Source organism: Phytohabitans rumicis (genome assembly GCF_011764445.1).
GTDB classification, from domain to species: domain Bacteria; phylum Actinomycetota; class Actinomycetes; order Mycobacteriales; family Micromonosporaceae; genus Phytohabitans; species Phytohabitans rumicis.
In genome coordinates this window covers 7,453,471-7,509,597 of record NZ_BLPG01000001.1, presented here as the reverse complement: position 1 = coordinate 7,509,597, position 56,127 = coordinate 7,453,471, and the positions used below count along the sequence as shown (strand labels likewise).

The 56,127-nt window shown below is 68.9% G+C and carries 57 protein-coding genes and 2 pseudogenes (2 of these 59 cut by a window edge); 25 read left to right on the top strand and 34 right to left on the bottom strand.

What is annotated here, in order from left to right; translation table 11 throughout:
• Positions 1–121: the 3' portion of a hypothetical protein gene (locus tag Prum_RS49905; protein WP_218577466.1), read on the top strand. 83 nt of this gene lie to the left of the window's left edge; the window shows 121 of its 204 coding nt (coding positions 84–204); its start codon lies off the left edge, out of view; its stop codon occupies positions 119–121.
• 164 nt (positions 122–285) lie between these two features.
• On the opposite strand, the gene Prum_RS34285 is transcribed toward Prum_RS49905, so the two are convergent.
• Positions 286–978 carry a hypothetical protein gene (locus tag Prum_RS34285; protein ID WP_173080334.1) on the bottom strand — a complete coding sequence of 231 codons (693 nt, stop codon included), beginning with the start codon at positions 976–978 and terminating at the stop codon, positions 286–288.
• A gap of 249 nt (positions 979–1,227) precedes the next feature.
• Here Prum_RS34285 and Prum_RS34280 point away from each other — a divergent pair, with 249 nt between their 5' ends.
• The 3 genes from Prum_RS34280 to Prum_RS34270 all read left to right on the top strand — a co-directional run bounded on the left by Prum_RS34280 (position 1,228) and on the right by Prum_RS34270 (position 3,326).
• Positions 1,228–1,608: a YciI family protein gene (locus Prum_RS34280; protein ID WP_173080332.1), complete on the top strand. Its 381-nt coding sequence runs from the start codon at positions 1,228–1,230 to the stop codon at positions 1,606–1,608.
• Positions 1,608–2,822 (top strand): RNA polymerase sigma factor, encoded by a 1,215-nt coding sequence (locus tag Prum_RS34275; protein WP_173080330.1) that lies wholly within the window; start codon positions 1,608–1,610, stop codon positions 2,820–2,822. The genes Prum_RS34280 and Prum_RS34275 overlap by 1 nt, the downstream gene beginning before the upstream one ends.
• Positions 2,823–2,888: 66 nt before the next feature.
• A complete protein-coding gene (locus Prum_RS34270; protein ID WP_173080328.1) occupies positions 2,889–3,326 on the top strand; it encodes an SUKH-4 family immunity protein in 438 nt (145 codons plus the stop codon).
• 18 nt (positions 3,327–3,344) lie between these two features.
• On the opposite strand, the gene Prum_RS34265 is transcribed toward Prum_RS34270, so the two are convergent.
• The 8 genes from Prum_RS34265 to Prum_RS34230 all read right to left on the bottom strand — a co-directional run bounded on the left by Prum_RS34265 (position 3,345) and on the right by Prum_RS34230 (position 12,957).
• Positions 3,345–3,842 (bottom strand): SRPBCC family protein, encoded by a 498-nt coding sequence (locus Prum_RS34265; RefSeq protein ID WP_173080326.1) that lies wholly within the window; start codon positions 3,840–3,842, stop codon positions 3,345–3,347.
• Between the two features lie 42 nt (positions 3,843–3,884).
• Complete coding sequence (locus Prum_RS34260) at positions 3,885–4,169, bottom strand: hypothetical protein (RefSeq protein WP_173080324.1); 285 nt, start codon at positions 4,167–4,169, stop codon at positions 3,885–3,887.
• Between the two features lie 200 nt (positions 4,170–4,369).
• A complete protein-coding gene (locus tag Prum_RS34255; protein WP_173080322.1) occupies positions 4,370–5,359 on the bottom strand; it encodes a CU044_5270 family protein in 990 nt (329 codons plus the stop codon).
• Positions 5,356–5,931, bottom strand: coding sequence for an RNA polymerase sigma factor (locus Prum_RS34250; protein ID WP_173080320.1), 576 nt, complete (start codon positions 5,929–5,931; stop codon positions 5,356–5,358). The genes Prum_RS34255 and Prum_RS34250 overlap by 4 nt, the downstream gene beginning before the upstream one ends.
• A gap of 89 nt (positions 5,932–6,020) precedes the next feature.
• A complete protein-coding gene (locus tag Prum_RS34245) occupies positions 6,021–9,305 on the bottom strand; it encodes a S8 family serine peptidase (protein WP_173080318.1) in 3,285 nt (1,094 codons plus the stop codon).
• A 103-nt stretch (positions 9,306–9,408) separates the two neighbouring features.
• Positions 9,409–9,906 (bottom strand): hypothetical protein, encoded by a 498-nt coding sequence (locus Prum_RS34240; protein ID WP_173080316.1) that lies wholly within the window; start codon positions 9,904–9,906, stop codon positions 9,409–9,411.
• Positions 9,907–9,944: 38 nt separating this feature from the next.
• Entirely contained in the window at positions 9,945–10,559 is a 615-nt protein-coding gene (locus Prum_RS34235) for a DUF2238 domain-containing protein (RefSeq protein ID WP_218577465.1), read from the bottom strand.
• 1,042 nt (positions 10,560–11,601) lie between these two features.
• A complete protein-coding gene (locus tag Prum_RS34230; RefSeq protein ID WP_173080314.1) occupies positions 11,602–12,957 on the bottom strand; it encodes an FAD-binding oxidoreductase in 1,356 nt (451 codons plus the stop codon).
• A gap of 47 nt (positions 12,958–13,004) precedes the next feature.
• On the opposite strand from Prum_RS34230, the gene pdxR reads away from it, so the two are divergent.
• From pdxR to Prum_RS34215, 3 genes are read left to right on the top strand one after another with little or no spacing between them, the layout of a single operon-like run.
• Positions 13,005–14,429, top strand: a complete 1,425-nt coding sequence (pdxR, locus tag Prum_RS34225; protein ID WP_173080312.1) for a MocR-like pyridoxine biosynthesis transcription factor PdxR — start codon at positions 13,005–13,007, stop codon at positions 14,427–14,429.
• Positions 14,430–14,439: 10 nt separating this feature from the next.
• Positions 14,440–15,324: a S66 peptidase family protein gene (locus Prum_RS34220; RefSeq protein ID WP_246278269.1), complete on the top strand. Its 885-nt coding sequence runs from the start codon at positions 14,440–14,442 to the stop codon at positions 15,322–15,324.
• Positions 15,324–15,959 carry an LD-carboxypeptidase gene (locus Prum_RS34215; protein WP_173080310.1) on the top strand — a complete coding sequence of 212 codons (636 nt, stop codon included), beginning with the start codon at positions 15,324–15,326 and terminating at the stop codon, positions 15,957–15,959. Before Prum_RS34220 ends, Prum_RS34215 begins: the two co-directional genes overlap by 1 nt.
• Before the next feature lie 62 nt (positions 15,960–16,021).
• Here Prum_RS34215 and Prum_RS34210 read toward each other — a convergent pair whose 3' ends face one another.
• From Prum_RS34210 to Prum_RS34175, 9 genes are all read right to left on the bottom strand, one after another.
• The gene (locus Prum_RS34210; RefSeq protein WP_173080302.1) at positions 16,022–16,366 is read right to left on the bottom strand and encodes a type II toxin-antitoxin system HicB family antitoxin; all 345 of its coding nucleotides are present in this window, start codon (positions 16,364–16,366) and stop codon (positions 16,022–16,024) included.
• Positions 16,366–16,611 (bottom strand): toxin HicA, encoded by a 246-nt coding sequence (locus Prum_RS34205; protein WP_246278268.1) that lies wholly within the window; start codon positions 16,609–16,611, stop codon positions 16,366–16,368. The genes Prum_RS34210 and Prum_RS34205 overlap by 1 nt, the downstream gene beginning before the upstream one ends.
• Before the next feature lie 134 nt (positions 16,612–16,745).
• Positions 16,746–17,336 (bottom strand): hypothetical protein, encoded by a 591-nt coding sequence (locus Prum_RS52310; protein WP_246278267.1) that lies wholly within the window; start codon positions 17,334–17,336, stop codon positions 16,746–16,748.
• Between the two features lie 8 nt (positions 17,337–17,344).
• Positions 17,345–17,803 (bottom strand): Gfo/Idh/MocA family oxidoreductase, encoded by a 459-nt coding sequence (locus Prum_RS52305; protein WP_246278266.1) that lies wholly within the window; start codon positions 17,801–17,803, stop codon positions 17,345–17,347.
• 17 nt (positions 17,804–17,820) lie between these two features.
• Positions 17,821–18,534, bottom strand: coding sequence for a DUF899 domain-containing protein (locus tag Prum_RS34195; RefSeq protein ID WP_173080300.1), 714 nt, complete (start codon positions 18,532–18,534; stop codon positions 17,821–17,823).
• A gap of 139 nt (positions 18,535–18,673) precedes the next feature.
• Positions 18,674–19,381: a DUF4386 domain-containing protein gene (locus Prum_RS34190; RefSeq protein ID WP_173080298.1), complete on the bottom strand. Its 708-nt coding sequence runs from the start codon at positions 19,379–19,381 to the stop codon at positions 18,674–18,676.
• A gap of 83 nt (positions 19,382–19,464) precedes the next feature.
• Positions 19,465–19,689 carry a helix-turn-helix transcriptional regulator gene (locus Prum_RS34185; RefSeq protein ID WP_173080296.1) on the bottom strand — a complete coding sequence of 75 codons (225 nt, stop codon included), beginning with the start codon at positions 19,687–19,689 and terminating at the stop codon, positions 19,465–19,467.
• Between the two features lie 2 nt (positions 19,690–19,691).
• A complete protein-coding gene (locus Prum_RS34180) occupies positions 19,692–20,111 on the bottom strand; it encodes a hypothetical protein (RefSeq protein ID WP_173080294.1) in 420 nt (139 codons plus the stop codon).
• 99 nt (positions 20,112–20,210) lie between these two features.
• Positions 20,211–20,588 (bottom strand): winged helix-turn-helix transcriptional regulator, encoded by a 378-nt coding sequence (locus Prum_RS34175; protein WP_173080292.1) that lies wholly within the window; start codon positions 20,586–20,588, stop codon positions 20,211–20,213.
• Positions 20,589–20,700: 112 nt separating this feature from the next.
• Here Prum_RS34175 and Prum_RS34170 point away from each other — a divergent pair, with 112 nt between their 5' ends.
• Both Prum_RS34170 and Prum_RS34165 read left to right on the top strand, forming a co-directional pair.
• The gene (locus Prum_RS34170) at positions 20,701–21,351 is read left to right on the top strand and encodes an isochorismatase family protein (RefSeq protein ID WP_173080290.1); all 651 of its coding nucleotides are present in this window, start codon (positions 20,701–20,703) and stop codon (positions 21,349–21,351) included.
• Between the two features lie 11 nt (positions 21,352–21,362).
• Positions 21,363–22,103: an SDR family NAD(P)-dependent oxidoreductase gene (locus tag Prum_RS34165; protein WP_173080288.1), complete on the top strand. Its 741-nt coding sequence runs from the start codon at positions 21,363–21,365 to the stop codon at positions 22,101–22,103.
• 4 nt (positions 22,104–22,107) lie between these two features.
• Here the strand turns inward: Prum_RS34165 and Prum_RS34160 are convergent, their stop codons facing one another.
• Positions 22,108–22,494, bottom strand: coding sequence for a MarR family winged helix-turn-helix transcriptional regulator (locus Prum_RS34160; RefSeq protein WP_246278658.1), 387 nt, complete (start codon positions 22,492–22,494; stop codon positions 22,108–22,110).
• Between the two features lie 180 nt (positions 22,495–22,674).
• Between Prum_RS34160 and Prum_RS34155 the strand changes: the two genes are divergently transcribed.
• Positions 22,675–23,130, top strand: a complete 456-nt coding sequence (locus tag Prum_RS34155) for a nitroreductase/quinone reductase family protein (RefSeq protein WP_173080284.1) — start codon at positions 22,675–22,677, stop codon at positions 23,128–23,130.
• 66 nt (positions 23,131–23,196) lie between these two features.
• On the opposite strand, the gene Prum_RS34150 is transcribed toward Prum_RS34155, so the two are convergent.
• The 5 genes from Prum_RS34150 to Prum_RS34130 all read right to left on the bottom strand — a co-directional run bounded on the left by Prum_RS34150 (position 23,197) and on the right by Prum_RS34130 (position 29,835).
• Positions 23,197–24,603, bottom strand: a complete 1,407-nt coding sequence (locus Prum_RS34150) for a cellulose binding domain-containing protein (protein ID WP_173080277.1) — start codon at positions 24,601–24,603, stop codon at positions 23,197–23,199.
• A 318-nt stretch (positions 24,604–24,921) separates the two neighbouring features.
• Entirely contained in the window at positions 24,922–25,995 is a 1,074-nt protein-coding gene (locus tag Prum_RS34145; RefSeq protein ID WP_173080275.1) for a LacI family DNA-binding transcriptional regulator, read from the bottom strand.
• A 79-nt stretch (positions 25,996–26,074) separates the two neighbouring features.
• Positions 26,075–27,859, bottom strand: coding sequence for a glycoside hydrolase family 6 protein (locus Prum_RS34140; RefSeq protein ID WP_173080273.1), 1,785 nt, complete (start codon positions 27,857–27,859; stop codon positions 26,075–26,077).
• Positions 27,860–28,255: 396 nt separating this feature from the next.
• The gene (locus tag Prum_RS34135; RefSeq protein ID WP_173080271.1) at positions 28,256–29,092 is read right to left on the bottom strand and encodes an SAM-dependent methyltransferase; all 837 of its coding nucleotides are present in this window, start codon (positions 29,090–29,092) and stop codon (positions 28,256–28,258) included.
• Complete coding sequence (locus Prum_RS34130) at positions 29,089–29,835, bottom strand: phytanoyl-CoA dioxygenase family protein (RefSeq protein WP_173080269.1); 747 nt, start codon at positions 29,833–29,835, stop codon at positions 29,089–29,091. Before Prum_RS34130 ends, Prum_RS34135 begins: the two co-directional genes overlap by 4 nt.
• 73 nt (positions 29,836–29,908) lie before the next feature.
• Between Prum_RS34130 and Prum_RS34125 the strand changes: the two genes are divergently transcribed.
• Both Prum_RS34125 and Prum_RS34120 read left to right on the top strand, forming a co-directional pair.
• Entirely contained in the window at positions 29,909–30,727 is an 819-nt protein-coding gene (locus tag Prum_RS34125) for a helix-turn-helix transcriptional regulator (protein WP_173080267.1), read from the top strand.
• Entirely contained in the window at positions 30,717–31,097 is a 381-nt protein-coding gene (locus Prum_RS34120) for a hypothetical protein (protein WP_173080265.1), read from the top strand. Before Prum_RS34125 ends, Prum_RS34120 begins: the two co-directional genes overlap by 11 nt.
• Before the next feature lie 300 nt (positions 31,098–31,397).
• Here the strand turns inward: Prum_RS34120 and infA are convergent, their stop codons facing one another.
• On the bottom strand, positions 31,398–31,622 hold the full coding sequence (gene infA / locus Prum_RS34115; RefSeq protein ID WP_173080263.1) for a translation initiation factor IF-1: 225 nt from the start codon (positions 31,620–31,622) through the stop codon (positions 31,398–31,400).
• Positions 31,622–32,356 carry a GNAT family N-acetyltransferase gene (locus Prum_RS34110; protein WP_173080261.1) on the bottom strand — a complete coding sequence of 245 codons (735 nt, stop codon included), beginning with the start codon at positions 32,354–32,356 and terminating at the stop codon, positions 31,622–31,624. The genes infA and Prum_RS34110 overlap by 1 nt, the downstream gene beginning before the upstream one ends.
• Before the next feature lie 297 nt (positions 32,357–32,653).
• On the opposite strand from Prum_RS34110, the gene Prum_RS34105 reads away from it, so the two are divergent.
• Both Prum_RS34105 and Prum_RS34100 read left to right on the top strand, forming a co-directional pair.
• Entirely contained in the window at positions 32,654–33,778 is a 1,125-nt protein-coding gene (locus Prum_RS34105) for a flavin-containing monooxygenase (protein ID WP_173080259.1), read from the top strand.
• 15 nt (positions 33,779–33,793) lie between these two features.
• On the top strand, positions 33,794–35,419 hold the full coding sequence (locus tag Prum_RS34100) for a LuxR family transcriptional regulator (protein WP_173080257.1): 1,626 nt from the start codon (positions 33,794–33,796) through the stop codon (positions 35,417–35,419).
• 45 nt (positions 35,420–35,464) lie between these two features.
• Here Prum_RS34100 and Prum_RS34095 read toward each other — a convergent pair whose 3' ends face one another.
• Positions 35,465–36,190, bottom strand: coding sequence for a hypothetical protein (locus Prum_RS34095; protein WP_173080255.1), 726 nt, complete (start codon positions 36,188–36,190; stop codon positions 35,465–35,467).
• 101 nt (positions 36,191–36,291) lie between these two features.
• On the opposite strand from Prum_RS34095, the pseudogene Prum_RS34090 reads away from it, so the two are divergent.
• From Prum_RS34090 to Prum_RS34075, 4 genes and pseudogenes are all read left to right on the top strand, one after another.
• A pseudogene (locus Prum_RS34090) lies at positions 36,292–38,678 on the top strand (arylsulfatase).
• Between the two features lie 12 nt (positions 38,679–38,690).
• Positions 38,691–39,617, top strand: coding sequence for a formylglycine-generating enzyme family protein (locus tag Prum_RS34085; protein WP_281369070.1), 927 nt, complete (start codon positions 38,691–38,693; stop codon positions 39,615–39,617).
• Between the two features lie 712 nt (positions 39,618–40,329).
• Positions 40,330–40,848 carry a SigE family RNA polymerase sigma factor gene (locus Prum_RS34080; RefSeq protein ID WP_173080253.1) on the top strand — a complete coding sequence of 173 codons (519 nt, stop codon included), beginning with the start codon at positions 40,330–40,332 and terminating at the stop codon, positions 40,846–40,848.
• Entirely contained in the window at positions 40,845–42,032 is a 1,188-nt protein-coding gene (locus Prum_RS34075; RefSeq protein ID WP_173080252.1) for a hypothetical protein, read from the top strand. The genes Prum_RS34080 and Prum_RS34075 overlap by 4 nt, the downstream gene beginning before the upstream one ends.
• Here Prum_RS34075 and Prum_RS34070 read toward each other — a convergent pair.
• Positions 42,027–42,731 (bottom strand): HAD family hydrolase, encoded by a 705-nt coding sequence (locus Prum_RS34070; protein WP_173080250.1) that lies wholly within the window; start codon positions 42,729–42,731, stop codon positions 42,027–42,029. The two genes, Prum_RS34075 and Prum_RS34070, sit on opposite strands and share 6 nt — an antisense overlap.
• A gap of 45 nt (positions 42,732–42,776) precedes the next feature.
• Positions 42,777–43,409 (bottom strand): TetR/AcrR family transcriptional regulator, encoded by a 633-nt coding sequence (locus tag Prum_RS34065; RefSeq protein ID WP_173080248.1) that lies wholly within the window; start codon positions 43,407–43,409, stop codon positions 42,777–42,779.
• A gap of 92 nt (positions 43,410–43,501) precedes the next feature.
• Between Prum_RS34065 and Prum_RS34060 the strand changes: the two genes are divergently transcribed.
• Positions 43,502–44,059 (top strand): NADPH-dependent FMN reductase, encoded by a 558-nt coding sequence (locus Prum_RS34060; RefSeq protein WP_173084454.1) that lies wholly within the window; start codon positions 43,502–43,504, stop codon positions 44,057–44,059.
• Positions 44,026–45,510 carry a DHA2 family efflux MFS transporter permease subunit gene (locus tag Prum_RS34055; RefSeq protein ID WP_218577464.1) on the top strand — a complete coding sequence of 495 codons (1,485 nt, stop codon included), beginning with the start codon at positions 44,026–44,028 and terminating at the stop codon, positions 45,508–45,510. The genes Prum_RS34060 and Prum_RS34055 overlap by 34 nt, the downstream gene beginning before the upstream one ends.
• Before the next feature lie 243 nt (positions 45,511–45,753).
• Here the strand turns inward: Prum_RS34055 and Prum_RS34050 are convergent, their stop codons facing one another.
• Complete coding sequence (locus Prum_RS34050) at positions 45,754–46,722, bottom strand: aldo/keto reductase (protein WP_173080246.1); 969 nt, start codon at positions 46,720–46,722, stop codon at positions 45,754–45,756.
• Positions 46,689–47,366: pseudogene (locus tag Prum_RS34045) on the bottom strand (EamA family transporter). Before Prum_RS34045 ends, Prum_RS34050 begins: the two are co-directional and overlap by 34 nt.
• Positions 47,367–47,486: 120 nt before the next feature.
• Between Prum_RS34045 and Prum_RS34040 the strand changes: the two are divergent.
• From Prum_RS34040 to Prum_RS34030, 3 genes are all read left to right on the top strand, one after another.
• On the top strand, positions 47,487–47,936 hold the full coding sequence (locus Prum_RS34040) for an Lrp/AsnC family transcriptional regulator (RefSeq protein ID WP_173084450.1): 450 nt from the start codon (positions 47,487–47,489) through the stop codon (positions 47,934–47,936).
• 663 nt (positions 47,937–48,599) lie between these two features.
• Positions 48,600–49,493: a choice-of-anchor Q domain-containing protein gene (locus Prum_RS34035; protein WP_173080244.1), complete on the top strand. Its 894-nt coding sequence runs from the start codon at positions 48,600–48,602 to the stop codon at positions 49,491–49,493.
• A gap of 52 nt (positions 49,494–49,545) precedes the next feature.
• On the top strand, positions 49,546–51,051 hold the full coding sequence (locus Prum_RS34030) for a hypothetical protein (RefSeq protein WP_173080242.1): 1,506 nt from the start codon (positions 49,546–49,548) through the stop codon (positions 51,049–51,051).
• 368 nt (positions 51,052–51,419) lie between these two features.
• Here the strand turns inward: Prum_RS34030 and Prum_RS34025 are convergent, their stop codons facing one another.
• The gene (locus tag Prum_RS34025; RefSeq protein ID WP_173080240.1) at positions 51,420–52,208 is read right to left on the bottom strand and encodes an SDR family NAD(P)-dependent oxidoreductase; all 789 of its coding nucleotides are present in this window, start codon (positions 52,206–52,208) and stop codon (positions 51,420–51,422) included.
• Between the two features lie 73 nt (positions 52,209–52,281).
• On the opposite strand from Prum_RS34025, the gene Prum_RS34020 reads away from it, so the two are divergent.
• Positions 52,282–52,872, top strand: a complete 591-nt coding sequence (locus tag Prum_RS34020) for a TetR/AcrR family transcriptional regulator (RefSeq protein ID WP_173080238.1) — start codon at positions 52,282–52,284, stop codon at positions 52,870–52,872.
• A 22-nt stretch (positions 52,873–52,894) separates the two neighbouring features.
• On the opposite strand, the gene Prum_RS34015 is transcribed toward Prum_RS34020, so the two are convergent.
• The gene (locus tag Prum_RS34015; RefSeq protein ID WP_173080230.1) at positions 52,895–54,784 is read right to left on the bottom strand and encodes a propionyl-CoA synthetase; all 1,890 of its coding nucleotides are present in this window, start codon (positions 54,782–54,784) and stop codon (positions 52,895–52,897) included.
• Positions 54,785–54,989: 205 nt separating this feature from the next.
• On the opposite strand from Prum_RS34015, the gene Prum_RS34010 reads away from it, so the two are divergent.
• Positions 54,990–55,562, top strand: coding sequence for a TetR/AcrR family transcriptional regulator (locus Prum_RS34010; protein ID WP_173080228.1), 573 nt, complete (start codon positions 54,990–54,992; stop codon positions 55,560–55,562).
• Positions 55,563–55,624: 62 nt separating this feature from the next.
• Here Prum_RS34010 and Prum_RS34005 read toward each other — a convergent pair whose 3' ends face one another.
• Positions 55,625–56,127, bottom strand: the 3' portion of a protein-coding gene (locus tag Prum_RS34005; protein WP_173080226.1) for an MDR family NADP-dependent oxidoreductase. Its footprint extends 73 nt past the window's final position; 503 of the gene's 576 nt are visible here — the last part of the coding sequence; the start codon falls outside the window, past its right edge; its stop codon occupies positions 55,625–55,627.

Sequence of the window (56,127 nt, the reverse complement as noted above, 5' to 3'; positions counted from 1 at the left end):
GCCGAACAAAACGAACCTGGCAAAGGAACCGAATGCGCTGCGGCCCACCGGTCGAGCCTCGCCGCAGACCGGGGCGGCGGTGTCGAACCTCTGCATCATGCTCTCCATCGGGCGGTCGTGATCCAGCGCTCAGCGGCTCGAATGTCCGCCGAACACACCGACCATGGCCGCCGCCGCTGACACCGCCCCAACAGCGCGCTGACACGCACACTCAACCCGTATCAACGCGATGACAGCAGCATGCAGCGGCTTGACGCCGGCCTGTCCGGCACCGCCGGAGCCCGATCAGCGCGCGGTGTCGGGCGAGGAAATGTTCTGAACGGGTATCGTGTGCTTGCGCTCGAACATCGCCGCGGCCCGATCGACCCTGGATTGCCAGGCGGCGACGCCAAAGACCCGTTTGCCCTCCGCATCGAGCCAGCCACTCATCAAGTCGAAGGTAACGATCACCTTGTCCATCCGTATCCTGCCGTAGCGTTGCTGGTCGCGACCGTCGACCTTGTCCGTCGGAATCTCGCGACTGTAGACCAGGACAGTTTGGAGGATGGTCAATAGCTGTTGCGAGGAAAACTCGTCCGAGGTAAAGCGGTATGTCAGAGGGCTTGCGACCAACGTTTCAACTGCACGCACGCTGAAATGGTCCAGCCCCGAGAACCCGAGCCCGTGAACGTCCTCTTCCGCCAACTTCTGCTCTAGCAGATGGACAATCCAGATGACGATGCCCTTGTTCATCTGGAGCTCATTCCTGGCGCTTACGAACATCGACGCCAACTCGTCACGTTGTCGAGCCCGTTCGTAAGCGATCGCACCGCCTTGCGCCAACCCAAATCCCCAAAACGAGCCGATGAGGGACACCCAGATAGCGCTACGCTGATCGCGAAGCACGACCAGACTCACCAGCGTCAGCACCACGAGCGCCACGAGAACGGTCAAGGCCGCCGGCAACAGCGTGTACTGCCGGCTCAGGCGCCTCCACATCGCGGAACTCCTTCTCGCTGCCGGGCGGCCCGGTTCAACACCAGGCTATGGCCTAAACATCGTCACGGAATGAGTCACCCGCCAGCCGTCCCGCTGAGCCAGCAGGTGCGACGCGGAGCCGCTATCGTGCGCCTCGGCTGGCTGCGTCGCGGCGAGAGATTTCTCCGGGGCCGTGTCGATCCGCGGGCCGCTCGTTCGACGTGTGGGTGCGAGGGCCGAGAGTCGGCTCCGCCGGATGAGGAGAACGCGATGCCGAAGTACATGCTGATCATGCGGGGCACCGATGAGTCGAACGCCGCCATGATGGCCTCGATCGAGGAGGGGATTGCCAGGACCCGCCTGTTCATCGAGGAGATGATGAAGGCCGGCGTACTCCTCGGGGCCGAAGGGCTGGACGATCCGGGACAGGGCGTCGTGGTCGACTTCAGCGGCGAGACCCCGGTGGTCACGGACGGGCCGTACGGCGAGACCAAGGAACTGTTCGGGGGCTTCTTCCTGCTCGAGGTCGCCTCGAAACAGGAGGCGGTCGAGTGGGCCAAGCGGGTCCCGGCGGCCCCCGGGTCCAAGATCGAGGTCCGGCGGGTGCCCGAGGAGGACGAGGTCCCGCAGGACAGCACCGTCCAGCGCTGATGGGTACGGCCGACGTCGAGGCCGTCTGGCGGATCGAGTCGGCGCGGATCGTCGCCGCGCTGACCCGGTTCACCGGCGATTTCGGGCTGGCCGAGGACGCCGCCCAGGAGGCGGTGGCCGAGGCGCTGGTGTCGTGGCCGCTCGCCGCTCCGGCCAATCCGGCCGGCTGGCTGATGGCCACGGCCCGGCGGCGGGCGATCGACGCGATCCGCCGCCGGACCGCCCTGCAGGACCGATACGCCCTGCTGGCGGCCGACCCGGCGGTCGACGAAGAAATCGACCCCGACAAGATCGACGACGACGTCCTGGCGCTGATGTTCATCAGCTGCCACCCGGTGCTCTCCCCCGAGGCCCGGGTGGCGCTGACCCTGCGCGTGGTCGGCGGCCTGTCCAGCGAACAGATCGCCCGCGCGTTCCTCGTACCCGTGCCGACCGTGCAGGCCCGCATCACCCGGGCCAAGAAGACCATCGCGGCGGCCGGGGTGCCGTTCGAGCTGCCGCCGGCCGGCGAGCGCCGGGAACGGCTTGGCGGCGTGCTCAGCGTCCTCTACGTGATCTTCACCGAGGGGTCGACGGCCACGTCGGGTGACCGGCTGCTGCGCCCAGACGTCGCGTACGAGGCGATCCGGCTGGCCCGCACGCTGGCCGCGCTGCAGCCGGCCGAGCCGGAGGTGCACGGCCTGCTCGCGTTGTGCGAGCTGACGGCCGCGCGCTTCCCGGCCCGGACCGGCCCGGACGGTTCGCCGATCCTGCTGGCGGACCAGGACCGGCGGCGGTGGGACTTCTCGGCGATCCGCCGTGGGCTGGCCGCGCTGACCAAGGCATCGACTCGCGGCCTCGGCCCCTACGGCCTGCAGGCCGCGATCGCCGCCACCCACGCGTCGGCGCCCTCCGTCGAGGCGACCGACTGGGACCGGATCGTGGTGCTCTACGAGGCGCTCGGCCGGGTCGCGCCCTCGCCGGTGGTCGAGCTCAACCGGGCCGTCGCCGTGGCCATGGCCTCGGGTCCGGCGCAAGCCCTGGCCATCGTGGACGAGCTGGTCGCCTCGGACCAACTCCCCGGTTCGCATCTGCTTCCGACCGTACGCGGCGAGCTGCTGGCCCGGCTCGGACGGCGACCGGAAGCGCGCGCCGAACTGGAGCTGGCGGCCCGGCTGTGCGCCAACCAGCGCGAACGCTCAGTGCTGCTGCGTAAGGCGGCCGCGCTGGGCTGACTTATCTGGCGCGGTGACCGTAGCCTCGGCGGAATGAACCCGTCGAAAGAGGCAACCCTCGGTGTTGTGCTAGACACCACGGGGCTAGCGGCTGAGGTTGCCGTCCAGGGCGCCCGGCTTTCGGTCATCGGCTACGTATGGGAGCCCACCACCGAACTGGTCGCAGTGGACAGTGACGGCGCGGTGTGGTCGTGCTCGCCCAGCCGCGGCACCCGGATGCTGCTGAACTCGTCCGTCGACGCACTACGCCGTTTCCTCGACCTGTTCGAACAGTTCTTCACCGTCACCGATGCACCGCCGCCGGCAACGTACACAGCCGCGCACATGGCCGAGAAGCTGGCCGCGTTCCGGCGTGGCGAGATCAAGCCGGCGGCCGGCGGGCCGGACAACCGCAAGGCGCGCATCAAGCAGCTCAAGAAGACTTTGCACGAAACCGACAGACCCGCGGTCACGGCCACGTGGTGGTCAACCATCCTGGAGCAGGTCGACGACGGGATACTGTGACCAACCTGAGGGCGCCGCTCAGCCCTCCGGTGTGGTCAGTGCCTGCCGCGCCGCGGCAACCACGACCGGGTCAACACACCCGGCGGCGTAGCCGGCGATCCGCCGGCGGATGTCACGGTGCAGGATCCACACGCCCAGCCGTTCGAGTACGGGACGCAGAACGGCCGGGCGGCAGCGGAAGCTGTACCGCCAGGTGGCTACGGTGTGGCCGGGTTCCTCGGCCGGGCCGAAGCGCCAGCCGCCGGCGAACATCTCAAAAAACCACGGGCCGCGCACCATCTTCATACCGACGTTCGTGGGCGGGGCGAACGAGACATACTCGCTGACCATCGTGAGGCCGTGCTTCGAGCGGGTGTAGGTGCGCACGCCTTTGCCCGGCCGCGTGGCGCCGTCGACGAAGTGCTGCCTACGCACGAACGGGTCCCACCGATAGCGGACCGGCGCCGTGGTCTGGGAGACAGCGAAGGCCAGATCCGGCGGTACGGGGACGACGGTCACCGCCTCGACGACAGGCACCCCGCCATTGTCACCCACGACCAGAGCTCGGCGCGCACAAGGTCAGTCCGGGTACGTCAACCACCGCTTGGCAGACGTGTCGTACCAGGCAAGTGTCTCGGCTCGGATCGCGCTGAACGGTATCCACTCGTCGTCCGGACTCCACGTCTCGCCGCCCGTTGCCTGCATGTAGATCGGGTTGGGCGCCCACGCGACGAATACCCGGTCGTCCGCGACCTCATCGACCCAGCCGAGAAACTCGCGGCCGTCCACAAGGCTGAAACCGACCTTGGCCGCACTGTCCATACAGCCGACCAGGAACGTCCTCATCGCGGGCGCATCGGCCATCGCCCCAGCATAGAGCGGAGGCTCTATGGAGATTTTGAGGTTAGGTTCAGGATCAAATTCTGAGCTACCGCGACGGGCGTCGCGGCAGCTCAACATCTTTCGATTTTCCTCACCCTCATTAGCACGCCTCAGGACAGCGCGGCCCCTCTCCTTACCGCACAGCAGTTAGGGGAAGGGCCTCAGCCGTATACCGTCTTCTTCTAGGACGGCAGTTGGCCGGCGTTGTCCACGATGGTTCGGCGGAGAATCGCGGTGCTGTCGGTGCCCAGGAACGCGTACGTGGTCGGGTCGAAGATGAGTTCACTCTCCTTCGGCTGACCGGACGATGACGGGGTGGCACGGATGGCCACGCCGCGCCGCCCGGCGAAGTCCGCCACGTCGGCCTGGACCGTGATACCCGGCAGTTGGGACAGCGACTCGAACAGGGCCGCTTCCATGGCCGGCAGCAGGTAGTAGCCCTCTATCAGGTCGCACGCCGCGTTGAACGCCGCCACCGTCCGATCCTTCCCGGTGGCCTTGGCCGAGTCGTACAGCCAGGCCAGCATGGCGTCGGCCTCGGTGGGCAGATCCGGCTGGTACGCGGGGATCGTCCGGCACCGCATCGACTCGAACTTGCCCGGGACGACCCTTCCGTCGGCGCCGACCAGCGGCTTCTTGCCGTCGCGGCAGGCGGGTGCGGCCAGCGTCTGCCAGTTCGGGTCGGTCTCCGGGCGCGTCCGCACGAGCCCGTCGCGGGTGCCGCTCACCGAGTTCCATGCCTGGCCCAGCCGCGGCGCGCCGGGAGTGGTCACCGCCGGTTTGCCCACCTCGGTCGGCGGGGAGTTGGACCAGGCGGGGCCCCTCGCCTCGGTGAACACGAACTGGTCCGCGCGCGGCGTCGTGCCCTGCTGCCGCGCGGCGACGAGAGCGGCGTTGCGCAGCACCTGCGCACCGCTCAGCGCGGCCGGGTCGGCGCCGCGGTCCGGGCCGCCGCCGGGCGAGGTCTGTCCCCAGTAGACACCGCCGCTGATGGCCACCGCCAGCCCGGCGGACAGCGCCAGGCGCCAGGCGCCGGTACGGGTCAGGGCCAGCGGCCGCCGGGTCCGTGCCGGCCGGTTGGTGAGGACCCGCGTGCGCATCGCCGGCGGCGGCGCGGTGGCGGGCTCATCCAGCTGCGCACCCCAGCGCCGCAGCAGGTCCAGGTCGTTCACAGTGCTACCTCCATATCAATGTCCTTCAACATGCCGCGCATCTTGCGGCGCGCCCGGTTCAACCTCGACCGCACCGTCCCGACGGGGACGGACAGCACCCGTGCGACGTCCTCGTAGCTCAACTCACCCCACGCCACCAGCAGCAGCGTGTCCCGGTCCCGCGCCGCCAACCGGGCCATGGCCGCGGCTAGCTGCCGGCCGGCCGCGGCCGCGCTGACGTAGCCGTCGACCCGCTCGTCGAACCCGGCGTCGGTCGGCTCCGCCGGGGCCTTGGCCAGTGCCCGGTACCGGGCCCGCTCCGTGCGGTGGTGCTTGGCCAGTTCCTTGGTCACGATGGCGAACAGCCACGCGCCCGCGTCCGGACGGTCGGTGTCATACCGCTCCAGCGCGCGAAACGCCGCCAGGAACGTCTCCGCGACCACGTCCTCGGCGGTCTCTTTGCCCACTCGCCGGCAGGCGTACCGGTACAGCCGCCCGACGTGCCGGTCGTAGAGCTCGGCGAACGCCGTCCCATCGTGCTGGGCCGCGGCGATCAGTTGCGCGTCGGTGACCTCCCGCGTCACGCTCACCACGTGACACTCCGCTGTGTCTGCACCGCGATCTCCTTCCGCTGCCCACCGAAACCTGTCACCTGTACCTCTCCACTGGAGGTCCACCGGGTTCACGCTCCGGCGGGGCGGACGGCAATCCGGTACGCGCGGATGATGGTCTGCTCGACCTTGGTGCCGTTGGCGTCGGTCGCGGTGGCCCGCAGGGAGACGAATCCGTCCCGGTCGGGATGCCGCACCGTCGCGATCGGCCGGCCGCCGGCCCGGTCCACGGCGGCCGGTTCCCAGGTGACGCCGTCGTCGTGGGAGACCTCGACGGTGAGCGTGCTGGGTGCCGCGGCCGTCGACCCCGGCTGTGGCGTCACGGTGACGGGGACCGCATACGAACCGCCCGCTGGAGCGGTGTTGAGCGGGTCGAGTCGCGGGCTGAACCGGATCGCCGACAGGGGCAGGGCCGTCCTCGTGGCGGTGTGCGCCGAGCGGAAGGTCCACGCGGCGGTGATGTGCGTGGACAGGGTCGCGGGCGCATCGCGGTCGGACTCGATCTGGAGTCGATAGGTGCCCTCCTGCGGCGGGACGGCGAACCGCATCCCCAGGCCCTCCTCGGTACCGGGGAGGTCGGCACCGTCACGGGTCAGGGTGACCCGCTCCCGCGCCGTCAGGGAGTCGCCGGGGCGTCCGGCGCCGTCACTGTGCAGACGCATGTCCACCCGGACCGAGTCCGCCTCGCGTGACGCCTGTCCGAAGGCCGGGCCGAACACGCCCCGGTTCCATCGCTGGGTGTACTCACGGCCGGGCCGGTAGACGGTGGGTGCGGTGACGGTGACGGTGAGGCCGGCGCCTTCCATGAATGTTTCACGCCATCCCAGGCCGTCCTCGGTCGTGTAGTGCAGGGTGCGGGTGAACGGCGCGTGGAACGGAATGCCGTACCCCCAGATGGGGCCGTGCCCGTTGGGTGTAGCGGCTCTCGCCTCGTTCGAACTGGTCACGCCGGGGGCTTGGCTGGCGTAGTCGGCGTGCACGGTGGCGAGGTCGCCGCCGGTGACCCGGCGCTCGAAACCGGTGACCATCCGGCCTTTGACCCAGGTCAACAGATACGTCTCGGGGCTGTCGGTGAGCGTGCCGTCGGGGCCCGGGAGCGCCCATCTGCCGTTCACGGCGGTGGATACGGTGCGGGTGTCCGGGCCGATCCGCGCGGTGTACATGCCGGCGAAGGATGAGGAGAGGAGCGAGTTCGCACGGGTGAGACCGTCGGCGATCGGCTCGATCACCGTGACCTCGGCCAACACCGAGATCGCCGATCGGTCCGGGACGGTGACCGAGATCGGCCTGCCGAGCCGGGCATCCAATGTCACCCGCCGCGGTGCGTTGAGTTCGAGCCTCGGCTGTACCAGCAGGGTGGCGCTGTCGGGGTCGGCAACCACGCTGTCGACCACGTAACTGCCCTTGGGCAGGCGCACGGTGACGGTGCTGTCCGGGCCGTAGGTAGAGCGGAAGTCCTCGAAGCGGATCTCCGGGCTCACCCGCATCACCTCGGTGAAATGAGTGGTGCTGGGCGCGCCGTCGCGTCCGGTGTGGGTGAGGGTGAGGTCGTAGCTTTCCACCTCCCGGTGCACGGCGAGCGGGGACCGCACCGCGACGCCGTCACCGGTGGCCACCAGATATCCGGTGAACGCACCGTCCGCGGTACCCACCCGGGTGTCCGCGGTGACGGTGACCGCGGCCTGGCCGCCGGCCGGCACGGTGAGCGAGTCCTCGGAGAGGGTGAACATCCCAGCCGGGGCGGCCGTGGTGACGGCCAAACTCAACGTGACGTCGTGTGCGCCGTGGTTGGCGTAGCCGACCGTGCTGGTAATGGGCTGGTCGTCGCCGTGCGGCCAGCGCTGCTCGCCGAAGCTGAGGCTGGCGGGCGTCGCGAACACCGATTGGGTGATGGCACGGGCCAGGTCCAGCCGCCCGGCGCCCTGGGCGAACACGCCCAGCGACGGGTTCGCCGAAGTCGAGCCCATCAACGCCGCCTTGAGCTGCTCCGGCGACCACTTCGGGTGTTGTTGTTTCAGTGCCGCGGCGGCCCCCGACACGTGCGGGGTGGCCATCGAGGTCCCCGACAGTGTCACGTAGGACTGCCCGGCCTCACCGAACTCGGCGTCCTTGCCGCGTGCGGCGGTGATGTCGGCGCCGGGTGCGGTCAGGTCGGGTTTGATCGCCCGGTCACCGATCCGCGGACCCCGGCTGGAAAAGTCGGCCAACTGGTCGCTCTTGGTCACCGCGCCGACCGCCAGGGCGGCATCGGCGCTGGCCGGCGAGTCGACCGAGCCGTCGCGGCCGCGGTTGCCCGCGGCGATCACGAACAGCATGCCGTGCTGGGCGGTCAGGGTCTGCACCGCCTGCTCAAGCGGATCGACCTCGGGGGTGTCGTCCCCGCCCAGGCTCATGTTGACCACCTCGGCGCCCTGGTCCGCCGCCCACTGCATCCCAGCCAGGATCCAGGACTCCGCACAGCCATCGACCACACAGACCTTGCCGTCGAGCAGTTCGGCCCCCGGCGCGACCCCGGTGTACCGACCATCCGACGCGGCGCCGTCGCCGGCGATGGTGGACGCCACGTGGGTACCGTGCCCGACCAGATCGCGGTCGTCCTCCACCCCGTCGGTGAAGTTCTGCGCGGCTGCCACCCGGCCCGCGAGGTCGGGATGGGTGGCGTCGATGCCGGTGTCCAGCACGGCCACCTGGACACCCCTGCCGTCAAGGCCGGCACGCCGGGCCTCGGGACCCCCGATCATCGGCACGCTGACGTCCAGGGTGGGTTGGCGCATCCCGTCCAACCAGACCTTCGGACCTCCGGCCGCGAGGCTACGGGACGTCCCGACGCCTTTGAGGCCGCTCCAGAAGGCACCGAGATCACCTTTGGCCACCTTCACCGCGAACCCGCCCAGCGCCGGGAGGTCCTGGCCGGGCGTCGCCCCCGTCGCGGCGACGGCGCTCCGCCCGACGATCCGTCCGCCCGTATCCGGATACGTCATGATCAGTGGCAGTGGCGCCGCCGGACCGGCATGGCCGGATCGCAGTAGTTGGGCCACATCGAACAGACGGGCGTCCAATCGCCCGTCGCGCAGCAGTGCCACCGCGTCGCTCGGGATGACCCGCAGGTGCCCGGCTGTCCGGCGGGTCAGGAACGTGACGCCGGCACGGCCGGCGCCCGGCTCCACGCTGACGTTCTCGAATGACGAATCGAGCAATGTCACCCGGTCGCCGGTCAGCAACGTCACCACCGTCAGCGCGCGGTCAGCCCCGGCGAGGCGCGGGAGCGCCGACTGGGGCGTGGTGGTCGCCCAGGCCACCCCCACGAAAAGCAGCACCGGCACGATCAGCAGGGTGAGCAACGGTTTCCATCGCATCAATGGTTTTCCATCCTCGGCTCGGCGGAATGCCACACATTCCTCTGCCCGTGTCTCTCCACCCGAGACCCACCGAGTTCACACCCACATGATCAAGGCAGCGTCAGTAGAGGACGGGCGAGCCCGTCAACCCCCACGCGTACCCGTCCTTGCCGTCGTTGTCGATGTCGTACGAGACGGTGCTGTCCCCGGTCCAGCCACCGTCCAGTGTGGAGTGGACCCATGCCGTGTAGCACGTCCCGGTGCCGTAGAACCAGTCGTTCATGTCGCCCACGATGTCGCAGTTCTTCCAGGCGATGTCGGCGTCGTACCGCTCCAGCCGGGTGCCGACGATGAACATGTCGAACCGCTTCTGGCCGAGCGAGTGGTCGGTGACGTCAGTCTCTTCCCACTTGACGTAGGCCCGGAGGTAGTTGCCGTCCCGCTGGACGCACGTCTTCATCCGCACCTCGTGGTCGGGCTTCTGCGGCAGGGCGAATCTCTTGCTCTGCCAGCTGGAGCAGTTGGTCACCGCGTACGCCGGTGCGGCGCCAGCCACCGCGGCCACCAGCCCGCCCAGCACCACGGCCGCGGCGATTCTTATCGAGGATGGTCGTCGCATGATGTCTCCGTTCAAGGGGTTCAATATGGACTCCACACTCACTGGGCCTGGCGGGGCCTGCGCACGGCGCCCCGGGCCACGACCGCTCCGGCCGCCACGGCGCCCAGCGTGCCCAGGGTCAGGTCGCCGAGGGTGTCCTGGTAGGCGGTGTCCAGCTCGGTGCCGCCGCGGATGAAGGCGAAGTATTCGCCGATCTCCCAGCCGATCGCCATGACCGCCCCCAGCCCGCCGATCATGACGAGCAGCTCCCAGGGACGCCCAGACGCCCCGCCGCGCAGCAGCAAACCCGCGCCGAGGCTGAGGAAGAACCAGTTCACGAGGTGGTTGGCGTCGTCCCACCACCCGATCGAGTCGTACAGGTCCAGCGTGTTGCCGGTGACGTCGACCAGGAACGGCAGCATGATCCAGGCGAACGCGATCCACGGCGCCCGACGCAGCCGCTCCCCCACCCGGCCCGCCCCGCGCCGCCCGGCCAGCAGCCACCACAGACCGGGCACCACCAACATCATCACCGGATACGCGAACAGCCGCGCCGCGAAGCCCTTGCCCGCGAACTGCGGCAGGTCCGGCACGGCCGTCGCGACCGCCAACTGCAACATGGTCAGAGCGAACACCGCGCCAGCGAGCCAGATACCGTGCCGTCGAACATCCACCGGGCGAGTATGGACGGCGCGGGCCCGATGCCACCTATTGGGTGGCTTTGGCTTGGCGTTGCGCCGGCGATTGCCTTGTTGGTGGCACTACGCCCCAAGAGGGGCGCCCTCAAGGCCGGGTAGTGAACTTGGTGGGGCAGGGCGGGATCTTGCGTCCGGACGTGTCCGACATAACCGGACCCAAGATCCCGGTACGCCCCACCAAGTCGAGCGACCGACGCCAGGCTGCGGTGATCATGAGGTTAGCGTCAGGGAGAGCGCTCTCCCTGACGCTAACCTCATGATCACCGCGACAATCGGGCTACCGCCCGAGTGGTCAGGGAACGGCGCGGCCATCGGCGACGCACCTTGCGCTGTACCGGGTTCCCCTCACTACCCGGCCTGGGGGCGCCCTACTCACGTCGCTCGCACCAGGAGGGGTCCCCTACTGGGGCGTTGGAGAGGCGGTCTCTAGCCTGCAGACAAGGCCCGACGACCCCAACTCCGGAAGGTCTCTAGACCCCCGGCGGGCTTGTCTCGCGGACCTGGCAGCGGAGGTCGGGGATTTCGGCTCGCTCTGCGAGCCGCCGACCTGCGCGGTGCCCGCGGGAGCGTGCGGTCCGCAGGTGAAGCGGACCGGGGTAAATCTGAAAGCTCTAGCTGCAGGTAGGGCCGGCCGGGCTGGCGCCAACGTACCGTCGCCATTCCTCATCGGTGAGCTCGGCGGTGGCCCGGGCGCAGATGGCGACGTGTACCGCTTCGGGTCCAGTCTCCACCGGATGGGGTTCGGGGCGGCGGTGACGACGCCCACGTCACCGTTGGCGACCCGCTGACCGGCGCGTCGATCTCGGTGCTGCACGGCGAGGCGCACTTCCTGATCAGCGGCGGCCTCAAGCCCGTACCGTACAAGGACTGGAAAGCCGCCCGGGCGAGGATGGCGGACCTGGCCGTACGCGCCGTCGGTCACCTGCCGGCGTCGTCCCGGACGCCCGCCCCGACACGCACTTACGAGGCCGCATTGCGAACGTTCGACCCGAACCCACCGGAATAGGCGATCGAGCGGTCAGTGTGCCGGGCGGATGTTCTGGTTCAGGTGGAACACGTTGGCCGGGTCGTACGCGGTCTTCAGCGCGGTCAGCCGGGCCAGCTTCGCGGCCGGGTACGCCCGGCGCACGCCGCGTTGCCCTTCGGCTAGTTCGTCGGCGGTCAACGAGTTGACGTACACCCCGGTCGCGTAGGGCTCGAGTGCCGCACCGGCGGCGCGGGCGGCAGCCATCCGGGCGTCGTCCTCCGCCGGGTCGGTCCAGCGGGAGCCGGCACCGTACTCGAAGATCGTGCCGCGGTGGCTGAACGCGGCGTCGGCTTCCGGCACATCGGCGATCGCGCCGCCGTACGCCTGCAGGCCGACGGCCGGCAGGTGCCGGCTCGCACTCAGGTCGGTGCCGCCGCGCAGCAGGAACGCCTCGATCGCCGCGGCGGGAAACCGCCGCAGGTAGTGGCCCTTGGAGTAGCGGCGGTAGGCGTGGCCGCCGGTGGAGTCGTTGCGTTGCTGAAGTTCGAGGTACGACGGCGTGGTGACCCGCGACGCGACCGGACGCCCGAGCCCCCGCATCGCGGGGAGCAGCCGGCGGCCCTCGGCGGTGTCGCCGACCCACACGAACCCCACCGTGGCGATCGGGCCGGCGGGCCCGCTGGCGACGTCGGCGGTGAACGTCGCCCGCCGGGGCGCGACGGCGTTCAGGTCGCGCCAGCCCTCGATGACCGGCACGGCGTCCTCGGCGCGGAAGTCGAACTCGGCGACCAGCGTCCGCGTGCCGGTGTGATGCAGCTGGAACTCGAACTCGGTGACGATGCCGAAGTTGCCACCACCGCCACGCAGGCCCCAGAACAGGTCGGGGTTCTCGGTGCGGCTCGCGGTCACCACGTCCCCCTCGGCGGTGACCATCGTGTAGGAGACGACGTTGTCGCAGGCCAGGCCGTGCTGGCGGGCCAGCCAGCCCATGCCGCCACCGAGCGTGAGCCCGCCGACTCCGGTGTGCGAGACGTTGCCGGCGGTGGTGGCCAGGCCGTACACCTGGGACGCCTGGTCCAGCGCGCCGAGCAGCGCGCCGCCCTGCACCCGGGCCCGGCGGCGGGCCGGGTCGATCCGCACGCCGCCCATAGGCGTCAGGTCGATCATGAGACCACCGTCCGGCACGGCGAAGCCGGCGACGTTGTGGCCGCCGCAGCGCACGCCGATCTCGAGGTCCAGTTCGCGGGCCATCCGCACGGCGGCGACCACGTCGGCGACGCCCGCCGCGCGGACGATCATGCGTGGACGCCGGTCGACCATGGCGTTCCAGACCGTACGGGCGGTGTCATAGCCGGCGTCGCCGGGCGTGAGGACCTGGCCGTCGAAGCGGGTCGCTGTCGTTGTCATGCCACTCAGCCTGGCAGGAATCGGTACATGCGATAAGGTCCGATTCTGTGGGCCAAATAAGGACCAATTCGGGGCCGGCCGAGGACCTGCTCATCGCGCTGGACCGCGACGCCGGGGTGCCGCTGCACCGGCAGATCGAAGCGTCCATCCGCGGCAGCATCCAGGCCGGCCGGCTGCGCGCGGGCATGTCGCTGCCACCCACCCGCACCCTCGCGGCCGGCCTCGGGGTTTCCCGCGGGGTGGTCGTGGATGCCTACCAGCAGCTCGTGGCCGAGGGCTACCTGGCCAGCCGATCCGGCGGTTACACCCAGGTCGCTGCCTCGATGGCGCCGGCCTCCGCCGGCCCCACGACGTCGCGGCAGCCGGCCGCGCGCAGAGTCGATTTCGGGTACGGGCGTACCGACGTGTCGCAGTTCCCACGGTCCGCCTGGCTCCGCTCGGTCCGTACCGTGCTCACCACCACGCCCAACGACCGGTTCGCCTACCTCGACGGGCGCGGCGTGCCGGAACTGCACCGGGCTCTGTGCGACTACCTCAACCGGGTGCGTGGCACCTCCTCCGTCCCCGACAACATGGTGATCTGCAACGGCTACGGACAGGGCATCTCGCTGCTGATCCAGGTGCTCGTCCGGCACGGCGCCAAGCGGATCGCCCTGGAAGACCCGTCGTCCAACGACGACGCCCGGGTGCTGGCCGCCGCCGCCGGCCTGGAGGTGGTCGGCATCCCGGTGGGTCCGGACGGCGTCCAGGTCGACGCCCTCGACCGGGCCGGCGCCGACGCGGTCGTGCTCACGCCGTCGCACCAGTGGCCCACCGGCGCAGTGCTATCGGCCGCTGCGAGGGCCGAGGTGATCCGCTGGGCCAAACGCCGCGGCGCGATCGTGATCGAGGACGACTACGACGCCGAGTACCGGTACGACCGCTCGCCGGTGGGCGCCATGCAGGGCCTGGCGCCCGATCACGTCGTCTACTGCGGCACGGCCAGCAAGACGCTCGCGCCGGGGTTGCGGCTCGGCTGGCTGATAGTGCCTCCCCATCTGGTCGCCGACGTCGCCGCCGCGAAGCTGCTCGCCGACCGCGGCTCGCCGGTCATCGACCAGTTGACGTTCGCCGACTTCCTCGCCCGCGGCGAGTTCGACCGCCACCTGCGCCGGATGCGTCCGGTCTACCGCCGCCGCCGCGACGCGCTGCTGGACGCCCTGCGCACACACCTGCCCGACCTGGAACCGGCCGGGATCGCCGCCGGGCAACACGTGGTCGCCTGGCTCCCGCCCCACCTCGACGAGGCGGCGGTGGTGGCGGCCGCCGCCCAGCACGGGCTCGGCATTCACGGCGTCGCCCCCTACCGAATCGCCGGCACCGGGCCAGGTGGCCTGATCTTCGGCTACGCCATCCTCAGCGAAACCACCATCACCGAGGGAGTCACGCTGCTGGCGGCGGCGATCCGGGAGGTACAGGGACCGCCACGATAGAGTCCGGCGGGTGCGAGGCCCGAGACTACGACCCCGCGACCGCGTCCGCGTCGTGTCGCCGGCCAGTTTCCCCAGCGCGGAGTGGGCCGAGCAGGTCATGGAAACGCTCGCCGGCTGGGGGCTGCGGCCCGAGCTCGGCAAGCACGCCCTCGACCGGCGCGGCTTCATGGCCGGCTCCGACGAGGACCGGCTCGCCGACCTCAACGACGCCCTCCGTGATCCAGGAGTGCGGGCGATTGTCGCGGCCACGGGCGGCGCGGGTGCGTACCGGATCGTGGACGGCCTGGATCTGGCCGCTGTGCGCGCCGACCCGAAGCCCATCGTGGGGTTCAGCGACATCACAAACCTGCACATCGCCCTCTGGGCGGCGACCGGCCTGGCCGGCGTGCACGGCTGCGTGGGTACTGGCGGCCGCACCGACGAGTCGTGCCGGCGGCTGCTGTTCGAGACTGAGCCGATCACCCTGCATGCCGAGCCCTCCTCGGTGACCGTCCCGGGCCGGGCAACCGGGGTACTCGTGGGTGGATGCGCCGGCGCGGTGAACAACTTCCTCGGCGCCGGCCTACCCCATCTCGATGGCGCGATCCTCTGCCTCGAAGGTCCGCAGAACCCGCACTTCGACCGCATGCTCTGGGGCATGCTCCGGGCCGGCCTGCTCGACGGGGTCCGCGGCTTCGCGATCGGCGATCTCACCGGGCTTGATCCGAGCGTCGCCGAACCAGGCCCCGACGAGGCGATGACCGTCATCCGCGAGAGGCTGGGCGGCCTGGGCGTGCCGATTCTCGGCGGGCTGCCCTTCGGGCATCGCGAGGACCAGCTTTGCCTTCCGCTGGGCGTTGAGGCGAACCTTGACGCGCTCGCGGGCTCGCTGACCGCCGATTCGGCGGTGTGCTGATGAACGCCGCGCAACTCAACGAGGCCCTGCGCGACCCGACGGTCCGAGCGATCGCGCTCGACGGCGATCACCGCATGCTCGACGGCCTCGACCTCGATGCCGTGCGAGCCGACCCCAAGCCGATCGTCGGCACCGGCGGCACCACTTTCGTCCACATGGAACTGTGGCGCGTGTGCGGCCTGGTCGGCTACCACGGTGACGGAGCGATCCGGCCCGGCCGGCTACGGCTCACCGGCGAGACCCGGGTGCCCGGCCGGGTCGAAGGCGTCCTACTCGGTGGCAGCCTCGGCCCGCTGCGTGCGATGGTCGGCGCGGGCCTGCCCTCCCTCGACGGCGCGATCCTGCTGCTCACCGGCGAACGCACCCAAGGTCTAGGCCAAGTCGACCGGCAACTCACCCACCTGATCCGCGCGGGCGCGCTCAAGGGCGTCCGCGGCGTAGCGGTGGGCCACTTCGCGGGCTTCGACGGCCTCGTCGACCGCGAATGGCGCCTGGACGACGTACTCACCGACCACCTGAACACCCTCGACGTGCCGGTACTGGGCAACCTGCCGATCGGCCCCGGAAGACCGCCGGTCCCCATCGGTGTCCCAGCCGTCCTCAACGCGACCGAGGCCGTGCTGTCAGTCGGCTGAACGCCGCGACACTGAGGTGCGACGGTGCGGACGACCGGCCCTGGGGCGGCCCTTCGCGTACGTCAGGCGGCCGTGAGCTTTCGTAGGACGTACTGGTTGAGGCTCATGCCATCCTCGGCGGCGCGCAAAGCCAGTTCGCGGTGCAGGCTCTCTCCGACGCGGAGGTTGAACCTACCCGAGTAGCTACGGTCAGCGAACGGCTGCGGCGACTGCTCGCCCTGCTCTTCCATGTCGGCGATCACTTCACGCAGCAGATTCTCAAGTCCCTGTAGAGCCTCGATCTGAGAGGAGGCTAGCCACGAGAGGGATGGGAACTCGGCGCAGGTAGCGAGAAACTCGCCGTCCTCGGCCGACCACGTAACGCGGTAGGTGAAGTGAGACACCTCGGGCCGGTCAACGGTCTGCATCACATGGCCTCCTTCTTGTCGATCGCCTTGAGTACCTGCCGCACCTGGTACGCCTTGGCCTTGCCTTTATCGTTCTGGATATTGACGCGCGGGTCGCCTGGCCAAGGCATCTTGAACACGGCATGAGAGCTGCCGTCTTGCCGTGGCTTCCCGAAGTAGTGTTCGCACACCCTGTAGAGATCGTTGTAGGCGACGTTCTGCTGGTTCCTTCGCATCGCTTCAACGAGCTTGTCTACGGACGGCACATGTTGATGGTACTACCAGTGGTACTACGGCTGCAACCTTGCCGCCGTGTCCCCTTGACCTAGCCACGCGGCAGATCGGACTGACCGACGCCATATGGAACGAGACGCGGGCCGCACTGCGGGCCCATACCGGCCTATTCCGCTGACCATGCCTGGGTGGTCGTGGTGATCTCCTGGCCGGTGTCGGCGGCTTCCTCGATAGCTAGGGCCAAGAGGTGATCCTGCGCGCCCTCGGCCAGCGGGTACGGCGGCGGGCCTACCCGGCGTACCCAGGCGGCCATCGCGTCCAGCAGGGTCGCGGTGGCGATCTCGTCGTCGTTGAACCGGTGGCCGGGGTACGGGTTGCGGTACAACACCTGAGCGCCGAGTGTGATCGTCTCGGTGTCGAAGCCGTTGAGGTCCAGGTCGTGGCCACTTTGTCGACGTACCAGCGGGGTACGGGTGATGGTCCGTGGCGCGGGCATGTGCACGATCTCGTCATCGCGCAGCTCACCATGCGTGCCACGGACCAGCAATCGGCGAAACCGCAGCAGGTTACGGGTCTGGCCAGTGGTGAAGTCATAGACGCCGGAACGGCCGCCATCGAAGTCCAACGTGGCGATCGTCGTGGTGGCCTGCTTCGGCCGCGGGTCGTCGGTCCACCCGGCCCGGCCGAGCGGGTCGAGCAGCGGCGCGACGGTGCGGACCGCCCGTACGCGGGCAGCGGCGTGGCCGACGCCGAGCAAACCGCGGATCAGCGAGACCGCGTGGTACTGCTGGGTCGAGGAAACCTGTACCTGGGTGGGGTACCGATGATCCCGGCGCCCGTCGCGGCGAGCCGGGCGGCGTGCGTGGGCATCAGCAGATACTGCTCGGCGACCTGCACCAGCCCCGACCCTCCGACCGCCGCCCACAGCGCCCGCAGGCCGGGCAGATCGGCGGCCGGCGGCGTCTCGGCCAAAACGGGCAGGCCGTACGCGACAGCGTCGGCGATGATCCCCGGATTCGCCGTCCGGGGCACGGCAGTGACCAGGAAATCCGGCCGGGCTTCGCGCACACATTCCGCTACGTCGCCGAAGGCCGCCACCGGCAGCGAACGCCGATGCGGCGCCCGCACCACCGCGCCGACGCAGCGCACCTGCGGCAATGCCTGCGCCACGCGGTGGAACGCCGCAGCTCGGAAGCCGAAACCGGCAAGGGCGAACGTCGTCACCCGGCCACCGTGTCAGGTCAGTGTGCTGAAGCGGATCGCGTGGTCTCGCCGTAGGCGTCGTGGTAGTTCCACCACCCGTACGGTGGGGTCTGCGGATAGCCCTCCGGCGAGTCCTCCCACTCCTCCTGGCGGCCGAGCGCCGTGATATCCAGGTAACTCCAGGCGCTTCCCATCGCCTCATCGCCCCGGCTGTCGATGAAGTAGGTGCGGTAGATCCGCTCACCCTCGCGGATGAAGGCGTTGGTGCCGTGCCACTCGTCTACGCCGAAGTCTTTGTCAAAGTCGTCAGTGATCGTGTACCACGGGATCAGCTCCCAGCCCATGCGCGCCTTCAGGCCCTGGATCTCGGCCTGGGGAGCCCGCGAAACGAACGCGAGCGTCGTGTCCCGCGCGTTCAGGTGGGCGGGGTGCGCGACCTGGTCGGCGAGGAATGAGCAGCCCACGCAGGCACGCTCCGGGTACGCTCCGCCCCCCTCCGGGTACGTGGTGACGTCCGGCGCGTAGAAAGCGCGGTAGACGATCAGCTGACGGCGACCCTCGAACAGGTCGAGAAGGCTCACCGGGCCCTGCGGGCCGTCGAAGCGGTACTTCTTCTCCACCGCCATCCACGGCATCCGGCGACGCCTGGCAGCCAGCGCATCGCGGGCGCGGGTCAGCTTCTTCTCCTCGACCAGCAGCTCCTCGCGGGCGGCATCCCACTCCTGCGGTGACACGATCGGCGGAGTCTTCATCGTGGCCCGGCCCCTTTCGGTACTCGTCGACAACGTCGAACCGGCGCCCCACAAGCACGCTTGCGATCCAGTCCTGGTCATGGTCGCACGCCGTATGTTCCTTCCCGCCGACCTTGACAGCTAACCTCCTCGCAACGCTTCAGCTCGCCACCGGCGTCGACGCGTGGACGGTTGGCGGCACTTCGTTCTGTGTCTGCCGGCGCACGCCGCGGATGAGCAGGTAGCCGACCATCCAGACCTCGCCGACGGATGCGGGATAGGCAAGTGCTTCGGCGAGGACTGGTACGTCGGGGGCGAGGTATCTGATGAACGCGCTGAGCACGTACCCGGCACCGCCGCCGACGAGGATCCAGCCCAGGACGCGGGGCATCCAGCCCGAGCGCAGCACGCACCAGCCCATGGGGATGAGCCAGAGGCCGAAGAACAGTGCTCCCACGCCCCACACGTTGTCGCTGACCAGGTACAGAAGCTGGACGTTGGCCGCCGCGTCGCCGACCGGGTCGACGGATACCCCGACCGCCGTGGCCCGCAGTGCCGCACTCACGAGGCCCACGACCGCGCTGACCAGGCCGAAGGCGGCGATACCGCTCGCAACAAAGGAGTCTACGGTGCGGAACAGGCGATAGAACCAGACGGCGGCGAGGGTCTGGGTGACGACCATGCCCAGCTCCAAGGCAACGTCAGCGCGGGCGAGCGACTCGTGCGTGACCAGGTTGGCCAGCGTCGCATTGGAGTCGTCAGCCGCGAATAGTTGCGGGCGGACAATGAGGAGCCCGAGTACGGCGGTGATGGCATTGCCGAGGTAGAACAGCCCGGTCACGCGGGCGGTACGTGTTAGCGCGTGCATCGTGGCTCCTTCTCTGCCTGATTTGGGTACGTGGAACCAGGCCGCGAGGCGGATGCCTCGCGCGCCGTGTCGGGTTATGGGGCCTACTGTTCGGTGTCGGGGTAGCCGAAGACGTCGTCGAGCGGCACCCGGAAAACCCGCGCGATCTGGAAGGCCACCTCCAGCGACGGCGAGTAGCGGCACTGCTCGATGGCGATGATGGTCTGGCGGGTCACCCCGATGCGGTCGGCCAGCTCCGCCTGTGTCATCTCCCCGTGGGCGAAGCGCAGCGCCCGGATCGAGTTGGTGACCCTGGTCGGCTTGCCCATGGCTACCAGCCCCGCCGGTACGCGACGATCTTCACCACCGCCGACGCCAGTGCGGCCAGGACGAACGCCAGATAGAGCGCATGAGCGATCCAGAAGTGCTCGACCTTCGCCATCGCCAGGACCAGCGGCACGATCGCGGCGATGCTCATAACGTAGAACCCCACGTACTCGCCCCGCCGGTTGATCTCCCGGTCGCGCTCGTCGGTGCGACCCGCATCCCTGGGCGAGGCCATGGCGGCCACGATGGCCAGGACGATGCCCGCGCCGATCCCGACGCCGATCGAGGTGAGCATCGGCCCCACGTAGGCGATCCTCGCTACGTCCGTGTCCGGCACCTTGGACAGGACGGTCGCCAGGTAGACGACCGCGACGGCGACGCCGACCACGGCAGAGATCCAGGTGCGCTTCTCTTCGGAGGACATGCCCCGCTCCCATGTAAAAAAAACTTGACATGTCGAAGGTAAAGAAACCCCGACATGATGTCAAGAATCTTTAACCTCAACCCAGGAGCCGCGACCTGGTCAGCCCGCCTCGTCGCTGTGTGTCGCGGCGGAGTACGGCAGTGGCTGGCCGTGCTCGTCCACGGGTGCGCCGGCCCACACGCGCAGGGCGTCCATGGCCGGGCTCAGCCCTTGCCCCCGCTCGGTCAGGCGGTAGCCGACCGACACCGGACGGCCGTCGTCCACCTCGCGAATCACCAGTCCCACATCCTGCAGTTCGGCCAGCCGCTCGCTGAGTACCCGCTTCGACAGTTGCGGCAGGGCGGCGGCCAGCTCGCTGAACCGGGCCGGCCGCTGCAGCAGCAGGTCGATCAGCAGCCCGGTCCAGCGTTTGCCGAGCACCCGGAACACCTCCTCCGTATAGGAGCAGGCGTGCAGCGGCAGGCGGGACTGAACCACCAGACAACTATACGGCGGCAGGTTACTTTCCCCCACCAGGTGACCCAACGCACGATGCGGTTGGCGGTTTGTATTTGTAACCTGGTGGGGGAACACAACCTAGGAGGACTTGATGACTTCGACCGCGTACCCCACCGTCCGGCTCAGCCGCGACCGCGCCGCCCTGGTGCTGGTCGACCACCAGGTGGGCCTGCTGCTCGGCGTGCACGACCAGGACCAGGAGAATCTGCGCCGCAACGTGATCGCGCTGGCCAAGATGGCCGCCGCGTACCAGCTGCCGGTGGTCCTCACCACCAGCGCGGACGACGGCCCCAACGGGGCGCTGCTGCCCGAACTGGCCGCCGAACTGCCCAACGTGACAGTGGTCCGCCGACCCGGAGAGATCGACGCCTTCGACAACGCCGAATTCGCCGCCGCGGTCCAGGCGACCGGCCGCGACCAGCTGATCATCGCGGGCATCAGCACCGATGTCTGCGTCGCGTTCGCCGCGCTGTCCGCAGTGGCCGCCGGCTACCAGGTACACGCGGTGCTGGACGCCTCCGGCACCTGGAGCGCCCTGGCATCACAGGCCGCCGCGCACCGGATGGGCAACGCCGGCGTGGTCCTCAACGGCACGGTCGCCGTCGGCGCCGAGCTGCAGTCGGACTGGCGTCACGACGGCGGCCAGCAACTCGCCGAGCTGTACGCCGGCTACGCCATCCCCTTCTACAACTCGCTGATCTCCTACGCGGCGCGCAACGCGCAACTGGCCGCCCAAAGCTGAAAGGCACTCCCATGACATCACCATCCACAGTAGACGGCGTAGTAGTCGTACCCGGCGGCACCGGCAACGTCGGAGAAGGCATCGTACGCGCCTTCCTCAAGGCCGGCGCGACCGTCGTGGTACCCAGCCGCAGCAAAGACCGCCTGTCCGAACTCGCCGGACACGTCGGGCCGGACCTGGCCACCCACCTGCACGGCGTCACCGCAGGACACGGCACCTTCACCGAAGCCGACGAACTCGCCGAACAGGTCAAGGCCACCCACGGCCGCGTCGACCACGTCGTGCCGTCCATCGGCGGCTGGTGGATGGGCAAAGCGTTGTGGCAGACCTCCGAAGCGCAGTGGCAGCAGTTCTTCCTCGACACCACCACCGCGCACATGGCCGTCGCCCGCGCGTTCGTACCGCGGCTGGAACCGGCCGGCAGCTACACCCTCATCAGCGGCTTCTCCGCGCAGAAGCCGTACCCCACGGCCGGCATCATCAGCATGCACGGCGCCGCGCTGCTCATGATGCGCGAAGTACTCAGCGCCGAACTGGACGGGCAGCGCCGCGTCAACGACCTCATCCTCGGCCCGATCATCACCCGCAGCCGCCCACAGGGCTCAGCCGGATGGCTCACCGCCGACCACGTCGGCCACGCCGCCGTCCTCCTCGCCACCAACCCCACCATCCACGACGAGCACATCACCCTCGACACCCGCACCGACCTCGACCAACTCCAACGCCGCGCGCCAGCCGGCGACCGGACATGAACCCCTACCAACTCGCGGCGGAGGACGCGCGGCGCCTTGCGATGATCTCAGCCATCACCGTGCGGAAGTGTTCGCGGTCCTGGGGCGCCAGCGACGAGGTGAGACGGTCGAGCTCCGCGCTCACCTCGGCATGAAAGGCGATCGCCGCCTGGCGGCCGGCATCGGTCAGCGTGACCTGCAGCGCCCGCCGGTCGCCCGGCACCGCTGAACGCTGAGCGAGACCGCGCCGCTCGGCCCGGTCCATCAGACCGGTGAGCGCGGCCCGCTCCACACCGAAGCAGTGGGCCAACTCGGCCATCCCCCGAGGGCCGGCTAGCAGCAGGCACAGGAGCTTGGCCTGCACCGGCGTCAGGTCGTGACGTTCCGAGACCCGCGCGTAGATGCCCTGCACCAAACCGGTGAGCTGGACCAGCCCGGCGGCGACGTCGATGTCCGGGCACCCCGGCCCCGCCCCAGCCCGGTGGCCGGGATCCCTTGTGCCGCCTTCTCCACGCCATTACGGTACATGGCACAGATAGTTAATGCCGCGTACAGTATGTGCTGTTAACTAAATGGGCCAAGGAGAGGTCAGATGAGCTTCGATACCCGCCCAGGAACCCGCGGCGCCCGCCAGCCCGGCGGCAAATGGATACTGTGGTTCAACAAGCTGGCCGCCCGACGGATCCGCCGCAAGGGCGGCAGGATGATGGGCTTCAACGCCCTGATCCTGACCACCGTCGGACGCAAGAGCGGGGTCGAGCGTACGACTCCGGTCGGCTGGTTTCCCGGCAAGGACGGCAGCTGGCTCATCGTCGCTTCGGCAGCCGGAGCGCCCGGAAACCCGGCGTGGTACCACAACATCGCCGCCCATCCCGACAAGGTCCAGATCGAGGTCGACGGCCGCACGGTAGCCGTCATCGCCGAACAGCTCCACGGTGCCGAACGCGCACAGGCATGGGAGCAGATCATCGCCGCCGCGCCCCGGTTCGCTCAGTACCAGCACAAGACCGACCGGGAACTGCCGATCATCCACCTGGTGCCCCGATAGGCCGGCACCACTCTGAGCCGGCGTCCTCGGCGGCGGCTGCCCGCCGAGGACGCCGTTCCTATGGGGTCATGGGCTGGTGCAGGTGAGTGTCGGCGTCGATGCAGATCCGCTGGCGACGAACCCGAATGTTGTCGACCCGTTCGCGCCGAGCGAGCCGTTCCAGCTCACGTTCCTCACCGTCACCGATGCGCCGCTGACGCTCAGCGTGCCGTTCCAGAGCTGGCTGATCGTCTGCCCGCTGGCCAACGTCCAGCGCGCCGTCCAACCATTGATCGCCGATGTCCCGGCTCGCACTGTCACCTCGCCCTGGAACCCACCGCCCCAGGAATTGACCGTCCGGTAGGTCGCCGAGCAGGCACCGGCCGGCGGCGGCGTGGTTGTGGGCGGTGCCGTCGTCGGCGGCGCGGTCGTGGGCGACGGGGTTGTTCCCTTGTACTGCGCGACCACCTGGGCCAGGTCCGCTCCCTTTCCCTTCATGTACGTCTGGTTGACCCAGGAGGTGAAGGCTGTTTGGACGGCTGACGACGATGTGCCCGACCAGAGCTCTTCCTTGTTCTGATCGAAGTAGACGATGTTCTTCAGGTCGGGGTAGCGGCCCGAGTTCAACGCGGTGGACATGTCGTTGATCCACTGGGCCTTGTTGCCGCCGTCCTCGCTGGAGCCGACTTCGGCGATCATCACCGGACGCTTCGGGGCGATGGCGCGCGCCTTGGTGTAGGCGCTGGCGAACATGGACTCAAAGCTCGTCCAATAGTTGCCGGCCGGGTCCCAGGACGGACCCAGGCCCCAGTTGTAGCCATCGATCGCGACCCAGTCGACGTACGCGTCACCGGGGTAGGACTGCGCCGGGTCGTTGTAGGAGGCGTCGGGGGTGGAGCTGTTGTTGAAGCACCATACCCATTGCACGTTGGTGGCTCCGGCGGCGACGACGAGGTCGTGCACGCGCCGGTACGCGCTGACGTAGAGCGCGGGGTTGCTGCCGTTGTTGACGATGCCCCAGGGGTACCAGTTGCCGTTGAACTCGTGCCCCCATCGCACCATGATCGGTGCGCCGACCGCCGCGAACTCCGCGCCGCGGGCCCTGATGTAGCTGTCCCATCTGCCGTTGATGATGTCTTGCAGGTGGATCTGGTTGGGGTCACTGACGCTCAGACCCGTGTTCCAGGGTTCCCAGGTGAAGTGCATCATGATGCCCTGGTTCCACAGGGCTCTGGCCTCGGCCGCGTTGAATGCGTTGCCGGTGGCCCAACTGTCGAACCATTGGACGCTTGCCGGGGTGACCCCGTACCGGCTGACGGTTCCCGGCGCGATGTCGGCGGGGCTCGTCTGGCGGAACACCCCGAGGTACTTCGTTGATGCGTCCGCGGCGGAGGCGCCCACAGCGGGAATGGTCAGCGCCGCGCCCAGGAGTAGCCCAGCGGCGGCGAAGATGCTCGCAGTTCGGAGGCGCCCGAACGTGATCCGGCGTTTCATGTGTCCTCCATGCTCTGACGCGAGGGACGAGACGGCCCGACCGTTTCTAAAAAGACTCAGAACGTTTCAGCCCGGATGAGGCGACGAAGACGGCGGCCGTGCGCGGTTAATGGGTGGCATGGGCGGCGCCCAACCCGCCCACAGGGAATGCTCCAGCCCGGAGAGCGAGCCACTTCGCCCACGTCCCGGCCGTTCTTCGGCTCCACGAAGTATCGTGCACCACACCGCAGCGACGGTCAACGATCGTTCGAAATATAGAAACATAACGAGTTGTGCGGCGGCGGCGGGGGTCGCGGCGCCGACGAGGCAGGTGCCTGATCAGCGGCGGCGGCGTGCCGCTGCTGGGCGCGGGTCCGGCGGCGGCGCGGTGCTGTCCCGCACGACGAGCGTGGTCGCCAACTCGATCCGGTCGTGCTCGGGCTTGCGGCCGTCGGCCAAGGCAAGCGCCAGTTCGGCCGCGGTGGCGCCCATCTTGAACAGTGGCTGCCGCACGGTCGTCAGGGCCGGGCCGGCCCACCTTGCGAACGGCAGGTCGTCGAACCCGACGACGCTGAGCTCCTGCGGGATCCGCATGCCGCGGGCGCGGGCCGCCTCGTACACGCCGAGCGCCTGCAGGTCGTTGGCGGCGAAGATCGCGGTCGGCGGTTCCGGCAGTGCCAGCAGCGCTGTCGCTTCGGCGTGGCCGCCTTCGACGTACAGCGGGGCGACGCGGATCAGGTCGGGATCCACGGGGACGCCGGCGGTCTCCACCGCCGCCCGGAAGCCGTCCAGCCGGGCCCGGCAGCACAGAAACTCGGCCGAACCGTTGATCATCGCGATCCGCCGGTGCCCGAGTTCGAGCAGGTGCCGGGCGGCCACCAGGCCGCCGTTCCAATTGGTCGCCCCGACCGACGGTGTCTCGTGCGTGGGCTCACCGGAGGGGTCCAGGATGACCAGCGGGATCGCCCGGCTCGCCAGCTGCGCCGATTGCATCTCGGTGAGATTCGCCGAGACGGCGATGACACCGGTGGGCCGGCGGGCGAGGACATCCTGTGTCCACGCCTGGTCAGGGGTGAGCTGGCCGTGCATCTCGCTGACGGCCACGGCCAAGCCGTGCGGCCGGACCACCTGCTCGACACCGCGGATGATCTCCAGCGCCCACAGGCTGTCCAGTGACTGGAAGACGACCTCGACGACCGGTGTCGCGGGCTCGGTCTGCTCCTGCCGCCGGTAGCCGTGGTCCTGGATGACCTGCTCGATCCGCTGCCGGGTGTCGGAGGCCACGCCGGCACGCCCGTTGAGCACCTTCGACACGGTCGGGGCGGACACGCCAGCAAGGTGGGCGATGCGCGCCACGGTCAGTCCAGCACGCCGGCGCCCGGCGTCCGGCGCGTCCGGACCGGATGTGTTCACGTTCGCAGCCTAGGCGACGGTGTGGTGGGCGGTGGGGCCCTATGCCGCGCAGCTTCAGGCCCCACCGCCGGCTCTCCGCCTACAGGGCTGGGTAGGCGTTTTGCATCAGTTGGGCCAGCTGCGCCGGGAAGAACGCTCCGGAGATCGGGGCGTTGGGCAGCGCGCCGGACAGGTTGTTGCCGTTGAGGACGTTGCCGGTGTACGTGGGGTCGCACATCCGGTCGAAGCCCTTGCCGTCCGGGTTGTCGATCAGCTGGCTGGAGCCGTCGGACTCCCCCGGCGGCTTGACCCACACGTAGGCGTCGATGCCCGCGCCCGGGGCCGAGCGCGGACGCTCGCCGAGGCCGGCACCGCTCTGGTTGCACCAGTTGCCCTTGTGGATACGGCGGTCGATCCGGGAACCGTTGACCTGCTCGTCGACAGTCCCGGTGGTGACCGGGCCGGTCGGCCGGGCGGTGCCGCCCCAGCCGTTACGCGAGGTGTCGATCAGCATGCCGATGCCCGCCGGCATCCCCTGCGCGATCATCTCGGTGCGAAACGCTTGGACGAACGTGGTTTCGTCGTTGTACAGGTTCCAGTCGATCCACCTCGACGGGCGGGTCGTGTCGTTCACCGTGATGTAGGGCTCGGTCAGCGCCGCGTAGTTTGCCGTGTTGCTGATGAACCCGTGCACGTTGTTGACGCTGCCGGAGAGTCGCACGGTGTCGGCCACCAGTTGCGCGGTGGGGCGGAGGTTGGTGTCCCAGCCGATCCAGCCGTGGTGTCCGGCGTCGATGTAGTTGTAGACGTTCGCGATTCCGCCGAGCTTTTGCAGTGCGTAGGCGATGCCGGCCTGGTAGTTGCCGTTGGCCTTCATCGTGTCGCACGTCGGCGTGGCCGACGGGCGCCCGGACACGTTGGTGATCAGGTTGGGCAGCGAGTCGATCTCGATGATGTTGATGATCCGCAGGCTGCGGAAACGGGCGTCGTTCTGGTAGACCGCGATCGGGTCGATGTACGCGGTCTTGTACCGGTCGATCTCGGTCGGGCCGAGTTCCCCGTTGGACGCCAGCGCCGCGCAGTCCCGGCCGGGCAGGTTGTAGATCACGAACTGGATGTACGACGCGCCCTGCGCCACCGCGGCCAGCAGGTGGTCTTCCACGCCCATGGGTCCGTTGGACTGGCTGCCGGCGGTGCCTTCGATGGCCGCGATCCGGTCGATCCACACCGCGGTCGGGTTGCTGGAGATGCGGCTGCCGCCGGTGACGGTCTCCGCCTTGGCCTTCCACTCCGGGTTGACGTAGCCGCGGCCCCCGACGTACGGGTTGTCGACCTTCTGGCCGGGCGGCCCGGTGGTCGGGTTGGTGGTCGGCGGCGTCGTGGTGGGCGGGGCCGTGGTGGGCGTGCCGGTCGTGGGGTTGGTGGTGGGGGTTCCGGTGGTCGGGCTGGTGGTGACCGGGGAGCCGGTGCAGGCCACGCCGTTGACCGAGAACGCGGTGGGCGCCGCGTTGGTGCCGCTCCAGTTGCCGAGGAAGCCGGGATTGACCGTGCCGCCGTTGGCGACGCTGCCGTTCCACGACTCGTTCGCGACGGTGACGGCGCTGCCGCTCTGCGAGAACCGGCCGTTCCAACCCTGGGTCACGGTCTGCCCGTTCGCGAACGAGAACCGCAGCGACCACGAGGTCCAGGCGTCACCGACGTTGCGGATGACGATGTTGCCCTGGAACCCGGTGTTCCATTGACTGGTGACGGTGTATGTCACGCTGCACCCCGTAGCGGCGGCGGCCGGCAAAGCCTGGATCACCGAGAGGCCACCCAGGCCGAGCACAGCGACGCCGGCTATCGCCAGGCGCTGTTTACGGGTACGACTCGAGACGAGTCTCATTCCTGTCTCTCCTACTTCGTCGCGGCGCGGACACGCCTGACGGGTAGCTCACCGGCCCGGAAGGCGAGCTCGAATGATGTCGTCACACCGCCGTGCGGGCGGCTGACGCCAACCCGCGTGCCCTGGCGAAGCGCGCTCAGGTCGGCTCCCCTGATGCGCTAGCCGAGTTTGGCACGGAAACATTCCATGAACAAGCCCATGGATTTCTTTCTTTCGAACGAACGTAGAGGCGGACGCGTGGCTGCGCCAGGATGCTGGCTGAGCCGGAATCTTCCGCCTCAGCAAGGCGATTGATGGCGGCTTGAGGGATCGGTGGCGGGCTGGGCAACCCGTTCTTCACCTACGTCGGGGGCACCGACGGCACCTTCTCGCAGTTCGGACGGGCCATCCGTTTCGCTACATCAAGCGATTGGTTCGGTCCCGGGTCGCCCGCAGCCAGCCGACACCCGCGTAGGCGGGCAGCCGCTGCGCGGGCGGCCCGGCGGGTCCAGGATCCGGCCGCCACTGGGCCACGTACACGACCCCGGGCTCAACGATCTCGAACCCCTCGAACAGGCCCCGCACTTCGGCGTAGGTCCGGAAGGTCATGTTCGTTCCCGGTCCGTACCCGGTGTCGAAGACGTTCTTGAACGGGTCGGCGTGTTCTGGGCGGCCCTGCCGGGTTGCCTGGCTCAACGCGAGGAAGCTGCCCGCGGCCATCGCCTCCCGGTATCCGGCGATCACCGCCTTCGGCTCGTCGCCCGGCAGCTCGTGCAGCACACCGACCAGCAACACCCCGATCGGCTTCCGCGGGTCGATCAGCCGACGCACCCGAGGATCGGACAGCACCGCTGCGTGATCCCGTAGGTCCGCCTCCACCACCACGGCCGCTGGGTCGTCGGCGAGGAGCTCCGTGCCGCGCGCCACCGCGACCGGGTCTTGGTCCACGTACACCACCCGGGCACCGGGTATGTGCCGGCGGGCCACGTCGTGCACGCTGCCCGCGGTGGGTAGGCCCGAGCCGAGCTCGACGAACTGGTGCACCCCGGCGCCGGCCATCAGCCTGACCGCCCGATGGGTGAACCCGCGGTTCGCCCAGATGAGCTGGCCGATCTCGGGCACGACGGCCTCGAGCCGGCCGGCCATCTGCCGGTCGACCGCGAAGTTGTTGTGGCCGCCGAGGAAGAAGTCGTACACCCGAGCCGCGCTCGGCCGCTCCCCGTCGACGCCAACGCCCCACTGCTGGTCACTCATCGTAGTGCCGACCATACCGGGAACTGCTCAAATGACCCCCACGGGCGGCTGCCGTCTTTGGTCATGATGATTTCGCTGGAGTACTGCGCGAGGTAGACGCGGCGTAGCCGGTCGGTCAGGTTCGAGCCGCTGCGGTGCATGACCACGCTGGAGAAGCAGACGATCGAGCCGGCCGGTGCGACCACCGGCAGGCCCGGGTCGGAGCCGAAGTAGCACACTCGGTCGTTGGTCTCCGGGTCCTGGATGTGCTTGACGTATGAGCGGATGCCGGAGCGGGTGTACGGCAACAGGTAGACCGAGCCGTTCTCCTCGGTGACATCGTCGAGCGCGATCCACACCGTCAGGTACGGCTTGTGCTCCTCGTGGACGTACCCCGAGTCCTGGTGCCAAGCGAAGGCGCTGCCCTCCGGGTCGGCGGCCTTGATGACGTACTGCTCCCAGAACAGGTACGCCTGCTCGCCCAGCGTGGCGAAGCAGATCTGCGCCATCGTGTCGCTGAACAGGAATTCACGCAGCTCCGGCCGGTCCTTGTAGATCATCTCGCTGAAGTAGCGTTTGCCGCGCGCGTTCAGGTTGAGGCGGTCGACGCCGGCGGCGTCCATCTCCCGGTCGGCCTTCTCGATCGCGTACGCCGCGCCGCCGCGCAGCAGTCGCAGTTGCTCGTCGCTGAGGGCGCGCTCGAGGATGAAGTAGCCGTCCGTCTCGTACTGCTCGCGCATCTGCTCCGTCACCAATGTGGTCATGCGGTCACGGTAGGGAAGCCGGCTGCCCGCCCGGAATGGCCACAATGGGCCGGGCACATGTACGTTCTGGCACATGGATCGGGGCGTCCACATCGTGCTCGCGCATGGACCGGCGACGCGCCTCGGCCAGCTTCTCCTGGTCGGCGAAGTGGTCGACGACGAGCCAGTCGTTCCGGCGCCGTTTCGGGTCATGGACGCGTACGTGCTGTCGGCCGTGACCGGAGGCGGTGGCACCTACCGGCACCACGACGGCCGGGCGCAGCCGATCGGACCGGGAACGTTCACCGTCGTGCCTCCGGGCGTGCCGCACTGGTACGGCACGCCGCCCGGCGAGCGCTGGACGGAGACGTTCGTGGTCTTCGCCGGACCGCTGTTCGACATGCTCGCCGGCGGCGGCGTGCTCGCCACGGCCGGCCCGCGCTCGCACCGGCCGGGGCTGTCGATCGACGAGCTACGGACCGTGCTGCGCGCCCGGCCCCGCTCGGTACGCGGGGCGGAGCGGCAGTTGCTCACGCTGGCCGACTGGCTGCTGGACACCGAGGACGTGGCGGGCGGTCCGGCGCCGGGCGACGCCATCGCGGCCGCCGCCGACCTGCTGGCCAGCGATCTCGGGGCCAGCCTCGATATGCGGGCCGTCGCTGCCCAGACCGGGTTCTCGTACGACTTGTTCCGGCGCCGCTTCACCCGCGAGTTCGGTGAGTCGCCGCTCGCGTTCCGCAACGCGCGGCGGCTGCGGGCCGCCGCGAACCTGCTGCGCGTGACCGACATGACGATCCGGGAGATCGCCCGCGCGCTCGGGTACGCCGACGAGTTCCACCTGTCCCGCCGCTTCAGCGCCCATTTCGGCGTGCCGCCCCGCGACCACCGCAAGGCAGGAACCGATGGCTACTGACGAGGACGTGCTCACCTCCCTCGACCACTACGACAACGCCGTAAGGCGTGTCGCGGACGACTTCCGGGCACGCGGCGCGCCGATCGAGCCTAGACAGGTACGGCTGGACGACCTCGACTCGATAGTCGTCGACTACAGCGGGGTGGGTCAGAGTGACGCCTACCTGGGCAGCCTGCCGAACGTGGCCTCGGTCGAGGAGGCCGCCGTCGAGCTGGCCGACCTCCTTCAGGAGGAGGCGATCGAGTCGGGAGACGTCCTGTGGCCCGGATGCCTTCCGGGCCACAGTCATCCGCCGACGCCACGACTCGCCAATGGGACAGCGGTCTGGGCCTGTCCGAAGGACGGCATTGTCATCACCCGTATCGGTTAAGCCCGCGGGGAGGCGACCGTGGTCCAGGTGGCGCCGTCCGTGCTGGTCTGGGGCTGTATCTCGCGTTCAGTGCGCTGCTCGCCGCGGTCGGCCTGTGGCGCATCCAGCGCCGAGTTAGCTAGCCGGGCCCCGGTCCGCGTCACTTGCGGACCGCATGCTCCCGCGGGCACCGCGCAGGTCGGCGGCTCGCAGAGCGAGCCGAAATCCCCGACCTACGCTGCCAGGTCCGCGAGACAAGCCCGCCGGAGTCCAACAGACCGTGGCGCGATGGAAGCGCACGGCCCAGGCGAAAAGGTGCGGCTAGGTGCGGTACCGGTAGAGGATCCGGCCCCGGGTCAGGTCGTACTGGCTGAGCTCCACCAGCACCCGGTCGAACGGCAGGATCTTGATGTAGTTCTTGCGGATCTTGCCGCTGATGTGGGCCAGGACGATGTGGCCGTTGGGCAGCTCCACGCGGAAGTTCGCGTTGCGCAGGCACTCGATCACGGTGCCCTCGAGCTGGATGCCGTCGGTGGACTTGGCCATCAGCGGATCACCAGCTCGAGGTTGCTGCCGGCGCGGCGAGCACCCAAGCCTTCGAAGAGCGCGATCGCCGCTGTATTGGCCTCGTGCACCTCGCCGGTGACGAGCCCGACGCCGCGGTCATGCGTGGCGCGCCGGCCCTCCGCCACGAGCGCCCGTGCGATGCCCCGCCGGCGGTGGGTGGACAACACGGCGACGAGCCCGATGCGCGTTTGTTTTGGCAGCGGTACTACCCGGATCAGCCCCACGTATGAGCCACCCTCCGTCGCCACCGCGTACCGCGCGGGGTAGATCGGGCGCGACAGTACCTCTGCCGGCATCTCCTGCCACCCGACCGTGGCCTCCACCTGCGCCCGGATCGCGCGGTCCAATCGCCGCAGCGGGCGGACCTCGGCCGCACCGAACGGCAGGATCGTCAGATTCGGCGGCGGTACTACCTGACCCCCGTCGACCGGCATGACGTACTCCCACTCGCGCCGCCGGGTCGTGAAGCCGATCCCCCGCCACTGCGCGGTCAGGTCGAGGTCGGCCTCGTCCACGACGGTGTACAGCGGGCGCGGCAGGGCCGCCAGCATGGCGCCGGCGAGGCGGTCGAAGACCGAGCCGTGCCACGTGTCGATGCTGAGGAAGAGGCGCCCGTCGGGACGGGGCGAGGCGTCGCCGCGACCCACGACGAGATCATCGTCGAGGGCATGCCACTGGCGCGGCGCGACTTGGGTGATGACGAGTGTGTTCATGGCGTCGCTCCTTCGGGAGGTCGAATCGACGCTCCCGGGCGGCACCTAGCGCCGTAGCCCGACCGTGACGGAGATGGGGAGCACCCACATCGATACAACGTTCACGGTGCTCACCTCCTCGGGCAGTGCCACGGTCGAGCAGCAAGGTACCGCCGCCCCGAACCCGCAGTCCAGCGATTAACACCTGCGGCCTGTGGCGATCGCCCCATCGGCGTCCGAACGGATGGGTAGATCGCCCGACGCGGCCCCGACGGCCGGGCTCCTAGCGTCAGCTACATCCAGGCTAGGAGGCGGACCATGAGCTCCCAACATGTCGAAACTCTGATCATCGGTGCCGGGCAGGCCGGCTTGTCCACCGGCTACCACCTCAAGCGGCGCGGCCGGTCGTTCCTGGTTGTGGACGGCAACCAGAGGATCGGGGACAACTGGCGGCAGCAGTGGGACACGCTGCGGCTGTACACGCCGGCCAAGTACGACGGGCTGCCGGGCCTGCCGTTCCCGGCGGCGCGCTGGCACTTTCCAGGAAAGGACGAGGTCGGCGACTACCTGGAGCGCTACGCGCTGCAATTCGACCTGCCGGTGCGCACCAACACCCGCGTCGACCTGCTCCAGCGGCGGCCCGACGGCGGGTACGACGCGACGGTCGGCGATGCGACGATCAGCTGCGACAACGTCGTCGTGGCGACCGGCAGCTTCGGGCGTACGCCAAACGTGCCCGAGTTCGCCGGCGAGCTCGCGCCAGCGATCAGGCAGCTGCACTCCAGCCAGTACCGGCGGCCTTCGCAGCTGCAGCCGGGGCCGGTGCTGGTGGTGGGGGCCTCGCATTCTGGGCAGGACATCGCCTACGAGCTCGCACCGACGCGTCAGACGACACTGTGTGGACCCGGGCGCGGGAACATCCCGTTCCGTCCCGAGTCGCGGCGTGCGCACCTGTTGCTGCCGGTCGTGGTCTTCGCATTCCGGCACGTGTTGACACGCCGGACCCCGATGGGGCGCAAGGCGATGCCGGAGGTGCGGTTCCACGGCGGGCCGCACCTGCGAGTCAAGCCATCGGACCTCGAACGTCGCGGCGTGATACGGACGCAGGCCCGCCTGACCGGGGTGGTTGACGGCCAGCCGGTACTGGACGACGGCACCGTGCTCACCGTCAGCAACATCGTCTGGTGCACCGGGTTCCGGCAGGTCTTCGACTGGATCCGGCTACCGGTCCTGGACGAGCGCGGCTGGCCGGTGGAGTACCGCGGCGTCGTCGACGTGGCGCCGGGGCTGTTCTTCTGCGGCCTGTCGTTCCAGTACGCGTTCGCCTCGATGGTGTTCCCGGGGGTCGGCCGCGACGCGGACTACGTTGCCCGCCGCATCGTCGCCCGCTCGCACAGCGCGGCGGCGAACGCCGCCGCAGCGGCCGCGAACAGCCTAGGCTGATCCATGGAGGCGGCGATGGGTGTGGTCGATGATCTCCTGCAGGCCAGGGCGGCCTACGACCGCCGGGAGTGGCTGGCCGCTTATGGCGGCCTGTCCCAGGCCAGCGGCGATTCGCTCAGCGCCGACGACTTCACCCGGCTGGCCATGGCCGCGTACCTCGTGGGCCGCCGCAACGACTGCGTCCAGGCTTTACAGCGCGCCTACCAGCTGCACATCGACAGCGGCGCCGTGCCCGAGGCGGTGCGGGTGGCGTTCTGGCTGGCCCTGGTGCTGCTGACAAGCGGCGAGGCGGCGATCGGCGGCGGGTGGGTCGGCCGCGCGGAGCGCCTGTTGGCCGACGTCCCCGGTGATGTCGTCGAGCGTGGCTACGTGCTCATCCACGTCATGTTCCGGCACATCTTCACCGGCGACTTCGGCACCGCGCTGGAGCTGGCCGAACAGGTGGCCGACTACGGCCGCCGCTTCACGGACCCCGATCTGGTCGCCGTGGGGTTGGCCAGCCAGGGCCGGGTCTTGCTCTACCGCGGACGCGTACCGGAAGGTCTGGCGCTACTGGACGAGGCCATGGTCGGCGTCGCTGCCGGCGAGGTCTCCACCGTCTTCGCCGGCAACGTCTACTGCACCATGATCGAAGGGTGCCAGGAGATCGCCGACTTCGACCGCGCGGCTCGATGGACCTCCGCGTTGACGGCCTGGTGCGACGATCAGTCAGGCTTGGTCGCGTACACCGGCCAGTGCGCGGTACACCGCGGACAGATCATGCGCGCCCAGGGCGCCTTCGACGAGGCCCTCACCGAGTTCGACCTCGCCGTGCGGCGCTACCGGCAGGCTGACACGATGGACGCCGCCGGGCTGGCGATGACCGAACGCGGCGACGTGCTGCGCCTGCGCGGAGACCTCGACGCGGCCGGGGCGGCGTACGAGCAGGCATCCGCCTTCGGCCACGAACCGCAGCCAGGGCTGGCGTTGCTATGGCTCGCCCAGGGCCACATCGCGGCGGCTGTCGCCGCGGTACGACGGATGCTCAGCGAGGCCAGGGACCCGGTGCACCGGTCCCGGCTGCTGCCGGCCGCGGTCGAGATCCTGCTCCTCGCCGGCCACCGCGACGAGGCGGCGCGGTTGGCCGACGAGCTCCGGTCGATCGCCGCGGCTTTCGGCTGCCCGCCGGTGCAGGCCCGCGCCGACCACGCCTGCGCGGCCGCGGCGCTCGCCGCCGAGGACCCGGCGGCGGCACTGCCCCTGCTTCGACGCGAACGAGCGGTCTGGGAACGACTAGGCGCACGGTACGACACGGCGCGCTGCCGCGTCCTGCTCGGACGAGCCCTCGATGCCCTCGGCGACCACCAGTCCGCACTCACCGAACTCACCGCCGCCCGCCACGCCCTGGCAGACCTCGGCGCGAAGCCCGCCGAACAAGAGGTAGCCGCACTCATCCGCCCCACCCTGCCCCGCGGCCTCACCGAACGCGAGGTCGAGGTCCTGCGACTGGTAGCGGCCGGGAAGACCAACCCGGAGATCGCCAAGCAGCTGGTGCTCAGCGAGAAAACCGTCGGCCGGCACCTCAGCAATATCTTCAACAAGATCGACGTCACGACCCGCACGGCCGCCGCAGCGTTCGCCTTCGAACACCACCTGATGTGAACCGGAGAACGACAGGCATACATGTAGCAGCAGTTTTGCCGGTAATCAACCGCCATTGGGCAGTGGCCAGACCGTTCCCGGCGGGAGTGTCGCTTGCCGGGGAATGCGCCGGGCTCGGACGATGAGCACGATGGATAGAACAGTCACCCAAACTGGGAAGACGGTCACGAGCAGTGTGTTGAGGCTGGCGGCGAGCAACAGGAATAGCCCGACTGGATATCCGAGCCAGTTGAACCAGGTCGGCAGGACGTGGGTGTGCCGGCCGATCGACGAGGTGGTTAGCACGAATATCGCGGCCATGCGCATGGCGAGCACGACGACGGTCACCTGGCCGAGCTGCGGGAACAGGCGCATTGATGATGGGTCGGGTGTGGCGTTCGCGAGTTGAATTCCCGCGGCGTCGATGGAGAAGGCAGCCCCGCCGATGAGGAAGAGCGCGACGAAGATGATTCCCGCGATCAGTTGGACGTTCGAGAACAGTGAATGCTCCGGCCGGCCGTATGAGGCGACCCACGTTCGCAGGGCGACGATAAACCAGACGAAGGAGATAGCGGCGAATGGCATGAGGTACAGTCCGGCCACCAGCACCGACTGCCGCTCGCCTCCGCCATAGAATGCGATGAGTTCTGCGTCGGAGGCGTTGATCCCCGGCGCTCGGCGCAGGATCCCCAAAGAAGACAGGACCAGGACCGCGTGGAGGAGGCCAAGGCCGGCGGTGAGGTAGGCGGCCCGGCGCCGCGAACGCCCCTCCTGCTGGGCTGACTCAGACATGCCTCACCTACCTGCGGATCCGATACCGGGGAACCTACCCGCTCTTTTCGCAGAAAACGTATGAAGCTCCTGTACCGGGCATACCGTGAAGCTGACGGGCCATGCCGGGAGGGAGCGGTGAGATGAACCAGCCGTTCAAGGGGACGATCAACGTCGACATTCGGGACTCGGCGCCCGATTGGACGCCGTTCGAGCCGCCGAAGGCGCCGGACGGGGCGCCGAGCGTGGTCTACATCGTGCTCGATGACGTGGGGTTCTCGGCAATGTCCGGCTACGGCGGACCGATCGAGACGCCGAACATCGACCGGATCGCGGCCGATGGCATCCGTTACACGCAGTGGCATACGACGGCGCTGTGCTCACCGACCCGGTCGTGCCTTCTGACCGGGCGCAACCACACGCGAAACTCGATGGCCTGCATCACCGAGGCCGCGGTCGGGTTCCCGAATGCGAGCGGGACGATCCCGCCCGAGAACGGCATGATCTCCGAGATCCTCGGCGAGCGGGGCTGGAACACCTACATGGTGGGCAAGTGGCACCTGTGCCCGACCGTGGAGATGAACGTGGCCTCGACTCGGCGGAACTGGCCGTCCGGGCGGGGTTTCGAGCGGTGGTACGGATTCCTGGGCGCCGAGACCAACCAGTGGTATCCGGACCTGGTCTACGACAACCATCCGGTGGACCAGCCGAAGTCGCCTGAGGAGGGTTACCACCTCACCAGCGACCTCACCGACAAGGCGCTGGAGTTCATCAAGGACGCGAAGACCGTCGCGCCGGACAAGCCGTTCTTCCTGTACTACGCCCCGGGGCCGCCCACGCGCCGCACCACGCCCCGAAGGAGTGGATCGCCAAGTTCGCCGGGCGGTTCGACATGGGGTACGAGGCGATGCGGGAACAGACGCTGGCCAGACAGAAGCAGATGGGGATTGTCCCGGCCGACACCGAGCTCCCGCCAGCCAACCCGATCGGCACGCCGCAGACCCGCACGGGCCCCGCGGGCCAGCCGTTCCCGCCGCTGGACTTCACCAAGCCGTGGGACTCGTTGACCGGCGACGAGAAGCGGTTGTTCGCGCGGATGGCCGAGGTGTACGCGGGCTTCCTCGCTCACGCCGACCACCACATCGGCCGGCTGCTGGACTATCTGGAGGAGTCCGGGCTGCGCGACAACACCATGATCATCCTGGTGTCGGACAACGGGGCCAGCGGCGAGGGCGGACCGAACGGCTCGGTCAACGAGAGCCTGTTCATGAACGGTATCCCCGACGACATGGCCACCAACCTGGCGATGCTGGATGAGCTGGGCAGTCCGAAGACGTACAACCACTACCCCAACGGCTGGGCGATGGCGTTCAATACGCCGTTCAAGATGTGGAAGCGGTACGAATTCAACGGCGGCACCGCCGACCCGTGCATCATCTCCTGGCCTTCGGCCAAGGCCGGCACGACCGGCAAGGGCGAGATCCGCCACCAGTACCACCACGCGGTCGACATCGTACCGACGATCCTGGACACGCTCGGCGTCGAGCCGCCGGAAAGGATCAAGGGGCACGTCCAGAGCCGCTTCGACGGCGTGAGCATGCGTTACAGCGTCGGCGACCCGTCGGCGCCTTCGGCCCGCAGGACGCAGTTCTACTCCATGCTCGGCTCCCGCGGGATCTGGCACGACGGATGGAAGGCGGTTACCACCCACCCCACGATCAGCGGCTGGAGCAACTTCAACGACGACACCTGGGAGCTGTACCACACCGACGTCGACCGGGCCGAGGTGCACGACCTGGCCGCCGAGCATCCGGACAAGCTCCGCGAGCTGGTGAACCTGTGGTTCGCCGAGGCCGGCGACAACGGGGCGTTCCCGCTCGACGACCGTTCACCGCTTGAGATCTTCCTAACGCCGAGGCCGCAGCTCGCGCCCCACCGCGACCGGTACGTCTACTTCCCGGACAGCGCCGAGGTACCCGAGGCGCAGGCGGTCAACGTACGCAACCGCTCGTACACGATCGGGGCGGTGGTGGACATCCCCGCTCCCGGCGCGCAGGGTGTGCTGTTCGCCCACGGCTCCCGGTTCGGCGGACACGCCCTCTACGTGAAGGACAACCGGCTGCACTACGTGAACAACTTCGTCGGCATGATGGAGCAGAAGGTCGACGGTACCGAAGACCTGCCGGTCGGTGAGAACCTCCTCCTTGCGGCCTCCTTCGACAAGGACGGCGAGAACCCGCCCGGGGTGTCCACCGGGATCCTGACGCTGTACCACGGCGACCGGAAGGTCGGCGCGGCCCGCATCAAGACCCAACCCGGGACGTACTCGATCGCGGGCGAGGGCCTATGCGTTGGCCGCGACAGCGGCGAGGCGGTGACCAGCGACTACGCGGGCGACCACGACCACCGGTTCACCGGGGGCACGATCAGGCGCGTCGCCGTCGACGTGAGTGGCGAGCCGTACGCCGACCTGGAGCGCGAGGCCCAGGCATTGCTGGTGCGGGAATAGGACCACGCGGAGGTGGTCTGGATCCCGGCCGGCGAGTTCATGATGGGCTCGGACCGGCACTACCCGGAGGAGGCGCCGCCGCACCGGGTCGCGGTGGAGGGATTCTTCATCGACCCGCACCCGGTCACCAACGACGATTTCGCGGCGTTCGTCGCCGCCACCGGCCACGTGACGCTCGCCGAGCGCATGCCGGAGGCCGACGAGTACCCCGACGCGGATCCGACGCTGCTGGTACCTGCGTCGGCTGTGTTCACCCCGCCCGGGCGGCGGGTGCCGCTGACCGACGCGTACCGGTGGTGGTCCTCCGTGCCCGGCGCGGACTGGCGCCATCCGCGCGGACCGGACAGCTCGATCGACGGGCTCGGCGACCACCCCGTCGTGCACCTGGCGTGGGCGGACGCCGCCGCCTACGCGGCCTGGGCGGGCAAAGCGCTGCCCACCGAGGCGCAGTGGGAGTACGCCGCCCGTGGCGGCCTCGACGGCGCCGAGTACGCCTGGGGCGACGACGAGCTGACCCCGGACGGGCGGCACATGGCCAACGTCTGGCAAGGCGAGTTCCCCACCACCAACGAGGCGACCGACGGGTATGCCTGGACCTCGCCGGTGGGCACCTTCGCCCCCAACGGCTACGGCCTCTACGACATGATCGGCAACGTGTGGGAATGGACCGCCGACTGGTGGTCAGCCCACAAGCCAGCCCCGGCGGCCACCTGCTGCGGCCCCTCCCCGCGCACCAACCCGACCGGCGGCACCGAGGCACTGTCCGTCGACCCGACGCAGCCGCTGACCGCCCGGATACCACGACGAGTGATGAAGGGCGGATCGTTCCTGTGCGCCCCGAACTACTGCCGTCGCTACCGCCCCGCCGCCCGCCTACCCCAGCCGATCGACACCTCTACCTGCCATCTCGGATTCCGCTGCATAACCCGGCCCACGTGACCGGGCACGGTCATCTGCCATGGCAGAGCACCCGCGGGCGGCCATCTTGGCCCATCGAGCAATCGTCGCCGGCGGCCGCTGGAGTCGCCACCAGGAAAGTCATCGCCGTCACTGCGGCAGCGACCACCGCCAGGACATTCACAACGGTTCGGAACCAGATCAATCTCATGCGGCCATGTTCACCGACGCCGAGGCTGTCCGGGAAGAGTAGCGGCGGTACCCAGGCCAGGGGTTACGCCCGACCGGAATAGGTTTGTCCGGGCAGATATGCCCCGGCCCGCCTCACCTGCGGACCGCACGCTCCCGCGGGCACCGCGCAGGTCGGCGGCTCGCAAGCGCTCGCCGAAACCCCCGACCAGCGCTGCCAGCCCCGCGGCACAAGACCCAAGGACAACGGCCGAGCGCCGCCCGGGAGACTAGTTTTAGGCCCCATACCTGAGAGGCATTTTTATGACTGTGAGGTATACGGCCCAGAAACCAGCCTGCCCTTGAAGGCGTCACGGGCTGTGAGGTCGTCGACCGCGCAGGGTGAGGCCGCGGGAGCGACGGTCTGGACTGCGACGAGCGCCGCGGTAGCCCAGAACTCGATCCTGATTCTGAACCTGATGTGCTCGTTGACCTCTTGCTCTCCGGTGCAGGCCGGCGAACCTTTTGTTGGCCTGGGTGCGTCCGGGAGGGTGAGCGGGCACCCGCCCGCGCCAAGGAGAGACCGGTGGGGTCACGTGACTGGGCCACGTTCGCCGAGTTCGTCTCGGCTCGTACGACGGCGCTGCACCGCGCCGCGTACCTGATGGTTGGTGATGTGGGCTTGGCCCAGGACCTGGTGCAGGAGGCCCTGGTCAAGACCTACATCGCCTGGCCGCGGCTGCGTGAGTTCGGGGCCGCGGAGACGTACACGCGCAAGGCCATCACGACCACCGCGATCGGCTGGTTCCGGCGTAAGCGGTGGTCGGCTGAGCGGGCGTCGGACCGGCCGCCGGACACGCCGGCGCCGGGCCACGCCGACGGCGTGGCCGACCGGACCTGGCTATGGCAGTGCCTGCAGCGCCTGCCCGCCCGCCAACGCGTCGCGATCGTGCTGCGTTTCTACGAGGACCTGACCGAGGCGCAGACCGCCGAGGCGATGGGTTGCGCCGTCGGCACCGTGAAAAGCCAGGTCTCCGCCGGCCTTGCCAAGCTCCGCACGCTCGTCGGCGACGACGTGCTGCCATCCGAGGTGACGATCCCATGACCAACTCCCTGAAGGACATGCTGGAAGACCAGGCGGCGTCGGTCGCCTTCCAAGCACCCGACCTGCAGGCCATCGCCCGTACCGGCGGCCGGCGGATCCGCCGCCGCCGGGCGGTGACCATGCTGGCCACCGTGACGGCTGTGGCTCTGGTCGTGAGCACCGCCACCGCCCTGTTCGCTGCAGGCGGCGGGCAACGACCGGACGTGGCCACCGACCCGGGGCCGACCGCTCCCGTGTCCTGGGCGCTCGGCTCGACGATCCACGACGGGGAACAGAGCATCGAGGTGGGCCACCGCGTCCGCGCCTACGTGCGCACCACGCTCGGGTTCGTCACGCTCGACGACGCCGACAACGTCTACTCCGTCACCGGCCAAGGCGTCACCCGGATCGGCCACACCGTCGCCCCCCACTCCCAAGGCACCGACCAACTGCGCCTGTTCTCCGACCCCCGCGGCACCCTGGCCGGCTGGCTGGGTCAGGAGGACTCCTCCCGACTGGTCCTACAGGTCCACGACCAGGCGACCGGCAAGACCCGCAGCTACGGAACCGAGGGGGCCACACCGCCGGACAGCGCCGTGTTCTTCGCCATCGACGACCACACGGCCTACTGGCGCAACGTGACCACGGAAAGCGTCTTCGCGCTTAACCTCGACACCGGCGACCAACGGCCGTTGGCCAACGCCGACCAGACCCGCACCCTCGAAATCTGGAGCGTCCGCAACGGCGTGCTGGCCTTCAGCCAGGATCACCGACTTGGCGGCAACCTGACGTCCTTCCGCGTCGGCCGGTCAATCACCGATGCTCGCGAGTTCGCCCTCGCCACGAACACGGAGGCCGACGACCAGATCCAACTGTCGCCGACCGGTGCTTGGGCGAGCTACCTGCTCTACGAGTTCAACGGACCCCCGCAGCAGGACGACGTGCGCGCGTTCACCGGGCAGGTCCGGGACACCAGCACCGGTGACCTGATCCCCCTCAAACTTCCAAATACGGCAATAGCGTTCCCCGGCGCCTGGCTCGACAACACCACGCTCCAGGTCTTCGCCTACGCGCCGCCGCAACAGGCAAACATGTACAGATGCACTGTTCCCGACGGAACCTGCCAGATCGCGGCCGATCTGCCGGCAGACAAAATCGACGGCAACAACCTCGTACTGCCCGGCGGCAACTGGACCGGGTCATAGCCTGCCGTTCCCGACCATCTGCAGAACCATTCCCAGGCCGTGAACCGGGCCTTCGGTCCGAGGCAGGATCAACGTTCTAATCTTGAGAGCAACTCCGCCGACGTCGTCCCTGGGGCTGTCGCCGACCATCAAGGTTTGGCTGCCCGGAACGTCAAGCAGTTCCAGCGCGCGGGCATAGATCGCCGGGTCGGGCTTCACCAGACCGACCTCGAAGGACAGCACCACACCGTCCAGTAGGCCACTCACCCCAACTCGATCGAGGAGCGGACGAATGTCCAGCCCGATATTGGACAGCACCACGAGCCTGACGCCACGCGACTTAAGTTCTCGAAGGACAGGGAGGGTGTCGACGAAGGGCACCCACTGATCCGGCATCACTGCGTACAGTGCGGCGATCAGATCGGGTTTGATGCCGGGATACAGCGCGACCGTCCTGTTGAAGACGTCCCAATGGCGCTCCCGGCTGAGATCGCGCTCGCTTCTGGGGTCGATCGTGTGGGCGTGCTGCCAGATCTGGTCAAGATGCTCACGCAGGCCCGCGATCTGATCGGCGCTCAGGTCCGGCTCGGCGTCTGCTTCCTCGGCCAGACGGCGAAGAGCGGCCTCGATCCAACGACCGGCGTCGCCGCCCTCAACCAGCGTGCCATGGAAGTCAAAGATGACCCCCTTGATCGGTTCGGGCGCCTCGTTGATGATCATGCCGCAGCCTATCCGCCGCGCACCCTCGGCCTCGCATCAGCTCCTCTATGAGGTGGGGTGGTAGCCGTACAGGAAGGTGCGGACGCCCTCGGCGACCATCGTGGTGATCTCGTCCGGGGTGGGGGTGCGGCCCTCGCGGATGGCTGTGGTGCTCTCGAACGTGGTCAGCGCGGCGAACTGCAGCGCCATCCGTTCCGGGTCTCCCGACCGCAGCACGCCCCGCTCGACGAGTGCGCCGAGGCGCCGGATCACCTCGGCGCGTACCCGTAGCGGGCCGGCCTGCCGCCAGGCGTCCAGCATCGCGGGCGGGAAGTGCCGGCGCTCGGCGTTGATCTGCTGGACCAGCGCGAAGTGGTCGGGGAAGTCGAGGCCGTGCGCGACGAGGGCGTGTCCGATCGCGAGGAGCTGTTCGTCGGGGTCGGTGACGCCGCGCAGGCCATCCTCCACATAGGACGTGAACGCGTCCGCGACCCGGGTGGCGCTCAGCGCCAGCACGGTGGAGAAAAGCTCCTCCTTGCTGGGGAAGTGCTTGTAGAGGGTGCGCGTGGAGACGCCGGCCTCCCGTGCGATCGCGTCGGTGGTGGTGCGGGCGTACCCGTCGCGGCCGAAGACCGCGCGCGCCGCCTGGATGACCGCGTCCCGTTTGGCTGGCCGCCCACGCGTGGGCGGCTGTGACATCTCCGACATGGTCTCCCCTCGACGGACGAGCAGCGCTAATTTCTGCCGTATACGTTTTACTTTACATCAGCGGGAGGCATCCCATGGATCACGTGCTCAAGCTCGCGGTCATCCTCGGCAGCGTGCGGCCCGGCCGCAAGGCCGAGGCCGTCGGGCGATGGGTCCAGCGCCACGCGGCCCGGCGCCCGGGCGTCGAGGTCGAGCTGGTCGACATCGCGGCGTACCGGCTGCCGGTGCTCGACGAGCCGCTGCCCGCGGCCTACGGCCGCTACGCGCGGCCACACACCAAGGCGTGGGCGGACACCATCGCCGCCTTCGATGGGTACGTCTTCGTGACCCCCGAGTACAACCGGTCCATCCCCGGGCCGCTGAAGAACGCGATCGACTACCTGTACGCCGAGTGGCACAACAAGGCCGCCGGGTTCGTCAGTTACGGCCTCGACGCGGCCGGCACCCGGGCGGTCGAGCACCTGCGCGTGGTGATGGGCGAGCTACAGGTCGCCGACGTGCGGGCGCAGGTGGCGCTGAGCCTGGGCGGCGATTTCGACGGCGACGCCTTCGCGCCCGGGCCGCACCGCGACGGCCAGCTGGACACGATGCTCGACCAGCTCACCGCGTGGAGTGGCGCGCTGCGGTCGGTCCGGCGGTGACGGCCACCGCCCGGCCGGTCGAGCCGGTCGGGCCCGACGAGGCGATCCGGTGGCCAGTGTGGCGGCTGGCGATGGTGATCGCGTTCGCGGCGTTCATGAGCCAGCTCGACACCTCGGTCGTCAACGTCGGGCTGGACACCATCGCCGCCGACCTGGGCGCCAGCCTGGACGACGCGCAGTGGGTCGCGAACGCGTACCTCATCGCCCTGGGCCTGTCCCTGCCGGCCAGCGGCTGGCTCGGCCGGCGCTTCGGCGCCGGCCGGGTGTGGTTCGCCGCGCTGGCCGGCTTCACCATCACGTCCGCGCTGTGCGCGCTCGCCGGCGGCGTGTGGTGGCTGGTCGCGGCGCGCGTCCTGCAGGGGTTGACCGCCGGGCTGCTGCTGCCGGCCGGCCAGACCATCCTCGGCCAGGCCGTCGGCCCGCAGCGACTCGGCCGGGTGATGGCCACCCTCGGCGTCGCGGTCTCCCTCGGCCCGGCGCTCGGCCCGGTCGCCGGCGGCCTGATCATCCACAGTGGCTCCTGGCCGTGGCTGTTCCTGATCAACCTGCCGCTCGGCGCGCTCGCGCTGTACCTCGGCCGGCGGTTCGTGCCGCGCGGCCGCCCGGCCGCGCACCCGGGCCGGCTGGACTGGCCCGGCCTGCTGATGGTCAGCGCCGGCGTGCCGCTGCTGGTGTACGGGCTCACCGCGTGGGGCGAGCGGGGCAGCCTGGCGGCGCCGGGCGCCGTCGGCCCGGTCCTGGCCGGCGCGCTGCTGCTGGTGGCGTTCATCGGGTACGCCCGCCGGGCCGCCCGCCCGGTGCTGGACCTGCGGCTGTTCGCCGGCCGGGCGTACGCGGCGGCGACCGCGACCGCCGCGTTCACCGGCGCCACCATGTTCGGCGCGACGCTGCTGTTCCCCCTGTACTTCCAGATCGGCCGGGGGACCAGCGTGCTGCAGACCGGGCTGGCGCTGATCCCGCTCGGCCTCGGCACCGCGGTGGCCCTGCCGGTCAGCGGCCGGCTGCTGGACAGGTTCGGCGGCGGCATGGTCAGCCTGTTCGGCGGGCTCGGCACGGTCGCCACCACGGTGCCGTTCGCGGTCGCCGGCACCGCCCTGCCCACGCCGGTCGTCCTCGGCCTGCTGTTCCTGCGCGGCGTGGCCATCGCGTTCGCCGTCGGGCCAGCGGCGATCGCCGCGTTCAAGGCGGTCACCGCGGACCAGCTCCCGGACGCAACCACCCAGGTGAACATCGCGCAGCGGATCGGCGGCGCGCTCGGCGGCGCCACCTTCGCGGTCATCCTGGCCGGGCGACTGGCGGGCGGCGTGGACGCCGCGTTCCAGACCACGTTCTGGTGGCTCACCGCCGCCTCGATACTCGGCCTGGCCACCGCCGCCTGGCTGGCAGCAGCCGAACGGCCGCGACGAGACGACCCGACGCCCCATGAACGACAGTTGCCCAGGTCACACTGATATGCGCCAAGACGACGGAAGCTGAGCACCAGTTCGAGCGTCCCGCAGCGGCGGTCGCGTTGAGGTGAGGAAAATCAAAAGATGTTGAGCTGCCGCGACGGACATCGCGGCAGCTCAGAATTCGATCCTGAACCTGACCTTAAAATCTCCATAGACAACAGTCCGATTGCGACGTGTGCGGATGTCCGAGCTCTCGCGGCTAGCCGGTGAACGGCGGGGTCACCGTGGGGGGCGCGCGGTGGGCTATGAGTGGCCGAACGGGGCGCGGTGGCGGTAGGGGGCTTCCAGCCTGGCTACGTCCTCGTCACTGAGGGCCAGGTCCACGGCGGCGAGGGCGTCGTCGAGGTGGTGGGGCTTGGTCACGCCGACGATGGGCGCGCTCACCGGCGCCTTGCCCAGCAGCCAGGCCAGCGCGATCTGGGCGGGTGGCCGGGTGTGTCCGGCGGCGACTGTGCGCAGCGCGTCGATGACGTCGGTGTCGTTGTCGTCGACGCGCTGCGATCCGTCGGCTTGCTCGGCGATCGCGCGCGGTGTGTCGTGCCGGCCGCCGGCGAGCAGCCCTCGGGCCAGCGGGCTGTACGGCAGGACGCCGACGCCTTGATCGGCGCAGAGCGGAAGCATCTCCCGCTCTTCCTCACGGTAGAGGAGGTTGTAGCGGGTCTGCATCGACACGAACCGGGTCCAGCCGCCCGCCTGTGCGGTGTATTGGGCCTTCGCGAACTGCCAGGCGTACATCAGGGACGCGCCGAGGTAGCGCACCTTGCCGGCCCGGACAACGTCGTGCAGCGCCGCCATGGTTTCCTCGATCGGTGTCTCTGGATCCCACCGGTGAATCTGGTACAGGTCGATGTAGTCGGTGCCCAACCGCCGCAGCGAGGCGTCAACGGAGTCCATGATGTGCTTTCGGGACAGGCCGCGGTCGTTGGGACCCGGCCCCATCGGAAAGAAGAGCTTGGTCGCAAGCACGTAGTCGCCGCGCCGGGCGAACAGCTTGCCGAGCAACCGCCCGGTGACTTCCTCGCTCACGCCGCCGGAGTACATGTCGGCGGTGTCGAAGAAGGTCACGCCAGCGCCAACGGCGTGCCGGACGATCGGCTCGGCCGCGTCCTCGGATAGAAACCACGCTTCTGCGGTGGGATCGCCAAAGCTCATCATGCCCAGGCCGATCCGCGACACCTTCAGACCGGACGAGCCGAGCCGGACGTACTGCATTCTGATTCCTCCCGATCGGTGTTAAGGGACGGCTGCTGGTGGATCGCGACCGCGACGGCCACCAGCGCCACGCCGAGCAGGTCATGGACCATCGGCAGTTGGGCGAGGACGAGCAGCCCGATGACCGTGGCGGAGGCCGGCAAGATGCTCAGCATCAACGCGAAGGTCGCCCGGCGCAGCCGGGCCATGGCGAGTTGGTCGGTCACGTACGGGATGACCGAGGAGCAGACGCCAACCGCGACACCAGCCAGCAGCCAGCCGGGCTGGTCGAAGGCCGGCGCCGAGTTGGTCGACTCCGCCCCGCTGGGAGCCGTCACGCGGTCCGGTGTTGGCGACCCGGTGGGCAAGAGTCACGTAGAGCATGAACAGCGCGCAGTTCGCAAAGGCGAACCCGAACCCGAGTGGCGCGCCGGCCAGCCGGATGTCGGTGAGGGTGAACACGCCGGCCACGGCGAGCCCGAGCGCGAGCGTGTTACGCAGGCTTCTGACCCCCACACCGCGAACACCAGGGCGGCGCTGACAATCCTGAGCCAGGTAACCCCGAGCACATCCAGCCGGGCGAACAGCAGCACCGCGAACGCCGGGCCGAGGTAGTGGAAGACGGCGCTGACCGCGATGAACGCCGGAGCCGCTGGTTCCCTCACCCCGAGTATCTTCCAAAGCACAAAGCAGATCGTGAAGGGCAGATTGAAGCCAGGAGGCGTAACTTGCCTGGAGAAACAAGGCCAAGAGGTTCCAATTCCTTAGACGACCGGGCGAGACTCCTGGATGCCGTGAACCTGCGTGTGTTGTCCGAACTGCAGGCCAACCCGCGCCTGTCGATGTCCGAGCTGGCCCGCCGTGTCGGCATGTCCGCGCCAGCGGTCACCGAACGTGTACAGCGGCTGGAAACCGCGGGCGTGATCGTCGGCTACCGGATGGACATCGATCCAGCCGCGCTCGGCATGCCGGTCACCGCGCTGGTACGTATCCGGCCAGGCCCCGGCCAGCTACCCACGATCGCTCGGGCCGCACACGAAATGGCGCAGGTGGTCGAGTGCTATCGAATCACCGGAGAAGACTGCTTCCTCCTCAAGCTTCACGCACCGTCGATCGGCGAACTCGAAGAAATCCTCGACCGATTCCTCCTCCTCGGGCAGACCACCACCTCCATCGTGGTCTCCACGCCCGTACCCGCTCGACCGCTGCCGTTGCCAACCGCAGCGCCGGAATAACCCAGGCCGACGCACTACTTTCGGCATCGCTGTCCGGTCGCCGACGAAACGGCAGCCGAGTGCGCTGCCCGCCCGCATGATGATGTTCAACTCGTCAAGAAGGGACATGAAGCCGTTGGTACGCAAGGTTTTCGGGATCGTGCTGGTCGCCGCATGCACGCTGCTCTCGACCGCGACACAGGCCAGGGCGGACGGGCAGCCCAGCGAGGTCGCGGTCGCCATGACGGGTGTCGACTCTGGAGACTGCGCGCCGAGCGCGCCGTGCCGCACCGTTGGATTCGCCCTGCGGCGGGTCGCGCAGTCCGGGATCGTGCGGGTCGGTCCCGGGCGATACCGGGAGAACGTCGTGGTCGGCGAGGGGCAGCAGGTCAGCATCGTCGGCGCGGGCGCCTTGGCCACTGTCCTGGATGGTCAGCGCGCCGGCTCGGTGATCACCCAGGAGTCCTGGGGCACACTGTCGCTGTCGGACCTCAGCATCACCAACGGGCACGCCAACGGCGTGGACGACGTCGACAGAGTCGGCGGCGGCATCGTGGCCCTGGGGGACCTATCCCTCACCAGGGTCTGGGTCTCGTACAACGCGGCAGGAAACCTCGGCGGCGGCCTGCTGGCCCTCCGTACCGTCACCATGACCGATAGCGTGGTAGCCCACAACGTCGCCGGTTGGCACGGCGGCGGCATCGCCGCACTCCGCGCCAGCCTCATACTGCGACGGTCCACGGTCGCGCAGAATTCGTCGTCCCGACCTGGCGGGGCATCTACAACGACGCCGGCCCCACCACCATCGAGGACTCGACGATCTCCGGCAACTCCACGCAGGGCGGCGACGCCAGCGCTCTCCTCCAGGACCATGGCCGCATCGAGCTTCGCCACGTCACAGTCGCGGGCAACCACGGCGGCTCCGCCGCCGTCTCGGGCACCCACATCTGGCGACCCGACGTACGTGGATCGCTGTTCACCGGCAACGCCGGCGCGGACTGCGACCTGCGCGAGCGGCCAGACAGTCCCGACCACGTCGACGAGTACAACACCAGCGACGACGGCACCTGCGGCACCGCCACCCCCGCCGGCCAGACAGACCTCCAGCCGCTGTCCGACAACGAAACCCTCACCCGCAGCCATGCCCTCGGCGAACACAGCATCCTGCGTGGGGCCATCCCCATCACGCACACCCTCTGCGATGGCACCGACCAGCGTGGCCTATCCCGACACTCCACCGGCGCCGCCTACTGCGATATCGGCGCCCACCAGTCGATCCCCACGCTGCCGCGCAACGTCGCCGCCCCGGTAATCCCGACCTTCCTGGCCTGGGGCTTGACCATCACCGCGGACCCCGGTGGCTGGTACGCCGCCGGCGACGTCCACTACACCTACGCATGGCAACGCTGCACCCCCGCCGGCCCGTGCACCACGATCCCCAACAGCGACTCCCCGCACTACACCGGCGACGTACCAGACAGCGAGCACCACATCCGGGTCATGATCACGGCAACAAACGGCCATGGCACAAGCGCCCCCGCCTACTCCAACCTGACCGACGAGGTCGCCTACGGCTGACCAATTGGAGCAGCCGGCTTGCTGATTGACGTATACTTATATAGTTCTCTGTATGGAGACCGTCCTCCTCGATCTGGTTGATCCACCGAAGTGGTGGTTGCGAATCGGGCTTGAAAAGGGCGGCCCGGTCAGCGGCTGTCCTGAGCAGGGATGCGATACGTCAGCGCTGACCACAGTGGATTTGTACTGCGAGACGCATGGGCGTTTTCTGCCCGCTGCCCGCGTGATACCAAGCAAGCTGGTGGCAGCAGCGATCAACATCGCCCGGGTGGCCGTATGCGCGGCGTTCGTGCTGGCCGCTCAGATCAAGACGTCGTTGCCACTGTTTCTGGTGGGAGCCTTGGTGGCGGCCGTTGTGCTGTTGCCACCCCTTCGGCTCTACCCGATCGCGCTGCGCTGGGCGCTGGCCTGTTGGGCGCTGGTCACCGTGCTCACTCTGATTTTCAGTTGGACCTCACTTACGGCACAGCGAATCGCCGTCCTGACACTATTGATAGTGCTAATGGTGATCACTGCGGTCCACCTTGGACCGCTTGCCGCCAAGAGCAGCAGCCAAGCTCTAGTCGAAGGCAGCGGCGTCAGATCGGTGACCGCCCGGGTGCGAGGCTACGTCGCGGCGTCGGCCGCCATCCTGCCAGTGGCACTGACGGGATGGCTCGCGCTTGTGCTGCTCCAAATGGCGTGGCCGATCGACACAGGGCGGATACGCGATTTCCTGTTGACCACGGCGATCGCAACGATCGCCGTGGCCGGGCTCACCGCGATCGTCTTCGGGATCCTCTTCAGCGGCAACACGGTCGACTTCTCGTTTCGAAGACCGGTTGGCCCACCCCGCAAACCAAGCGCGCTGACATGGAGTCTGGCCCGTTGGCGACCGAAGCAGATCTCCGACCGCGACCTGGCCGATCGTGTCAGCCGCGATGTCACCATGCTGCTTTTCCAGGTCGCGCAGGCACTGGTGTTGCTCGCGCGATCGGCCGTCCAGTTCGCCCGCCTCCTGCTCTACGCCGCGGTCTACCTCCTGTCCACCGGCGTCAACGCCATCCTCTCGGTGATGCTTTGGGCGGCGCTGTGGATCGCCTCGGTGCTTGTCGGGGCCGCGCAGAGCCTGAGGGGTGCCGTACGGGTGCTTAACAGAGCCATTCCGCACACACTTCGGGTTGTCGTCTTGCCGGTGGTATTCATGGCCTATGCCGCCGCGCTGACCCTGTTCTGGTCGCGGCGAACCTACGCTTACCTGGTCGACGGAACAGCCTGGGCCTTGGCGGAAAGCTTGCTGGCCGCCGCCAGCGCCGTGGTGCTGTTGACGGCCACATGGACGGCGCTGTCCGGGCTGCCGGTCCGCGCGACCACGCGTTCGGCAACGCGCACGCTGGCCATCTTCGGCGCGAACGCGCTCGTGTTGCTCGCGGTCGGAGGCTGGGCCGTCGGCCTCGCTGGAACCTTCGGCCGAGGCGAGATCCGCGTCGGCCCGGTAACTATCGTGGCCTCCGTGATTCTGCTGACGGCGTGGCTATGGAGCCGCCGCCGCTCCGCACCAGGCAGCGAGGGTTCTTAGCCTACCGTGGCGCGCCGATTGGAGACGGTGGAGAAGCGGCGGCGCCGGGGCGGTTGATCTCGATGATGGCGCCGAGGCCGGCCCCGAGGATCCCGAACGGCAGCGCCCACACCAGCTCGAAGCCGAGAACCCAGACTATGGCGCCGTGGAGGGCGACGGCGCAAGGAAACGCCGCAGTAACACGCCTCGGTGTTGTCTGGCCTTGCGCCCGCTGTGATCACCTCGGCGGGGCTGCATCGGAATACAACCCGAGGAGCGTGCATGACCCGTCCAGACTGAAACTACTCATCACGCGCAGCTAAAACCGCGCCTCGGCGTGAGTTGACCGGCAGGCAGCCGTGTCGACTGCGGTACCACGGTGGCTACGCCTAACGACGGGCCTGCCGGCCCATGAGCCGGACGATCAGGCGGCGCGGCAGGAACCTGCTGGCCAGGGCGACGGGGCGGCCGTTGGTGATCACCGACGGGGGCGCGGAGCGGCGGTCGAGGGTGTCGAGGGCCTTTTTGACGACGTCGGCGGGGGTGGCTCGCTTCGAGCCGTAGTCGGCCGATTGGCTGCCGGCGGCGTCGAAGAACTCGGTCTGCATGGCGCCGGGGCAGACGGCGAGGACGTGTAGGCCGGTGCCGCGGGTCTCTTCCCACAGCGATTCGGTGAAGCTGAGGACGAAGGCTTTGGTGGCACCGTAGACACTCAGGTACGGGGTCGGCTGGAAGCCCAACAGGCTCGCGACGTTGATCAGGATGCCGGTGCCGGCGGAGGTTAGCGGGTCGATGTAGGCGCGGCTGAGGTCGACCAGGGCGCTGACGTTCAGCGCGATCATGCTCTGCACGCGGTCTGGGTCCTCGTCGGTGAAGGCGTTGTGGGTGCCGAAGCCGGCGTTGTTGACCAGCCCGGTGGCGTAGATGCCGCGGGATTCGAGCTCGGCACGCAACGTGCGGCCGGCGTCCGGCAGGCCGAGGTCGCGGGCGACGACGGTGACCGTGACGCCGTGGGCGCGGGTGAGCTCGTCGGCCAGGCTCTTGAGCCGGTCCGCTCGGCGGGCGACGAGGACGAGGTTCGAGCCACGGCGGGCCAGCTCGCGAGCGAATTCCGCGCCGAGCCCGGAGCTGGCTCCGGTGACGATGACGGTCTGGTGGCGGTAGTCAATCTTTCTCATGCCATACACACTACGCACACTTCTGCACGCAGTGCAAGTTGCTACATCACATGCACTGTCGTACCATCGGTGCATGGCTCAGAAACCGACACCTCTTCGCGAGCAGACCCGCTCGGTGGTCCGCTCGCTGCTGGCCCGCACCGCTACCGAACTGTTCGCGGCCAAGGGGTACGACGACACGACACTGGAGGAGGTCGCCACTGCCGCGGGTGTCTCCCGGCGGACGCTGTTCAACTACTTCCGCAACAAGGAAGATCTCGCGCTCAGCGGCCTGGCAGAGCAGGGTGAGCTGATCGCCGCACGCCTCGCCCAGCGCCCGGCCGACGAGGATGCCTGGGCGGCACTGCGCGCGGCGTTTCAGGTACTCGAGGAGATCGACATCACGCCCGAGCGCCGGCTCGAGCTGGTCAAGCTGTTATTCGGCAACGAGTCACTGCGCGCCGGCCACGCCGAGAAGCAGGCTCGCTGGCAAGACCTGTTCGCACCGCTGATCGAGCCGCGATTGCCCGACTCCGACCGCCGCACCCTCCAGGCGCGTGCGATCGCGGCCGCGGCGATCACCTGCCTGCAAGCAGCGAACGAGGAGTGGGCGCGCCTGGGCGGACAGGCCGAGCTGTTCGACCTCTACGACGCGGCCGTGCACGCCATCCGCCGCCCCGCCTAAAGCCCAGCCGCAACAACCATGCTCATGGGGTTTGACGTCTGCGGCCGAGAATCGGGCGCAGTGCCTCGATGACGCTCGGGTCCTCGATTGTGGAGGGAATTGGTTCGTCGAGGCCGTCGGCGATGCCGCGCATCGTCTTGCGCAGGATCTTGCCCGAGCGTGTCTTGGGCAGGGCGGCCACGACGGCGACATCCTTGAGGGCGGCGACAGCTCCGATCCGCTCCCGTACGAGGTGGACGAGTTCGGCCTCGACCTCGCCCTGCTCTCGGCGGGTGCCGGCTTTCAAAACGACGAAGCCGCGGGGTACCTGTCCCTTGAGGGCGTCGGCGACGCCGATGACGGCGCATTCAGCGACGTCGGGGTGAGTGGCCAGGGCTTCTTCCATGCTGCCGGTGGACAGTCGGTGTCCGGCGACGTTGATGACGTCGTCGGTGCGTCCCATGACGAAGACGTAGCCGTCGTGGTCGATGTATCCGCTGTCACCGGTGAGGTAGTAGCCGTCGAAGATGGACAGGTAGGAGGCGACGAAGCGGTCGTCGTCGTTCCAGAGCGTGGGCAGCGAACCCGGTGGCAGGGGTAGTTTCACGACGATCGCACCCTCGACGCCGGCTGGCACGGCTTCGCCCGCAGCATTGAAGACGCGGACGTCCCAGCCCGGCAGTGGGCGTGTGGGCGAGCCGGGTTTGACGGGGGCGATTTCGAGTCCGACCGGGTTGGCGACGATGGGCCAGCCGGTTTCCGTCTGCCACCAGTGGTCGATCACGGGGATGCCCAGGAGTGCGTTCGCCCAGTGGTAGGTGTCCGGGTCGAGGCGCTCGCCGGCGAGGAACAGGTAGCGCAGGTGGGACAGGTCGTGGTCCGCGGTGAGCGCACCCTTCGGGTCCACCTTCCGGATGGCGCGGAACGCTGTGGGCGCTGTGAACATGGTCTTGACCCGGTAGTCGGCGGCGACGCGCCAGAACTGGCCGGCATCGGGCGTGCCGACCGGCTTGCCTTCGTAGAGGACCGTTGTGGCGCCGACCAGCAACGGTGCGTAGACGATGTACGAGTGCCCGACGACCCAGCCGACGTCGGAGGCGGTGAACATCGTCTCGCCCGGGCCTACGTCGTACACGGCGCCCATCGACCAGTGCAGGGCCACTGCGTACCCGCCGCAGTCGCGGACGACGCCTTTGGGTTTTCCGGTCGTTCCGGATGTGTAGAGGATGTACAGGGGATCGGTCGCGGGGATGGGAACGCAGTCGGTCGGTGACGCGCCGGCAATGGCGTCGGACCAGTCGAGATCGTCGGGCCCCAGCTCGGCCCGCGCTTGCGGGCGTTGCAGGATGACAGTTTTATCGTGTTTGTGCAGGGCGAGTTCGATTGCCCGATCCAGCAGCGGCTTGTACGGGATGACACGGTTGCCTTCGATGCCGCAGGAGGCCGAGACGATCACCTTGGGGTTGGCATCGTCGATGCGGACCGCGAGTTCGTGCGGGGCGAACCCGCCGAAGACGACCGAGTGGACGGCGCCGATGCGTGCGCAGGCCAGCATCGCAATGGCGGCCTCGGGGACCATCGGCATGTAGATGAGCACCCGGTCGCCTTGCCCCACGCCGAGCCGCGCGAGCACGCCGGCGAAGGCGGCCACCTCGTCCTTCAGCTGAGCGTAGGTATAGGTGCTTCGTACACCGGACACCGGGGAGTCGTAGATCAAAGCGACCTGTTCGCCCCGGCCGGCTTCGACGTGCCGGTCCACCGCGTTGAAGCAGACGTTGAGCCGTCCGTCGGGAAACCAGCGGTAGAGGGGCGCGTCCGAGGGGTCCAGCGCGCGTGACGGCGGGACATCCCAGTCGATGCTCTCTGCCGCCTTCAACCAGAAGCTCTCTGGGGCTTCGGTACTGGCGCGCCAGGCTCTCTCATAGATTCCCATCACGCTCTCCCTATCGCACGGAACACGAAGGTGACTGCCCCTATAACGCTAGTCAGTATGAAGCGACCGACCGGCCTTCGGCTCGGCTGGCACGGCCCCGGATCATCCATCACATTGCCCAATGATCGTAATATTACGTACGTCATGCTATGCTGTGCGGTGGTGGCGCCGGGCAATGGCGCTATCGAGCGGATGGAGGAGCCCTGTGGCGCGCTACGCCAAGGAGCACAAGCAGGCGACGCGGCAGCGGATCATCGAAACGGCCGGTCACCGGTTCAAGCAGGACGGCATCGATGGCTCCGGCGTCGCCACGCTGATGGCCGACGCGGGCCTGACCAACGGCGCGTTCTACGCCCACTTCACGTCCAAGGACGACCTCGTCGCCAACGTCGTCGCCGACCAGTTGCATACCCAGGCCGAGACGTTCAGCACGCTGCCGCCCGGCCGGGCAGGGCTGGAGGAGTTCCTGCGCGACTACCTGTCGCCTCAGCACCGGGACAACCCCGGGGCCGGGTGTCCCTCCGCGGCCCTGCTCGACGAGATCGGACGCTGCGCGGGCGAGACCAAGCACGCCTACACCGAGGGCGCGCAGTCCATCGTGGACGAGATCGCCGGCCGCCTGGCTCCCGACGATCCCCAGTCCGCACGCGGGAAGGCACTCGGACTCTTCACGATGGCGGTGGGAACGCTGCAGCTGTCCCGTGCCCTGTCGGACCCGAAGCTCGCCGACGAGGTCCTCGAAAAGGGCATCGAGAACGCCCGCGCGTTTCTTCGCTGACCAAGACGCTATCGGAGGAACTGGGTCAGGGCGGCTGCCTGCGAGCAAGTGCGCCATGTGGTTCAGAGCCGGACGACCATCTTTCCGACGTTCTCGCCGCGCATCAGGGCGAGGAACGCGTCCAGGGTGTTCTCCAGGCCGTTCACGACGGTCTCCCGGTGGTGCAGCTTGCCCGCGAGGATCCAGCCGCCGGCCTCGCGGACGAACTCCGGCTGCAGGTCCATCTCTTCGGTCACCATGAACGCCTGCATCCGCGACCGGGTCACGGACAGGTTCCACAGGTTGCGTGGCCCGACCACCTTCTCGTCGTTGTACTGCGAGACCATTCCGGACAGCACGATCCGGGCGTGCAGCTTGAGCGCGCCGATAGCCGCTTCGAGGTGCTCGCCGCCGACGTTGTCGAAGAAGACGTCGATGCCGTCCGGCGCCGCTTGCGCCAACTGCTCGGCGACCGGCCCGTTCTTGTAGTTGAACGCCGCGTCGAAGCCGTACTCCTCGACCAGCAGCTTGGCCTTGTCGTCCGAGCCGGCACTGCCGATCACCCGGGCGGCGCCTTTGAGTTTGG

Bases quoted from the DNA above. Each gene is read 5' to 3' on its own strand.
- Prum_RS34285 (WP_173080334.1), bottom strand. From the start codon at position 978: ATGTGGAGGCGCCTGAGCCGGCAGTACACGCTGTTGCCGGCGGCCTTG.
- Prum_RS34280 (WP_173080332.1), top strand. From the start codon at position 1,228: ATGCCGAAGTACATGCTGATCATGCGGGGCACCGATGAGTCGAACGCC.
- Prum_RS34275 (WP_173080330.1), top strand. From the start codon at position 1,608: ATGGGTACGGCCGACGTCGAGGCCGTCTGGCGGATCGAGTCGGCGCGG.
- Prum_RS34260 (WP_173080324.1), bottom strand. From the start codon at position 4,169: ATGGCCGATGCGCCCGCGATGAGGACGTTCCTGGTCGGCTGTATGGAC.
- Prum_RS34245 (WP_173080318.1), bottom strand. From the start codon at position 9,305: ATGCGATGGAAACCGTTGCTCACCCTGCTGATCGTGCCGGTGCTGCTT.
- Prum_RS34240 (WP_173080316.1), bottom strand. From the start codon at position 9,906: ATGCGACGACCATCCTCGATAAGAATCGCCGCGGCCGTGGTGCTGGGC.
- Prum_RS34230 (WP_173080314.1), bottom strand. From the start codon at position 12,957: ATGACAACGACAGCGACCCGCTTCGACGGCCAGGTCCTCACGCCCGGC.
- Prum_RS34215 (WP_173080310.1), top strand. From the start codon at position 15,324: ATGAACGCCGCGCAACTCAACGAGGCCCTGCGCGACCCGACGGTCCGA.
- Prum_RS34210 (WP_173080302.1), bottom strand. From the start codon at position 16,366: ATGCAGACCGTTGACCGGCCCGAGGTGTCTCACTTCACCTACCGCGTT.
- Prum_RS34195 (WP_173080300.1), bottom strand. From the start codon at position 18,534: ATGAAGACTCCGCCGATCGTGTCACCGCAGGAGTGGGATGCCGCCCGC.
- Prum_RS34190 (WP_173080298.1), bottom strand. From the start codon at position 19,381: ATGCACGCGCTAACACGTACCGCCCGCGTGACCGGGCTGTTCTACCTC.
- Prum_RS34185 (WP_173080296.1), bottom strand. From the start codon at position 19,689: ATGGGCAAGCCGACCAGGGTCACCAACTCGATCCGGGCGCTGCGCTTC.
- Prum_RS34180 (WP_173080294.1), bottom strand. From the start codon at position 20,111: ATGTCCTCCGAAGAGAAGCGCACCTGGATCTCTGCCGTGGTCGGCGTC.
- Prum_RS34170 (WP_173080290.1), top strand. From the start codon at position 20,701: ATGACTTCGACCGCGTACCCCACCGTCCGGCTCAGCCGCGACCGCGCC.
- Prum_RS34165 (WP_173080288.1), top strand. From the start codon at position 21,363: ATGACATCACCATCCACAGTAGACGGCGTAGTAGTCGTACCCGGCGGC.
- Prum_RS34155 (WP_173080284.1), top strand. From the start codon at position 22,675: ATGAGCTTCGATACCCGCCCAGGAACCCGCGGCGCCCGCCAGCCCGGC.
- Prum_RS34150 (WP_173080277.1), bottom strand. From the start codon at position 24,603: ATGAAACGCCGGATCACGTTCGGGCGCCTCCGAACTGCGAGCATCTTC.
- Prum_RS34140 (WP_173080273.1), bottom strand. From the start codon at position 27,859: ATGAGACTCGTCTCGAGTCGTACCCGTAAACAGCGCCTGGCGATAGCC.
- Prum_RS34135 (WP_173080271.1), bottom strand. From the start codon at position 29,092: ATGAGTGACCAGCAGTGGGGCGTTGGCGTCGACGGGGAGCGGCCGAGC.
- Prum_RS34130 (WP_173080269.1), bottom strand. From the start codon at position 29,835: ATGACCACATTGGTGACGGAGCAGATGCGCGAGCAGTACGAGACGGAC.
- Prum_RS34125 (WP_173080267.1), top strand. From the start codon at position 29,909: ATGGATCGGGGCGTCCACATCGTGCTCGCGCATGGACCGGCGACGCGC.
- Prum_RS34120 (WP_173080265.1), top strand. From the start codon at position 30,717: ATGGCTACTGACGAGGACGTGCTCACCTCCCTCGACCACTACGACAAC.
- infA (WP_173080263.1), bottom strand. From the start codon at position 31,622: ATGGCCAAGTCCACCGACGGCATCCAGCTCGAGGGCACCGTGATCGAG.
- Prum_RS34110 (WP_173080261.1), bottom strand. From the start codon at position 32,356: ATGAACACACTCGTCATCACCCAAGTCGCGCCGCGCCAGTGGCATGCC.
- Prum_RS34105 (WP_173080259.1), top strand. From the start codon at position 32,654: ATGAGCTCCCAACATGTCGAAACTCTGATCATCGGTGCCGGGCAGGCC.
- Prum_RS34100 (WP_173080257.1), top strand. From the start codon at position 33,794: ATGGGTGTGGTCGATGATCTCCTGCAGGCCAGGGCGGCCTACGACCGC.
- Prum_RS34095 (WP_173080255.1), bottom strand. From the start codon at position 36,190: ATGTCTGAGTCAGCCCAGCAGGAGGGGCGTTCGCGGCGCCGGGCCGCC.
- Prum_RS34075 (WP_173080252.1), top strand. From the start codon at position 40,845: ATGACCAACTCCCTGAAGGACATGCTGGAAGACCAGGCGGCGTCGGTC.
- Prum_RS34070 (WP_173080250.1), bottom strand. From the start codon at position 42,731: ATGATCATCAACGAGGCGCCCGAACCGATCAAGGGGGTCATCTTTGAC.
- Prum_RS34065 (WP_173080248.1), bottom strand. From the start codon at position 43,409: ATGTCACAGCCGCCCACGCGTGGGCGGCCAGCCAAACGGGACGCGGTC.
- Prum_RS34050 (WP_173080246.1), bottom strand. From the start codon at position 46,722: ATGCAGTACGTCCGGCTCGGCTCGTCCGGTCTGAAGGTGTCGCGGATC.
- Prum_RS34030 (WP_173080242.1), top strand. From the start codon at position 49,546: ATGGAGACCGTCCTCCTCGATCTGGTTGATCCACCGAAGTGGTGGTTG.
- Prum_RS34025 (WP_173080240.1), bottom strand. From the start codon at position 52,208: ATGAGAAAGATTGACTACCGCCACCAGACCGTCATCGTCACCGGAGCC.
- Prum_RS34020 (WP_173080238.1), top strand. From the start codon at position 52,282: ATGGCTCAGAAACCGACACCTCTTCGCGAGCAGACCCGCTCGGTGGTC.
- Prum_RS34015 (WP_173080230.1), bottom strand. From the start codon at position 54,784: ATGGGAATCTATGAGAGAGCCTGGCGCGCCAGTACCGAAGCCCCAGAG.